This window comes from Zavarzinia marina, assembly GCF_021568905.1.
GTDB lineage: Bacteria > Pseudomonadota > Alphaproteobacteria > Zavarziniales > Zavarziniaceae > Zavarzinia > Zavarzinia marina.
The window spans coordinates 566,642-623,078 of record NZ_JAKGSB010000002.1; the positions used below are offsets into that span (position 1 = coordinate 566,642).

Here is a 56,437-nt window from a genome sequence, read left to right on the forward strand (position 1 = left end):
GCCGACGCACAGCACCTTGACGGTCTTGCCCTGGGCGATCAGCGACTGGATGCGCTGACGCGCCAGACGCACGATCGACGAGTTGAAACCGCCGCAAAGGCCGCGTTCCGCCGTGGCGACGACGAGGAGATGCACATCGTCCTTGCCGGTGCCGGTCAGGAGCTTCGGCATGTCCTCGGTCATGACCACGCCGGCCGCCAGCGAGGCCAGCACCTGCTCCATGCGCGCGGCATAGGGGCGGGCGGCTTCGGCGGCTTCCTGGGCGCGGCGCAGTTTCGACGCCGCGACCATCTTCATGGCCTTCGTGATCTTCTGGGTCGACTTGACGCTGTTGATGCGCAGCTTCAAGTCCTTCAGGCTCGCCATGGCGGCTGTCCCTTACGCTGCTCGAACTCAGACGAAGCGCTTGCTGGTCTCGTCGCAGACCGCCGCCAGCTTCTTGTCGGTCTCGTCGCTCAGGGCCTTTTCGGTCCGGATCGCGGCGAGGATGTCCGAATATTTCGTGCGCAGCTCGTCGAGGAGCGCCTTCTCGAAGTCGACGATCTTGCCGACCGGCATCTTGTCGAGATAGCCCTTCACGCCGGCGTAGATCGAGCAGACCTGCTCCTCGACCGCCAGCGGCGAGAACTGGCCCTGCTTCAAAAGCTCGGTCAGGCGCGCGCCGCGGTTCAGCAGGCGCTGGGTCGAGGCGTCGAGGTCCGAGCCGAACTGGGCGAAGGCCGCCATTTCGCGATACTGCGCCAGTTCCAGCTTGATCGAGCCCGCGACCTTCTTCATCGCCTTGATCTGCGCCGCCGAACCGACGCGCGAGACCGAGAGGCCGACGTTGATGGCGGGACGAATGCCCTGATAGAACAGGTTCGTCTCGAGGAAGATCTGGCCGTCGGTGATCGAGATCACGTTGGTCGGGATATAGGCCGAGACGTCGCCCGCCTGGGTCTCGATGATCGGCAGCGCGGTCAGCGAGCCGGCGCCCTTGGCGTCCGACATCTTGGCGGCGCGCTCGAGCAGGCGGCTGTGCAGGTAGAAGACGTCGCCCGGATAGGCTTCGCGGCCCGGCGGACGGCGCAGCAGCAGCGACATCTGGCGATAGGCGACGGCCTGCTTCGAGAGATCGTCATAGACGATCAGGGCGTGCATGCCGTTGTCGCGGAAGAATTCGCCCATGGTGCAGCCGGTATAGGGCGCCAGGAACTGCAGCGGCGCCGGCTCCGACGCCGTGGCGGCCACGACGATCGAATATTCCATCGCGCCGTTGTCTTCCAGCATCTTCACGATCTGGGCGACGGTCGAACGCTTCTGGCCGACGGCGACATAGACGCAGTAGAGCTTCTTCGACTCGTCGTCGCCCGCGTTGATCGCCTTCTGGTTGATGAAGGCGTCGATGGCGACGGCGGTCTTGCCGGTCTGGCGGTCACCGATGATCAGCTCGCGCTGGCCGCGGCCGACGGGCACCAGGGCGTCGATCGCCTTCAGGCCGGTCTGCATCGGCTCGTGCACCGACTGGCGCGGAATGATGCCGGGGGCCTTCACCTCGACGCGGGAGCGGGTGACGTCCACCAGCGGGCCCTTGCCGTCGATCGGATTGCCGAGACCGTCGACCACGCGACCCAGCAGGCCCTTGCCCACCGGCACGTCCACGATGGTGCCGGTCCGCTTGACCGTGTCGCCTTCCTTGATGGCGCGGTCGGAGCCGAAGATCACGATACCGACGTTGTCCACTTCGAGGTTCAGGGCCATGCCCTTCACCCCGCCGGGGAATTCCACCATCTCGCCGGCCTGGACGCCGTCCAGGCCGTAGACGCGGGCGACACCGTCGCCGACGGAAAGGACCTGACCGACCTCGGTGGATTCGGCCTCAGCGCCGAAATTGGCGATCTGGTCCTTGAGGACTGCGGAAATCTCAGCGGCCCGGAGGTCCATTATGCATTCCCCTTCATGGCGACCGCCAGGCGGTCGAGCTTGGTCTTGAGGCTGCCGTCGATCTGGCGCGAACCCACGCGCACGATCAGGCCGCCGAGGAGGCTTTGATCGACCTTGGCGTCGATCGTGACCGTCTTGCCGACGAGGCGAGACAATTCGGATTTGAGCTGTTCGCTCTGCTCGAAGCTGAGTGGTTCGGCCGAGACGGCCTTGGCCGTCACTTCGCCGCGCGACTTGGCCAGCAGGTCCTTGAACGCCGACAGCGCCGCCGGAAGGGCAAACAGGCGGCCGTTCCTGGCCAGGAGCTGGACGAAATTGGTGGCGAAGGGACCGACGCCGGCCCGGAACATCAGCGCCTGCATGGCACGGCCCTGTTCGTCGCGCTTGTGTAGCGGGCTCTTCAGGAAGGCGGCCAGATCGGCGGATTCGGCGATCAGCGCCGCGATCGTATCGAGATCGGCGGCGACCGCGTCGACCACGCCACGTTCCATGCAGAGGTCGAACAGGGCGCCGGCATAGCGGGCACCGATATGAGCGACGAATGACGATGAGGTTGCCAAGACCCTTGCCCCCGGCAGCCGCCCCGCAGGGGCTACCTCTAAGCCGTTGAAATCTCAGGGCGAAGAAGGGCGCGAATGACGCGCACACGAACCCCGCCCGCTGAAGCAGGCGTCTCGTACCACAGGCCTTGATGCGCCGCAACCGTAAGCGCCGCGTCAAAATGGTCTAAGGTGCGATTTGCCGGCCAAAACAACCGGCGCCTTCGACCATGGTCTGAACGAGACCATCTTCCACGCGGCGCGCGAACCCAGAACCCCGAGCCGAAAACGCCCAACGCATTCCAAGGGAGGATGCGACGGATTTCAAGAAGGAAGCGGTGCAGCAAAACGCTTTCTTCACCGATTCCCGCGCGGTCAAACATCGAGACGGTAGCGGACATAGCCGTCGGCCGGCCGGAAGCGGTCGTAGAGGCGCCGCGCGCGGGCATTGTCGCCTTCCGTATGCCAATAGAGCTGGCAGGCGCCGAGGCGCCGCGCCTCCCGCTTCAGATCCTCGACCAGGGCGAAGCCGACCCCGCCGCCGCGCACCCCGGGATCGACGAAGAGATCTTCCAGATAGACGATCGGTTCGATCGACCAGGTCCGCGCGTGGACGATGCAGACGGCGAAGCCGACGATGCGCCCCTCCGCCTCGGCCAGCCGGGCGAAGACCGGCGTCAGCGGATCGAGGATGCGGGCCCAGGTGGTCGCGGTCACCGCCTCCGGCACGGCCGCCTGATAGAAGCCGGTATAGCCGGCCCAGAGTTCGCGCCAGCGCGCCTCGTCGCCCGGTCGGACCTCCCTGATCGCCAAGGCGCCGAATCGCCCTTCCGTGGCCTTCGATGTCGTCATCCCATGCCCTCTCGTCGTTCCGCCAGACTGTGCCGCTTCGATATCGGGCATCAGAGCGGATCGCGCCGCCGGCACCAGTGCCGGAAACGCAGATCTCCTAGCCGCGCTGACGCGGGCGCTGGTGCCGACCGTCGAGCAACTGGCGCAGATGCCGGACTTCGCGGCGCAGCGCCTCGTTCTCGTCGCGAACCTGCCGGAGGCGGGAATCGGCGGCCGCGACGTAATCCGTGAAGGGATCGGCCCAGCGCTGTCCGACATCCTTCCGCGGCGCGTCGCGCAGGCCTTGCGGCAACAGCAATTCGGACCAGGTGAGGCCGGCGCCCGTCACCAGGCGATGAGCCGCCAGAGCCGCCGCTGACCGTTCGCCGTCATGAGCCGAACCCAGCATGCCGAGCACGCGAACCAGGCGCAGCCTGTCCCCCTGTCTCATTGGATCCCCTCCGATGTCAGGGGCGGACTGTCCCGCCCATCGCGCCGACTGACCAGTGCCGAGAAGGCGGGGCAGGGGGCGTGCCGGGCTGCCTTGTCCCGCCTGCCGGGCAACACCATATCCATGAGGTCTCACATGAAATGATAGGGGTCGACGTCGACCTGGAGCCGGACACGGCCCGGGATCGCCTGGGCGTCGAGCCAGGGCCGCAGCACGGCCTGGACGTTCAGGCGGCGCGGCGCCCGGACCAGCAGGCGCACGCGCCAGCGCCCGCGCAGCAGGGCCATGGGCGCCGGCGCCGGGCCGAGGACGTCGAAGCCGTCGATGTCGCGGGGCGCGGTGCGGGCCAGGGCACGGCCGACGGTCATCACTTCCGCCTGATCGGGGCCCGAGAGGATCAGCGCCACCAGCCGGCCGTAGGGCGGCAGGCCGTGGCGCTTGCGCGCCGCCTGTTCGGCGGCGACGAAACCGTCCCGGTCATGGGCGGCGATGGCGCGAATGACGCCCGCCTCGGGATCGAAGGTCTGCAACAGGGCATGGCCCGGGCGCTCGCCCCGGCCGGCGCGGCCGACCACCTGGGTGGTCAGTTGAAAGATCCGCTCGCCCGCCCGCAGGTCGCCGCCGTCGAGGCCGAGATCGGCATCGACCACGCCGACCAGCGTGAGCCAGGGAAAATGATGGCCCTTGGCGACGATCTGGGTGCCGATCACCACGTCGACCTCCCGCGCCGCAATGGCATCGAAGGCGGCCTGAAGGGCCAAGGGCCCGCCCAATGTGTCCGATGCCAGCACCAGGCGCCGGGCCTGGGGCAGGACGTTCGCCACCTCTTCCTCGATCCGTTCGACGCCGGGACCGCAGGGTACAAGGCTGTCCTCCTCGCCGCATTCGGGGCAGGCGTGGGGGATCGGCATGACATGGCCGCAATGATGGCAGGCGAGCTGGCGCCGGTTGCGATGTTCCACCAGCCAGGCGGTACAGTTCGGGCATTCGATGCGGTGGCCGCAATGGCGGCACAGGGTGAGCGGGGCATAGCCGCGCCGGTTGAGGAACAGGAGGCTCTGTTCGCCGCGCGCCATGGTCTCCGCCATCGCCCGCGTCAGCACGGGGGAAAGGAAATTGCCCCGCTCCGGCGGGTTTTGCCGCATGTCGATGACGCGGATCTCGGGCAGCACGGCACCGCCGTGGCGTTCCGGCAGGACGAGGCGGCGATAGCGCCCGGCCTCGACGTTCGCCAGGGTCTCCAGGCTCGGCGTCGCGCTGGCGAGCACGATGGGGCATTTTTCGATCGTCGCCCGCACCACCGCCATGTCGCGACCGTGATAGGCGACGCCGTCGTCCTGCTTGAAGCCCTGATCGTGCTCCTCGTCGACGACGATCAGGCCGAGACTGCGATAGGGCAGGAACAGGGCCGAGCGGGCCCCGACGACGAGGGGCACGGAGCCGTCGGCCACGCCCCGCCAGACCCGTTTCCGGGCGCGCGGCGTCAGATCCGAATGCCAGACCGCCGGTGCCGCGCCGAAGCGCCCTGCGAAACGCTCGGTCACGGCGGCGGTCAGCGCGATTTCGGGCAGCAGCACCACGACCTGGCGGCCGAGGCGCAGCGCCGCCGCGATCGCCTCCATATAGGTTTCGGTCTTGCCGGAACCGGTGACGCCGTCGAGCAGGAAGGCGTGATAGGCGCCGTCGCCGACCGCCGCCGCCAGATCGTCCGCCGCCGCCCGCTGATCGGCGGAAAGCGCCGGCAGGGCGAAATCCGGATCGGGCCGGCGCCCGGCCGCCGCCGCCGCCATGATCTCCACCGGCTCGACCGCGCCGGCCTCGGCCAGGCCGCGCAGCACGCCGGCCGAGACCCCGGTCGCGGCCAGGATCGCGGGCGCGGTGCCCGGGCCTTCCGCCGCCAGATGGTCCAGCACCTTCCGCCTTGCCGGCGTCATGCGCTCGGGATCGCGGCCGGTGGCGCGATAGCCGGTCGTCGGCGCCGGCGCGTCGTTGTTGGCGGCATTGACGAAATGGCGCAGCACCATGCCCGGCGCATTCATCGTGTAGCTCGCCATCCAGTCGAGGAAGCGGCGCGCGCGCGCCGTCATCGCCGGCCAGTCGTGGACGGCCGCGACCGGCCGCAGCTTCGCCGCCGGCACCACGCCCTCCCCCGCGCCGTCCCAGACGACGCCGGTCACCCGTCGCGGGCCCAGCGGCACCTCGACGAAGGTGCCGGGAGCGGGTGGCGGCCCCGGCGGCGGCGCATAGTCGAGCGGGCCCGGAAACGGCAGGGAGACGAGAACGGGAATGCGGGAGGGAGCGGTCATGAGCTATATTGGCGGCCACGTGCCGGGGGCGGGGCGGATCGCCGATTCGCGAAGCCCGTGGCCATGACTCCCGTTTCAGGGGCCTCGATGGCGGGCCCGAAGTTTCCAGCGGATACCGATTCCATGAAGTTCTTCATCGACACCGCCGACGTCGCCGAGATCAAGGACCTTGCCGCGACCGGCATGGTCGACGGCGTCACCACCAATCCGAGCCTGGTCGCCAAGACCGGCCGCAATTTCCTCGAGGCGATCGCCGAGATCTGCGACCTGGTGGAGGGGCCGGTGTCGGCGGAGGTGACCGCCACCGATTTCGACACCATGCTGACCGAAGGGCGCAAGCTTGCCAAGATCGCGACCAACATCGCGGTCAAGGTGCCCCTGACCTGGGACGGGTTGAAGACCTGCAAGGCGCTGTCGGACGACGGCATCATGGTCAATGTGACGCTTTGCTTCTCGCCGTCGCAGGCGCTGCTGGCGGCCAAGGCCGGCGCCACCTTCATCTCGCCCTTCGTCGGCCGCCTGGACGATATCGCGACCGAGGGCATGGATCTGATCGCCGAGATCCGCCAGATCTACGACAATTACGAGGCGCTCTCGACCGAGATCCTGGTCGCCTCCGTCCGCCACCCGCGCCATGTCGTCGAATCGGCCAAGATGGGGGCGGATGTCGCCACCCTGCCGCCGAACGTGCTGCGCGCGCTGGCCAATCATCCGCTGACCGACAAGGGCCTGGACGCCTTCCTCAAGGATTGGGCGAAGACCGGCCAGTCGATCCTCTGATCGCCACATCCGACAGGCAGGCAGACGTGACGACGACAACAGAGAAACCCGACAGCCAGAAACCCGAGGGTGCGAAGCCCGCCGCCGGCGAAAAGCCGGCCGCGGCGAGGAAACGCCTGACCTCGGCCGAGGTGCGGGATTATCTGATGACGCATCCCGGATTTCTGGCGCGCAACCCGGACGTCCTGGAACACCAGAGCCTGCCGCCGCGCAGCGACGCCGACGGCGAGAAGGTGGTGGATTTCCAGCGCGCCCTGGTGGATCGCCTGCGCCGCGACAACGACCGCCTGCGCGTCTTCCAGTCGGAAGTGATCACGGCGGCGCGGGCCAATGTCTCGGCCCAGGCCCTCGTGCATGAAGCCGTGCTCATGCTGATGGAAGCGACCAGCTTCGAGCAGCTGATCCACACCATCACCCAGGATCTGGCGCCCGCCATCGGTATCGACGTGGTCACCCTCTGCGTCGAATCGGAAGAGCCGTGGTCGGATACGCCGGCGGTGCGCAACCTGCACCTGCTGCCGCCCGGCGCCATCGACATGGTGATGGGCGAGGGTGTCGGCGCCCGCCTCGTCGCCGGCGAGATCGACGACGGCGCCATCTTCGGCCCGGCCGCGACCCTGGTGCGGAGCCAGGCCCTCGCCCGCCTCGACCTCGGGGAGGACGGGCCGGTCGGCCTTCTGGCGCTCGGCAGCCGCGACGCCGAGAAATACGAGGAAGGCCAGGGTGGCGAATTGCTCGGCTTCCTGGCGCTCGCGGTCGAGCGGATGATCCAGCTTTGGCTGCGCCAGAGCCACTGACCCCGCCGTCCTCGGACGCATTCGCCGCCGTGCTGCCGGCGGCCCCCGATCTCGCCGCAACCGTCGGCCTCTGGCTCCGCCATCTGAAGGCCGAGAAGCGCGCTTCCGATCATACGATCGACGGTTACGGCCGCGACCTGCGCCTGTTCCTCGGCTTTCTCGCCGAGCATCTGGGCGCCCTGCCCGATCTCGCCGCGCTTTCGGCGCTAGGCCCGCGCGACTTCCGCGCCTTTCAGGCAAGGCGACGGGCGGCCGGAATCGGGGCGGCGTCGGCCGCGCGGGGACTGTCCAGCCTGCGTTCGTTCTTTCGCTTTCTCGACCGGCGCGGGCTCTGCCACAACGCCGCAGCACTCGCCGCCAAGGCGCCGAAACTGCCCCACGCGGTGCCCCGCCCCCTGCCCCAGGCCGCCGCCGTCACCCTGGTGGAGGAAGGCGGCTGCCTGACGGAGGAACCCTGGGTCGCGGCCCGGGACGAAGCGGTCCTCGCCCTGCTCTACGGCTGCGGGTTGCGCATCTCCGAGGCCCTGGGCCTGAGGCGGCGCGACGCCCCCCTGCGGGAGACGCTGCGCATCCTCGGCAAGGGCGGCAAGGAACGGCTGGTGCCCGTGCTGCCGGCGGTCGCCGACTCGGTGGAACGCTATCTGCGCCTCTGCCCCTTCGCGCTCGCCAAGGACGGCCCCCTCTTCGTCGGGGTGAAGGGCGGGCCGCTGTCGCCCCGCATCGTCCAGCGCGGCATGGAAGCCTTGCGCGGTGCCCTCGGCCTCGGCGCGGACGCGACACCCCACGCCCTTCGCCATTCCTTCGCCACCCATCTGCTGGGTGCCGGCGGCGACCTGCGCACGATCCAGGAATTGCTCGGCCACGCCAGCCTGTCGACCACCCAGCGCTACACCGACGTCGACACCGCCCGCCTCCTCGCCGCCTATGCCGACGCCCACCCCCGGGCGCGGGGCGGGGATTGAGGACAAAAGAAAACCCCCCGGCCCGGAACGCGATGGCTCGGGGCGCGGGGGGTCTCTGTCGGCGAAACGCCGGGACGCTTACTTCGGGGCGATGACCATGGTCATCTGACGCCCTTCCATCTTGGGCATCTGCTCCACCTTGGCGATTTCCTCGGTGTCGTCGCGCACGCGCATCAGTACCTTCATGCCCAGATCCTGGTGCGCCAGCTCGCGGCCGCGGAAGCGCAGGGTGACCTTCACCTTGTCGCCTTCCTCGAAGAACTTGCGGATCGAGCGCATCTTGACGTCGTAGTCGTGCTGATCGATGCCGGGGCGCATCTTGATCTCCTTGATCTCGATGACCTTCTGGTTCTTGCGCGCCTCGGCGGCCTTCTTCTGGGCTTCGTATTTGTACTTGCCGTAGTCGAGGAGCTTGCAGACCGGCGGATCGGCGTGGGGCGAAACCTCGACGAGGTCGACACCGGCGACATCGGCCAGCTGGAGCGCTTCGGCGAAGGTGACGACGCCGCGGTTCTCGCCGGTCTCGTCGATCAGGCGGACGCGCGGAACGGTGATCTGGTCATTGATACGCGGACCACCCTTCTCGGGAAGGGACTGGGGAAAGGGAGGGCGGGCTATGTAGAGTCTCCGTCTGACACTGCGGGGACTTCACATGCCATTCGGGTCCGAGCGACCCTGCACCTCAGTCCTTCCGCGCTAGGTTGATGAGGATCCCGCCGCCATGGCGGGAGCTGAGGACATAATTGTCCTCAAATCCCCGATTTTCAAGTCGCGAGTAGCACATGCCGCCCCCCCGACGGGCAGGGGGGCGGCGCGGCATCAGTTGCGGGCCTTGTCGACCAGCTTGTTCTTGGCGATCCACGGCATCATGCCGCGCAGCTTCTCGCCGACTTCCTCGATCGGATGCTCGGCCTGAAGAGCGCGCGTCGCCTTGAAGGACGGGGTGCCGGCCTGATTCTCCAGCATCCAGTCGCGGGTGAAGCGGCCCGACTGGATGTCGTCGAGGACGCGCTTCATTTCCTTCTTGGTCTCGTCGGTCACGATGCGCGGGCCGGTGACATAGTCGCCGTATTCCGCCGTGTTCGAGATCGAGTAGCGCATGTTGGCGATGCCGCCCTCGTAGATCAGGTCGACGATCAGCTTCACTTCGTGCAGGCACTCGAAATAGGCCATCTCGGGGGCATAGCCCGCCTCGACCAGGGTCTCGAAGCCGGCCTTGATCAGGGCGGTCAGGCCGCCGCAGAGCACCGCCTGCTCGCCGAACAGATCGGTCTCGCACTCTTCCTTGAAGGAGGTCTCGATGATGCCCGAACGGCCGCCGCCGACCGCCGAGGCATAGGACAGCGCGATGTCGAGGGCATTGCCCGAGGCGTTCTGGTGAACCGCGACGAGGCAGGGCACGCCGCCGCCCTTCTGATATTCGGAACGCACGGTATGGCCGGGGCCCTTCGGCGCGATCATGAAGACGTCGAGGTCGGGACGGGCCTCGATCAGCTTGAAGTGGATGTTCAGACCGTGGGCGAAGACGAGCGCCGCACCCTGCTTCAGGTTCGCTTCCAGCTCGTCCTTGTAGATCTTGGCCTGGAGTTCGTCCGGGGTCAGGATCATGACGACATCGGCCCAGGCCGCGGCTTCGGCCGGGGTCATGACCTTCAGGCCCTCGCCCTCGGCCTTCCTGGCGGTGGCGGAGCCGGCACGCAGCGCGACGACGACATCCTTCACGCCCGAGTCGCGCAGGTTCAGGGCATGGGCATGGCCCTGGCTGCCGTAGCCGACGATGGCGACCTTCTTCGCCTTGATCAGGTTCACGTCGGCGTCGCGATCGTAATAGACGCGCATGGTCTTGGTCCTTTGGGTGGTCGTTCGTAACGGATGAGGATCAGAGGGAGCCGGCGCCACGCTGGATCGCGACGACGCCGGTGCGGGACAGTTCGGCCAGGCCGAGCCCGCGCATGAGGTCGATGAAGGCGTCGATCTTGGAGGTCGCGCCGGTCAGTTCGAAGACGAAGGACTGCGCCGTGCTGTCCAGCACGCGGGCCCGGAAGGCATCGGCGAGGCGCAGCGCCTCGACCCGCTTCTCGCCGGTCGAGACCACCTTGACCAGGGCCAGTTCGCGTTCCAGCGACGGACCGTCGATGGTCAGGTCCTGCACCTTGTGCACGGGCACCAGGCGGTCGAGTTGAGCCTTGATCTGCTCGATCACCATTTCGGTGCCCGAGGTCACGACGGTGATGCGCGAGAGATTGCGCGAATCCTCGACCTTGGCGACGGTCAGGCTGTCGATATTGTAGCCGCGGCCCGAGAAGAGCCCGATGACCCGGGCGAGAACGCCCGCTTCGTTGTCGACCAGAACGGCAATGGTATGGCTGCGGATCGGTTCCACTTCGCCCTCTTTTCCCCGGTTGGCGGGGCTTATATCTCGAAAAACGTCGGTTGGGAAATTTTTGGGCAGGCTTCCCTTTCCCCGGCGCGTCGTCCCGGCGAAGGCCGGGACCTCATGACCAGTTCGCGTGTAACCGGCCGAAGATCCCGGCCTTCGCCGGGATGACGCACGTTGGAATGCCTTATACCAGCGCCATGCCCTCGGCCGAGATGTCGCGGTGCGCCTCGTCCTCGGGGCCGAGGATCATCTCGTTGTGGGCGGCGCCCGACGGCACCATGGGGAAGCAGTTCTCCTTCTGGTCGACCATGCAGTCGACCAGGACCGGGCGCTTGATCGAGACCATCTCGTTGATGGTGTCGTCCAGGGCGTCCGGCTTGTCGCAGCGCAGGCCCACGGCGCCGAAGGCTTCCGCCAGCTTCACGAAGTCCGGCAGCGCATGCATGTAGGACTCGGAATAGCGGTTGCCGTGCAGCAGTTCCTGCCACTGGCGCACCATGCCCATGTACTGGTTGTTCAGGATGAAGATCTTCACCGGCAGCCGGTACTGGATGGCGGTCGCCAGTTCCTGGATGTTCATCATGATCGAGGCTTCGCCCGCGACGTCGACGACCAGGGCGTCCGGATGGGCCATCTGCACGCCGATCGCCGCCGGCAGGCCATAGCCCATGGTGCCGAGACCGCCGGACGTCATCCAGCGGTTCGGTTCCTCGAAGCCGATGAACTGGGCCGCCCACATCTGGTGCTGGCCGACTTCGGTCGTGATGTAGGTGTTCGGCCCCTTGGTCAGGGCGTGCAGGCGCTGGATCGCGTATTGCGGCTTGATGATCTCGTTCGACGGGCGATAGCGCAGGCAGTCGCGCGCGCGCCATTCGTCGATCTGCTGCCACCAGGCCTCCAGCGCCGCGCGGTCGGGGCGGAGCTGCTTCGACTTCCAGACCTTGATCATGTCCTCGAGGACATGGCCGCAGTCGCCGATGATCGGCAGGTCGACCCGGACGTTCTTGTTGATCGACGAGGGATCGATGTCGATGTGGATCTTCTTCGAATTCGGCGAGAAGGCGTTGACCCGGCCGGTGATGCGGTCGTCGAAGCGCGCGCCGACGCAGACCATCAGGTCGCAATCGTGCATGGCGTGGTTCGCCTCGAAGGTGCCGTGCATGCCCAGCATGCCCAGCCACTGCTTGTCCGAGGCCGGATAGGCGCCCAGACCCATCAGGGTCGAGGTGATGGGATAGCCGGTCATGCGCACCAGCTCGCGCAGGAGCTGCGATGCCTGGGGCCCCGAATTGACGACGCCGCCGCCGGTATAGAAGATCGGCTTCTTCGCCGCCGCGATCATGTCGACGGCCTGGCGGATCTTGTTCAGGTCGCCCTTCACCTGCGGGCGATAGGACTTGTGCTGGACATTGGCCGGCGGGGTGTAGACGCCGGTGGTCAGCTGGATGTCCTTCGGCAGGTCGACGACGACCGGGCCCGGCCGGCCGCTGCGCGCGACATAGAAGGCCTCGTGCAGGATGCGCGGCAGGTCCTTGATGTCCTTCACCAGCCAATTGTGCTTGGTGCAGGGCCTTGTGATGCCGACCGTATCCGCCTCCTGGAAGGCGTCGTTGCCGATCAGATGGGTCGGGACCTGGCCGGTCAGGCAGACCAGCGGGATCGAATCCATCAGCGCGTCGGTCAGGCCGGTGACGGCATTGGTGGCGCCGGGGCCGGAGGTGACCAGCAGCACGCCGACCTTGCCGGTCGAGCGGGCGTAGCCCTCGGCCGCATGGGCGGCGCCGCCTTCCTGGCGGACCAGGACGTGCTTGATGTCTTCCTGCTGATAGAGCGCGTCGTAGATCGGCAGCACCGCACCGCCCGGATAGCCGAAGACCGTGTCTACGCCCTGATCGACCAGGGCCTTGAGAACCATCTCCGCGCCGGTCATCACATTCTGCGACATGACACTGTTACCTTCTTCAATTCCGGGCCGGCCGCCCTTCGGCCGCGCCACAAACGGCAAAACCGCGCCAGACGGCGCGGAGCCGGCAAGCTAGTCGCTCAAGATTGCGCCGTCAACCCCTGTGTGCGCATTTTCTGTTCGATATCAGCGATAATTCTTTTCGTTTCTTGCGCACCGTCCAGCCACGCCCAGGCTCCCATGCGGCCCCGGGCCCAGGTCATCTGCCGCTTGGCATATTGCCGGGTCTCGATCTCCGCCCTGTCGATCGCGGTTTCGAGGTCGATCTGCCCCAGGGCATGGGCGGCGAAGGGCCGCAGCCCGATCGCCTTGGCCGCCGGCAGCGCCGGATCGAGGCCGAGAGCCGAGACATCCCGCGCCTCTTCGACGGCGCCTTCGCCGGCCATGGCTTCCAGCCGGCCCCGGATCCGCGCCAGCAGGGCGGCGCGGGGCGGCGCCACCACGAGACGCGCGATGACGCCGATTTCCGGCGGGGCGGGCGGCGGCTCGGCCTGGAAGGCGGAGAGCGGACGCCCGGTGCCCTCGGCGACTTCGAGCCCCCGCAGAATGCGTTGGCTGTCGCCCGGCTTCAACCGCGCCGCCAGCGCGGGATCGAGGGTTGCAAGCCGCGCATGGAGCCGGGGCGCCCCCAGACGCGCCAGATCGCCCATCAGCCGGGTGCGGACCGCGGGATCGATCGCCGGCAGATCCGCCAGGCCTTCGGTCAGGGCATGGAAATAGAGCCCGGTGCCGCCCACCACGACGGCGAGGTGCCCGGCCTCATGCGCCGCCGCGATCTCGGCCCGGGCCATGTCGGCCCAGCGCGCCGCCGAACAGCTTTCGGTCGGGTCCATGACGCCATAGAGCCGGTGGGGCGCGCGCGCTTCGTCGGTGGCGCCCGGCCGCGCCGTCAGGATGCGCAGGCGACCGTAGACCTGCATCGAATCCGCATTGATCACGACGCCGCCGAGGGATTGCGCCAGCGCGAGCGCCAGCCCCGACTTGCCGCTTGCGGTCGGCCCGGCGATCAGTACGGTGGCGCCCACGCGATCCTCACCCGAGTTAGATTCAAGACAGATCCTGCGATGAACCACGTCCTGACCGTGATCGGCAACCCCTCGCGGGCGCCGCTGTCCCCCGCCCTTGCCGCCGACATCGCCTTCGCCCTGGAAAAGGCCGGCGCCACGGTGGGCGAGCCCGCCTGGCTGGCGCCGGACGAGGCGTTGGACCTGCCCTTCGACGGCCTGGCGGCGGAAACGGCGGAAGCGGTGGCCGACATCGCCCTGGCCGGCCTGCCGGCCGACCGCCTGGCCCAACCCGTCGCGGCCCGGCGCAAGCGGCTGCTGATCGCCGACATGGATTCGACCATGATCACCGTCGAATGCATCGACGAACTGGCGGATTTCGCCGGCCTGAAGGCCGAGATCGCGGCGGTGACCGAAGCCGCCATGCGCGGCGAGCTGGATTTCGAGCAAGCCTTGCGCGCCCGCGTCGCCCGCCTGAAGGGCCTGCCCGAGACGGTGCTGCAGACCTGTTTCGACGAGCGCGTGGGCTTCACCCCGGGCGGTCGCCAACTGGTGCGGACGATGGCGGCGAACGGCGCCCATTGCGCCCTCGTCTCCGGCGGCTTCACCTTCTTCACCCACCGCGTCGCAGCCCATCTCGGCTTTCACGAGAACCGCGCCAATGTGCTGGGCATCGCGGCGGGCGCCCTGGACGGCACGGTGGCGGAACCGATCGTCGGCGCCTCGGCCAAGCTCTCGTCCCTGCGCGGCCTGACCGACCGCCTCGGCCTGTCCCAGGACGAGACCCTCGCCGTCGGCGACGGCGCCAACGACCTGCCGATGATCGAGGCGGCGGGCCTCGGCGTCGCCTATCACGCGAAACCCAAGGTCGCCGCCGCCGCCCGCGCCCGGGTCGACCACGGCGATCTCTCGACCCTGCTCTATTTCCAGGGCTATCCGAAAAGCGAATTCGCGGGCTGAAGCCCCCCTCACCCCAACCCTCTCCCCGCAAGCGGGGCGAGGGAGTCCGGCCAGGGCACGGCAGAGGCCCTCGCCCCTCTGGGGAGAGGGGTGGGTGAGGGGCGAAACACCGCCCTTGAAAACACCTCGTCCCGAGTAACCTACTTCAGCAATTCGCCCGCGATGATCATCTTGCGGATCTCGCTGGTGCCCGCGCCGATTTCCAGCAGTTTGGAGGCGCGGTAGAGTCGGTTGACCTCCGCCTCGCGCATATAGCCGACGCCGCCGTGGATCTGCACCGCATCCGAGATCACCCGGGTGCAGCCCTCCGCCGCATAGAGGATGCAGGCCGCCGTCAGCTTGTGGATGTCGCCCCGGCCGCCGGCGCCTTCGCCAAGGTCGTTCGCCTCGGCGAGGGTCCTATAGCAGAAGGTCTTCATGGTCTCGATCGTGGTCCACATTTCGGCCAGCTTGGCCTGGATCATCTGGAACGAGGCGATGGGCTTGCCGAACTGTTCGCGCGTCTTGGCATAGTCGAGGGCCAGATCGAAGGCGCGTTCCGCCATGCCGACATTGATCATGGCGACGATGGCGCGCTCGAGGTCGAGGCCCGACATGACCACCGCCACGCCCTTGTTCTCGGCGCCCACCAGATTCTCGGCCGGCACGCGGCAATCGTCGAACAGGAGTTCCGCCGTGGTCGAACCCCGGAAGCCCATCTTGTCCAGCTTCTGGGCGACCTTGAAGCCGGGGAAATCCTTCTCGATGACGAAGGCGGAGATGCCCTTGGCGCCGGCCGCCTTGTCGGTCTTGGCATAGACCAGCAGATAGTCGGCCACGGGGCCGTTGGTGATATAGAGCTTGCGGCCGTTGAGGACGTAGTGATCGCCGTCGCGCCGCGCCGTCGTGGTCATGGAACCCAGCGCATCGGAACCCGCGCCCGGTTCGGTCAGGCCCAGCGCCCCGATCTTGCTGCCGTCGATCAGCCCGGGCAGATAGCGCTGGCGGATATAGTCGCTGCCGTTCCGCGCGATGTTGTTCAGGCACAGATTCTCATGCGCGACATAGGACAGCGCGACGGCGTGGTTCCAGCGCGCGATGCCCTGGGCGATCAGGCCCGAAGTGAAGAAATCGGCACCCGCGCCGCCCAGTTCCGGTTCCACCGTGACGCCCAGGAAACCCATGCCGGCCAGGGCCGGCATCGCCTGGGGCGGCCACCATTCCTCGTCGTCCATACGGGGCGCGAGGTCGTAGAGCTCGCCCCGGCCGAACTTGTCCGCCTGATCGAGGATTTCCTGCTGCTCCGGCGTCAGGCGGAAGCCGTTCAGGGCCGTGGAATTCAATCCGAAATCGGCCGTGGCCGCGTTCGCGCTCATCCGTCTCTCTCCTCCCCGGCTCGGGCCGGGCATTCTTGGGGCCTGGGCTTTATTGGGGGGCGTTTTCCGCATGTCCCCGGTTGACACGATTAAAATGAAGCATATTCATTATAGCGCCGGAGGCAAGGGGAGAGATGTGAATGCCCGTCATCAGCGCGGAGAGAATGCAGGGCCGGATCGACGCCATCGTCGAGGCGGCGAGCGCCGTCTTCGCCGCCAAGGGCTATGAAGCCGCCTCCATCGCCGAGATCGCGCGGCGGGCCGAAGTGTCGGACGGGCTGATCTACCGCTATTTTTCCAATAAGCGCGACCTCCTCTACCGCGTGCTCGAAGCCTTCTACGAACGCGTGGTCGCCGCCCTCGAGAAGGAAGTGGCGAAGGATGCCGGCTTCGAGGAACGGCTCCACGCCCTGGTGCGCCGCCACCTCGGCAATTTCGTCGCCGACCGCGAATTGTGCCGCCTGTTCCTGTCCGAGGTCCGGGTCGCCAGCGATTACAAGGGCTCCACGATCCAGACCCTGAACCGGCGCTATGCCTCGGTGCTGACCGGCCTGATCGAGGCCGGCATCGCCGCCGGCGAAGTGAAGACCGATGCCTCCGCCCGGCTGATCCGCGACGTCATCTTCGGCGCGATCGAGCACATCGCCTGGCCCTATGTGAACGGCGACGGAAAGCTGGACGTCGAGGCGACGGCGCAATCCGTCACCGCCCTCATCTGCGGCGGCATCTGCCTGCCCCAACAGAAGAATCCCGAGGAAGCCCCGAGGACATGACCCGACATCTTCCCTTCGATACCGTCCTCGTCGCCAATCGGGGCGAGATCGCGCTGCGCATCCTGCGCACGGTGAAACGGCTCGGCCTTCGGGGCGCCATCGTCTTCCATGCCGCCGACAAGGGCGCGCCGGCCATCAAGGCGGCCGATATCGCCATCGAGATCAAGGGCCCGACACCGGTCGCCGCCTTTCTCGACGGTGCGCAGATCATCGAGGCGGCGAAGACGGCCGGCGCCGGCGCCATCCACCCCGGCTATGGCTTCCTGTCGGAAAACGCCGGCTTCGCCCGCGCCGTGGCGGCCGCCGGCATCGCCTTCGTCGGGCCCCTGCCGGACGCCATCGAACTGATGGGCGACAAGGTGCGGGCGCGGAAATTCGTCGCCGACCGCGGCTTTCCCGTCGCGCCCTCGGCGATCGAGGACGATGACCCCGCAACCTTCGTCGAGCGGGCGCGGGCCGTCGGCGCGCCGCTGCTGATCAAGCCCTCGGCCGGCGGCGGCGGCAAGGGCATGCGCATCGTCCGCGACCTGGCGGAATTGGACGAGGAGATCGTCCGCGCGCGTTCCGAAGGTCAGCGCTATTTCGGCGACGGCCGGCTCTATGTCGAGCGCTTCGTCGAGAACCCGCGCCATATCGAGGTGCAGGTGATGGGCGACGGCCATGGCAATGTCGTCCATCTGTTCGAGCGCGAATGTTCGGTCCAGCGCCGCTTCCAGAAGATCGTGGAGGAAACCCCCTCGCCCGCGCTGACGCCGGAACAGCGCCGCGACATCTGCGAGACGGCGGCCGGCATCGCGCGGGCCGCCGACTACCGGAATGCCGGCACGGTCGAATTCATCTATGGCAACGGCGAATTCTTCTTCCTGGAGATGAACACGCGGCTTCAGGTGGAACACCCCGTGACCGAAGAGATTACGGGCCTGGATCTCGTCGAGATCCAGCTTCTGGTCGCGGCCGGCGAAATGCTGCCGGTAACGCAAGAGACGATTACCGCGACCGGCCATGCCATCGAATTGCGCATCTATGCCGAAAGCCCGGCGCGCGGTTTCGTGCCGACCACCGGCAAGCTGCTGGCCGTCCAATGGCCGGAAGGCCCGGGCATCCGCATGGACAGCGGCATCGCCAGGGGCCAGGCCGTCACCACCGCCTTCGATCCCATGCTGGCCAAGCTGATCGTCCATGGCACCGACCGCTCCGACGCCATCGCCAAGGCGCGCGAAGCCTTGGCGGATACGATCCTGCTGGGCTGCGAGACCAATGTCGCCTTTCTGGACCGCCTGCTGGCGGACGAGGTCTTCGTGAAGGGCGAGGTTCACACCGGCACCCTGGACGCCCGGCCCGACATCGCCGAGGAGCCGCCCCTGACGGCCGAGGAAACGCGCCGCGTGCTGGCCGCCGCCATGCTCAGCCTGCGCCCCACGCGTGACGCCGCCGACCGCATCCCCGCCATCCATGCCGCCATCGGCGCCTGGCGCAACTGAACACTCCCCCTCCGCCGGGAAGACAGAAAACAGGAAACGCCATGCGCCACCTGCTGATCATCGACGAGACCGAGGCCGAAGCGGGCCTGACGCCCGCCGGCGACGATCTCTATATCCTGCATGACGCCGAAGGCAGCCACGAGGTCTCGTTCCACGGCTATGCCGTCCGCGTGGACGACGTCATGGACCGGGTCGCCGTCGCGGTCGACGGCAATGTGGCCTACGTCCATCTGAACGGCCGCGCCCACCGCGTCGAATTCCGCGAGCCGGTCGATCGCTTCGCCAGGGGCGGCGCCGGCGGCGGGGCCGATGCCATCGCGGCGCCCATGCCCGGCTCCGTCGTCGCCGTCAACGTCGAGGCGGGACAGAGCGTCGCTGCCGGCCAGGTGATGATGGTGATCGAGAGCATGAAACTGGAAACCGCGATCAAGGCGCCGCGCGATGCCGTGATCGAGACGGTTCACGTCTCTGCCGGCAAGACCTTCAACAAGGGCGCACCGCTCATCGCCCTCGTCCCCCTGGAAGAGGAGTGAGCCGATGCGCCTCATCGAAACCCAGATCGACATTTCGTCGCCCGAATTCCAGGCGAACGCCATCCACAACCGTAACCTCGCCGGTCAATTGGCCGAGAAGCACCGGAAGGCCCGCTTCGAGCGTCCGCAGCGCGATCTCGACCGCCTGGCGCGCCAGAAGAAGATGAGCGTGCGGGAGCGGATCGAGGCCCTGCTGGACCCCGGCACGCCCTTCTTCGAACTCTCGACGCTGGCGGCCAATCAGGCCTACGGCGGCGATGTGCCGGGGGCGGCCATCGTCACCGGCATCGGCGTGATCGCCGGCCAGGAAGTGGTCATCCACGCAGACGATCCGGCGGTGAAGGGCGGTGCCTGGTATCCGCTTTCGGTGAAGAAGATCGTCCGCGCCCTCGACATCGCGATCGAGAACCGGCTGCCCGTCGTCCATCTGTGCGATTCGGCCGGCGGCTTCCTGCCCCTGCAGGCCGATCTCTTCGCCGACAAATATCTGGCCGGCCGCATCTTCCGCAATCAGGCGACGCTGTCGAAACTGGGCGTGCCCCAGGTCGCCATCGTGCTCGGCCATTGCACGGCGGGCGGCGCCTATATTCCGGCACTGTCGGAATATAACGTCATCGTGCGCGGCACCGGCGCCATCTTCCTGGGCGGCCCGCCACTGGTGAAGGCGGCGACCGGCGAAGTCGTTACCGTCGATGAGTTGGGCGGCTGCGACACCCATACCCAGATTTCCGGCACCGCCGACTATCCGGCCGACAGCGAGATGCATGCGCTGGCCATCGCCCGCGACATCGTCGGCACCTGGAAACGCGCCGAGAAACTGAAGATCGAGCGGATCGCGCCGGAAGCCCCCCATTACGACCCGGCGGAGCTTTACGGCATCATCCCGCGCGACATCAAGGTGCAGTTCGACATGCGCGAGGTGATCGCCCGCATCGTCGACGGCAGCCGCTTCCACGAATATCAGCCGGCCTATGGCACCACCCTGATCTGCGGTTTCGCCCATATCTATGGCATGCGCGTCGGCATCATCGGCAACAACGGCGTGCTCTTCAACGACAGCTCGCTGAAGGGCGCGCACTTCATGCAATTGTGCGATCAGAACCGCACGCCGATCCTGTTCCTGCAAAACATAACGGGTTACATGGTCGGGCGCGAATACGAGCATCGCGGCATCACCAAGGACGGCGCCAAGATGATCATGGCGGTCTCCGGCCTCGAAGTGCCGAAGATCACGGTGATCGTGAACGGCTCCTTCGGCGCCGGCAATTACGGCATGTCGGGCCGCGCCTTCGATCCGCGATTCCTGTTCATGTGGCCGCAGAGCCAGATTTCCGTGATGGGCGCCGATCAGGCCGCCAACGTCCTGACCGACCTGAAGGTACGCCAGGCGACGCGCGGTGGCGAGACCCTGTCGGCCGAAGCCGTCGCCGCCATCAAGGAGCCGATCCTGGAGGATTACCGCCGCCTGTCGAGCGCCTATTACTCGACGTCCGAGATGTGGGACGACGGCATTCTCGATCCCGTCGACACGCGAAACGCCCTGGCGATCACCCTGTCGGCCAGCCTGAACAGGCCGATCGACCGGCCGCATTTCGGCGTCTTCCGGATGTAATCAGAAACCTCTCGTCGTCGAGGCAGAAGGCCGTGATGACGGGCTTCTTGCAAGCATCGGTGTTTCGCCCCTCACCCAACCTTCTCCCCAAAGGGGCGAGGGCTTTAATTCGGTGCTCGTTCTGTCCCCTGGCCCCCTTGGGGGAGAGGGATAGGGTGAGGGGGTGGTATCGGGATCAGACGCGGCGGTGCGGTGCCGTTTCGTCGTCCTCGAAGAGGATGCGGGCGGCGTCGCCGTCCAGGTCTTCGAACTGGCCGCTGCGCATCGCCCAGAAGAAGGCGGCGAGGCCGCCGAGGCCGAGCAGCAGGGCGATCGGCATCAGATAGATCAGCACGTTCATTGGGCGGCGACCTTTCCGGCGCGCCCGAGGCGGAGCGCATTGAGAATGACGGTGAGCGACGAGGCCGACATGGCGACCGCCGCCAGCAGCGGCGTGACCAGCCCCAGAATCGCCAATGGCACCAGGGTGACGTTGTAGACCAGCGACAGGCCGAGGTTCTGGCGCACCAGCACCTGAGAGCGGCGCGCCACCGCGAGCGTCGCGGTCACGGCGTCGAGGCCGGCGCCCTGGAACAGCACGTCGGCGGTGGTGCGGGAGATGTCGGCGGCGGCGCTGGGCGCCATGGAGGCATCGGCGGCGGCCAGCGACGGCGCGTCGTTGATGCCGTCGCCGACCATCAGCACCTTGGCGCCCGACGCCTTCAGGTCCTCGATCGCGGCGACCTTTTCGGCCGGGCGGCAGGCGGCGCGCCATTCCGTGATGCCCAGGGCCTCGGCCAGCGCGGCGACGGCCGGCGCCCGGTCGCCCGAGAGCAGGATGACCCGGTGATGGCGGCGCAGATCCGCCACGACCGCCGCCGCATCACCACGCGGGCGGTCGCGGAAGGCGAAGCGCAGCGGCGCGATATCGTCCCCGCCCAGCCACATTTCGGCACAGCCGTCGTCCACCTCCGCCACGCCGGGGGCGGCGAAATCGCGCCGGCCGAGGCGGAAGGTCCGGCCCTCGATCACGGCTTCCAGGCCGTCGCCCGGTTTCTCGGTGACATCGGTGATGGCCCCCGCCTGGGGCCGGGCCCGGCGCAGCGCCTCGGCGAGCGGATGGCGGGAGGCGGCGGCGATGCCGGCGGCGAGATCGGCAAGGCCGGCCGGGAAGGTGCCGTCGACCAGTTCGGGACGGCCTTCGGTCAGGGTGCCGGTCTTGTCGAAGACGACGGTGTCGATGGTCGCGAGCCGTTCCAGGGCGGTCGCGCTCTTCATCAGGATGCCGCGCTTGAACAGCCGGCCGGAGGCGGCGACCTGTACCGCCGGCACGGCGATCGCCAGCGCGCAGGGACAGGTGATGATGAGAACGGCGACGGCATTCAGCAGCGCCACGGTCCAGGGCGCGCCCACCGGCCAGAGCCACCAGCCGAGGAAGGTGAGCGCGGCCAGCGAATGCACCACGGGGGCATAGAGCCGGGCGAGGTGATCCGCCAGCACGACATAGCGGGCACGCCCCTGTTCGGCCGCCTCCATGCAGCGCACGACCTCGGCCAGGACGGTATCGGGACCGATCGCCGTCGCCTCCACGGTCAGGGCGGCGCCGAGGTTCATGGTGCCGGCGAAGACGCGGTCGCCGATGCCGACGTCGGCCGGCACGCTTTCCCCGGTCAGGGACGAAGTGTCGAGGGCGGAGCGTCCGGCGAAGACCATGCCGTCGACCGGCACCCGGCTGCCGGCGGCGACGATGATCTGATCGCCCGGCGCCACCTGTTCCAAGGCCACCTGTTCGATGCGGCCGCCGTCGGCGATGCGGGTGACATGGGTGACCGCCAGGGACAGCAGATGGGCGGCGGCGGCGCGTGCCCTGCCCCTTGCACGGTGATCGAGATAGCGCCCGACCAACAGCAGGAAGACGAGGGAGATGGCGGCATCGAAATAGACTTCCGGCGCGCCGACCACGGTCTGCACCAGGCTCATGCCGGCGGCCAGGATGACACCGATGGAGATCGGCACATCCATGTTCACATGACCGCCCCGGACAGCAGCCCAGGCCGAAGCGAAGAAGGTCATGCCGGAATAGGCGATGGCGGGCAGCGCGATCAGCGCCTGCGTCCAGTTGAGGAGGCTGCGCGTCGCCGGGCCCATGTCCTCGAATACGCCGGCCCAGACCGCGATCGCCAGCCACATGACGTTGCCGGCGGCAAAGCCGGCGATACCCATGGCGCGCAGCAGATGGCGGTCGCGTGCGGCATCGGCCGTCGAAAGCGCGCCGGCATCGAAGGGCCGGGCGGTAAAGCCCATGTCCGACAGGCGCTCGATGAAATCGGCAGCGCGGCCGGGCGCGCCCTTCCATGTGAGCGCGAGGCGCCGCGTGGTGAAATTGACCCTTGCCGCGACCACATCCGGTTCCGCGTTCAGGGCGCGTTCGATACGCTGGACGCAGGCCGAGCAGGAGATGCCGTCGATCGCCAGCATGATCCGGTTCGCGCCGTCCACGGTCTCCACCGGGAGGGCGCGGGCCGTCTCGAGGCGTCCATGATCGGCGGCGAGGGTCATTCGATCACCAATGTCTTCAGGCTGTCGAAGCGATCGTCGCCCCGGCGGATGGTGACGGCGAGCTGCCAGAGGCCGGGCGTAACCGCGCCGATTTCAGCACGAAACCGGCCGGCTTCTATGGCTTCCGGAACGAGCACACGGTCCTGGTTCGCGTCGCTGGGGCGCAGCAGGCGAAGTTCGACGCGATCCGCCGCAACGCCCGCGCCCGCCGAATCGACGATCGAAAGCATGACCGCGCCGCCCGTCCGCTCGACCGCGACCCGCCAGCCGAGCGCGTCCTGGCGCGCCTTGGCGGCCAGAACCTCGTTATGGGCGAGGCCCTTCTCATAGGCATGGTCGGTGACGAGGCCGGGCTGGCTGTCCAGGGCCGAGGTGATCATGATCACGTCGACGGCCGTGATGGTCATGAAGAATGCGACCAGGATCGCCGCCACCTTGCGACCGGTCAGGCCACCCCGGCGGGGCGCGTTTTCCATGGTGATGCTCATCGCGCGGGCCCCTCGAAACGGGTCGGCACGGCGACGGTCAGGCCGCGGGCCGTATCATGGATGGTGAAGTCGAAGTCCCGCGGCGTGCCGGTCCAGTCGTTGGCCGGCAGGCGGACGAAGACGCGGATGGCGGCGACCGCGTCGGGCGCCAGTTCGATCGTCGGCTGGACCTCTTCCTCGTGGCCGAGCACGATCACCTCGCCGCCGGCGAGATCGGCCGTCACCTGCACGTGCTGCGGCTGGGTGCTCTTGTTCAGGAGCTTCAATGTATAGCCATTGCGCAGGTCGCCGTTCGACAGGCGGACGAAGATCGGGTTGCGGTCGGCCAGCACCGAGGCATCGAGCGGCTGGCGCGCGACCAGGGCATAGAGCACGCCGAGCATCGCCAGCCCGAAGACGAGGCCATAGCCGAGGGTGCGCAGGCGCAGGAAGTTCCAGCGCGGCTTTTCGCCCGCCGCCTTCAGTTCGATGTTGCGTTCGGTGTCATAGGCGATCAGGCCGTGGGGCAGGCCGACGCGATCCATGATCGAATTGCAGGCATCGACGCAGAGACCGCAGGAGATGCAGCTCATCTGCAGGCCTTCGCGGATGTCGATGCCGGTGGGGCACACTTCGACGCATTGCCGGCAGTCGATGCAGTGACCGCGGCCATCCCAGCTTTCGCCGGCCTTGTGCTTGCCGCGCTTCTCGCCCCGGGCCGGATGATAGGTGACCACCATCGTGTCCTTGTCGAACATGGCCGACTGGAAGCGGGCATAGGGACACATGAAGGTGCAGACGTTCTCGCGCGCCACGCCCGCCATCAGATAGGTGGTGAAGGTCAGGAAGGCGACGGTGGCATAGACCGCCGTGCCCGCATCGCCGGTGAAGAGGTCCGGCACCACGGTCGGCGCGTCGTTGAAATAGAGGATCCAGGCGCCGCCGGTCATCATGCCGATGAAGACCCAGGAGGCGTGCTTGGCGGCGCGCTTGCCCAGCTTCCTCACCGAGAAGGGCTGGCGGTCCAGCTTCATGCGCTGCGCCCTGTCGCCCTCGATCCAGCGCTCGACCATCATGAAGAGGTCGGTCCAGACCGTCTGCGGACAGGCGTAACCGCACCAGACACGGCCCAGCATGGCGGTGATGAAGAACAGGCCGATGGCCGCCGCGATCAGGAGGCCGGTGACGATATAGACTTCCTGGGGCCAGATCTCGAACCACAGGAAATAGGCCTTGCGCCCGGGCAGGTCGATCAGGATCGCCTGGTCGGGGGCGAAGGGGCCGCGGTCGAAACGGAACCACGGCACCCCCCAATAGATGGCCAGGAGCACGGCCATGACCAGCCACTTGAGGTTCCGGATCGGGCCCTTCACCTTCTTGGGATAAACCTTCGGCCGGTGCGACCAGACGGGGATGTCCGCCTCGTCGATCGTCGTCTGGGTACGTTGGGTCATGGTCATGCTCATGGTCGGTCCTCCGCGGTTACTCGCCGCCGCCGAGGCTGTGGACGTAGAAGACGAGCTTCTTGATCGCGAGCGGATCGAGACGTCCCGCCCAGTCCGGCATCACGCCGTGACGCGGGTTCCAGATCTGGTTCGAAATCGATTTGGCATCGCCGTTGTAGAGCCAGATCGCATCGTCGAGGCGCGGCCCGCCCATTTCCCGGAGGCCCGCGCCGGCATCGCCGTGGCAGGCGGCGCAATTGTCGGCGAAGACCTGGGCGCCGCGCTCAGCCGCCGCCGGATCAGCCGGGACCGTGCCGGAAAGCGACAGGACATAGGCGACCGTGTCGTCGACCTGCTCGCGGGTCAGGATGCCGTCCTTGCCGAAGGCGGGCATCATGGCCTGACGGGTTTCCTCGTCGTTGGTCGAACGGACACCGTGCTCGATCGTCGTCTGCAGGGTCTCGTAGTCGCCGCCCCACAGCCAGTCGTCGTCGAGCAGGTTGGGATAGCCAACGTTACCATTGGCACCCGAGCCGTGGCACTGCGCGCAGTTCTCGCCGAACAGGGCCTTGCCGCCCGCCATGGCGAAGGTCGACAGTTCCGGATCGGCCGCGATCTCGGCATAGGAAAGCGCCGCCAGCTTATTGTTGTAGGGGGCCTGCGCGGCCTTGGCGGCCGCCAGTTCCTCCGCCACTTCGGCGCGGGTCGAATAGCCGAGAAGCCCCGTGGTATAGCCCGAGATATAGGGCCAGGCCGGGAAGGCGATCCACCAGCCGACGGCGAAGAGGAAGCAGACCGCATAGGTCAGCACCCACCAGCGCGGCGGCGGCGTTTCGAGTTCGCCGATACCGTCCCAGGTATAGGGGTGGATGGCGCTGCCCGTCACCGGGTCGACTTCGTATTTGCGTTTTTCGCTCATGTCAGTTCTCCGCGCCGGCATGCTTCGACTCGTCCCGGAACGGCACCTGGGCGGCATCGTCGTAATAGCGACGACCGCCCGGCCGGTAGGACCAGAAGACGAAGACGGCAAAGAGGCCGAAGAAGATCGCGAGGCCGAGGATCCGGCTCCAGACCAGCGTGTCGTAGAAATCCATCTCGAATCTCCCGTCTCAGCGGTTGAAGTCGGCGTCAGGCACGATCTTCGGGAAATCGACGAGGGTGCCGAGCATCTGGAGATAGGCCACCAGGGCATCCATCTCGGTCAGTTTCTCGGGATTGCCGTCGAAGTCGCGCGAAGCGGCCTTGGGCCAGCGGGCATCGAAATCCGCGTCCGCCCCTTCGGCCGACCCTTGCGCCGAGAAATCAGCCGCCGCATGGGCGATCTGATCGTCGGTATAGGGCACGCCGGTGACGCGGAGCGCGCGCAGGTGATCCGCGATCTCGGACCCGTCGATGGGCGTCGCCGCCAGGAAGGCGTAGGACGGCATCACGGATTCGGGCACCACGTCCTGCGGGTGGATCAGATGGCGGACCTGCCATTCGTCGGAATATTTTCCGCCGACGCGGGCAAGATCCGGCCCCGTGCGCTTGGAGCCCCACTGGAACGGATGGTCGTACATCGACTCGGCCGCCAGGCTGTAGGGCCCGTAGCGTTCCACCTCGTCACGGAAGGGGCGGACCTGCTGGCTGTGGCAGAGGTAGCAGCCCTCGCGGATGTAGATGTTGCGACCGGCGAGTTCCAGCGGGGTGTAGGGGCGCATGCCCTCCACCTTCTCGATGGTGTTCTCGATCATGAACAGCGGCGCGATCTCGACCAGGCCGCCGACGGAGACGGCCGCCAGAATGCCGACCATCAGCTTGATGGAATGCTTCTGGAGGACGTCGTGGACGGAATAGACGTTTGCCATTGTATGTCCTCCCTCACTCGGCCGGTTGCAGGGCGGGGGCGGGCGGCGCCTCGGTCTCGGCGGGTTCGCCGGCCTTGACGGTCATCCACAGGTTCCACGCCATGACCAGCACGCCCGACAGGAAGCACAGGCCGCCCAGGGTCCGGATCGCGTAATAGGGATGCATGGCGGCGACGGTCTCGACGAAGCTGTACTGCAGGAAGCCGAGGCTGTCGTAGGCCCGCCACATCAGGCCCTGCATGATGCCGGAGGCCCACATGGAGGTGATGTAGAGGACGATGCCGATGGTCCCGAGCCAGAAGTGCAAGCGGACCAGGTTCTCGGAAAACACCGCCCTGCGGCCCCAGAGACGCGGCACCAGATAGTAGAGCGCGCCGAAGGAGATGAAGGCGTTCCAGCCGAGCGCACCGGAATGCACGTGGCCGACGGTCCAGTCGGTGTAATGCGACAGGCCGTTCACCGCGCGGATCGACATCAGCGGGCCTTCGAAGGTCGACATGCCGTAGAAGGCGACGGCGACGATCATGAAGCGCAGGATCGGATCGGTGCGCAGGCGGTCCCAGCGGCCCGAGACGGTCATGATGCCGTTCACCATGGAAGCCCAGGACGGCATCCACAGGATGATCGAGAAGGTCATGCCCAGCATCTGCACCCAGTCGGGCAGCGCCGTGTAATGCAGGTGGTGCGGACCGGCCCAGATGTAGACGAAGATCAGCGACCAGAAGGACACGATCGACAGGCGATAGGACCAGACCGGGCGTTCGACCTGCTTCGGGATGAAGTAATACATCATGCCCAGGAAGCCGGCGGTCAGGAAGAAGCCCACCGCGTTATGGCCGTACCACCATTGCGTCATGGCATCCTGCACGCCAGAGAACAGCGAATAGCTCTTCGAGCCGAGGAAGGACACCGGCACTGCCAGGTTGTTCACGATGTGCAGGATCGCGATCGTGACGATGAAGGCGAGGAAGTACCAGAGCGACACATAGATGTGCGGCTCCTTGCGCTTGATGATCGTGCCGAGGAAGACCACCAGATAGGTCACCCAGACGACGGCCAGCCAGATGTCCAGATACCATTCCGGCTCGGCGTATTCCTTGGACTGGGACCCCCCCAGGACGTAGGACAGCGCCGCCATCACGATGAAGAACTGGTAGCCCCAGAACACGAATTCCGAGGCGAAGCCGCCGAACAGGCGGGCCCGGCAGGTGCGCTGGACGATGTGGAACGACGTGCCGATCAGCATCGAGCCGCCGAAGGCGAAGATCACGCCCGAGGTGTGGACCGGCCGCAGGCGGCCGAAGGTGGTCCACGGCAGGCCGAGATTCAGCGCCGGAAAGGTGAGCTGGGCCGCGATCACCACGCCGACCAGCATGCCGACGATGGCCCAGAATATTGCCGCGATCATGAACCAACGCACCACGTCGTCCTTGTAGACGACGGGTGCATCGATGACCCGGCCCGGGGATGCCCCCCCGGCAGTCATGGATGCTACAGTCATGGTCTTGCCCCTCTATGGCGACCGTGCGAACAAGACGGGAATGTGGGCGCCCGAGTGATCAGCCGCCTTGATCCAGATCACGAGAGGCCGGGCCGCCTTTGCGACAAATCGACCTCGCGGGCGCGTCCGGCCCCTTCTTTGGTCGAATCTTGATCCAGATCACGGCGGCGCCCCCGCCCGTGGCTAGGCTTTGCCGATCGAGCCACGGAGTTGAGACCATGAGCCTTGCCGAAAACCTCGCCCCAGAGGCCCATTCCAAACAGGCGCATCAGACCGCCGACGCGCATGCCGTCTCGGCCCTCGCTCTCGTTCCCGAGGTCGAGGCGGACGACCAGGGCGGCGTCATCGCCCCCGTCCTGATGGGTCTGTCGTTCCTGCTGATCGCCCTGTTCGGCGTGTTCCTGGCCGCGCGGGCACCGGATCAATACGGCTATGTCGCCGGCTTCGGCTTCATGGCCTTCGCCTTCGTGATGAGCATGCATTACTTCGCGCGCCGGATCTGACCGGCGCCGAAGGGATCCCTGCCCAGGTCACTCCACGCGGGCCGCCCCGATGATCGCGCCGTCCCCCGCCTGCAGGAGGACAGCGAAACGTTCGCCCGCGCCGGCGCGGGCTTGAAGCATTACGGCCTCGCCGCGCCATTCGCCCGCGACGTCGAGGCTGCGCACGATATTGGCTTCCAGCAGGGTCCGCCCGCCATTCTCGCCCCGGCCGACCGCCGTTCGATGCGACGGGTCATAGCCGACCAGCAGCACCAGCGCCCGCCCCGTGCCCTCCCCTGTTCCCGTGCCGTCGACGGCGATGCCGATCTCGTCGCCGATTCGCCGCGCCGTCACCGTCACGCCGCCCTCCTGTTCTGCGGCCGCGCGGATCAGGGCCGTCACCGCCGCCCGGTCCGAACCGACGGCCTGACGACGGCCGTCGATCACCATCTGCGGCGTATAGACCTGGCGCTGGCCGAGCAGCGCCGCATAGAGACGCTGACGATCGGTGCCCGCCTCCAGCGAAAAGGGATCGTGCCAGCCGAGACGGTTCCAATAGGTCACATGAAAGGCGAGCGGCAGCACGTCGTCGCGGGTGGCGAGGTCGCGCAGGAAGGCGTCGGCCGGCGGGCATGACGAACAGCCCTGTGAGGTGAAGAGTTCGACCACCACGGGCCGATCGGAAGCCGCCGCCGCCCGAAGGCCCAGGACGGCGAGCACGGCGAGAACCGCGATGACGAAGGCGATGCGCATGGTCTGTCCTTCCCGTCTGGCCCCGCACCCGCCTGAAGGTTCGACCGAAGGCGATGCGAAGTTACGGAAAGGGCCTCAGTCCCGGCCCAGCAGCTTCCAGCCGACGATCCAGCCGGCGCCCACCAGCAGGATCGCCAGATAGGGGCTGAGCCCGCCGGCGAGACCGAGGCCGGCGATCAGGCTGGGCACCAGGATGAGGGCGAGCGCGCCCCGGTCGGCCGGGCGTTCGTGGCCGGTGCGGCCGTTCCGGACCGAGGACAGGATGACGAGGGCCAGCCCGTCGGGATCGGGGCACGGCTCGCCGTCGAGCCGGGTGCGGCGCAGCAGGTTGGCGAGTTCGGCGGGACCGCCGTCGGTGCGCAGGATGCGCCGGGCGATGACCGCCGGATCGTCGCCGGCGCGGACGATCAGATCGCCGACGGCCACCGCCTCGCCGCCGTCGGTCCCCAGCGGCCAGCCCAGCAGGCGACCGATCCGCGCCTCGAGGTTGCGGTCGCGCGGGTCGGGCTGGACGATCGGTTCCACCATGGCGAAATCCCGGCTGTCGTTCCCACCATCACAAGCCAGCGACGCGGTCTTGTCGAGCCTTCATTGCCGGCACGGCCGGGAATTCCCGAGCCCTGATCTGAGCGAAGGCGGCATTGCCGGCTTCGCGCTTGCCTATCGCCCGCAAGTGTTGCATTCCGGGCCCCAGAGAAAAAATTGGGGATCGTCATGCCCGCCTACCGCTCCCAGACTTCGACCCATGGCCGCAACATGGCCGGTGCCCGCGCCCTGTGGCGCGCGACCGGCGTGAAGGAAGGCGATTTCGGCAAGCCGATCATCGCCATCGCCAATTCCTTCACCCAGTTCGTGCCGGGCCATGTGCACCTCAAGGACCTCGGCCAGCTCGTCGCGCGCGAGGTCGAGAAGGCGGGCGGCATCGCCAAGGAATTCAACACCATCGCCGTCGACGACGGTATCGCCATGGGCCATGACGGCATGCTCTACAGCCTGCCGTCGCGCGACATCATCGCGGATTCGGTCGAATACATGGTGAATGCCCATTGCGCCGACGCGCTGGTCTGCATCTCCAATTGCGACAAGATCACGCCGGGCATGCTGATGGCGGCGCTGCGCCTGAACATCCCGACGATCTTCGTCTCCGGCGGGCCGATGGAGGCCGGCAAGGTGAAGTGGAAGGGCAAGGAACTGGCGGTCGATCTGATCGACGCCATGATCGCCGGTGCCGATCCCAACGTCTCGGACGCGGAAAGCCTCGAGATGGAACGCTCCGCCTGCCCGACCTGCGGTTCGTGCTCCGGCATGTTCACGGCGAATTCGATGAATTGCCTGACCGAGGCCCTGGGCCTGTCGCTGCCGGGCAATGGCACCATCGTCGCCACCCATGCCGACCGCCGCGAACTCTTCCTCTGGGCCGGGCGGCTGATCGTCGATCTGGCGCGCTCCTATTACGAGGGCGAGGACGAGCGCGTGCTGCCGCGTTCGATCGCCAGCTTCAAGGCGTTCGAGAACGCCATGACCCTCGACATCGCCATGGGCGGCTCCACCAATACGGTGCTGCACCTGCTGGCCGCCGCCTTCGAGGGCGGCGTCGACTTCTCCATGGCCGACATCGACCGCCTGTCGCGCCGCGTGCCCAATATCTGCAAGGTGGCGCCCGCCAAGCAGGACGTCCACATCGAGGACGTGCACCGCGCCGGCGGCATCCTGGGCATCCTGGCGGAACTGGACCGGGGCGGGTTGATCCATCGCGACGTCGGCACCGTCCATGCCTCCAGCCTCGGCAAGGCGCTGGACAAATGGGACGTCAAGGGCAAGCCCTCGGACGAGGTGCTGCATCTGTTCAGCGCGGCGCCGGGCGGCGTGCCGACCCAGGTCGCCTTCAGCCAGGACCGCCGTTTCCCCGATCTCGACCTCGACCGTTCGGCGGGCGTGATCCGCGACGTCGAACACGCCTTCTCGAAGGACGGCGGCCTGGCCGTGCTCTACGGCAACATCGCCCTCGACGGCTGCATCGTGAAGACGGCGGGGGTCGATGCCTCGAACCTGTCCTTCACCGGCCCCGCCCGCATCTTCGAGAGCCAGGACGCGGCGGTCGAAGGCATCCTGGGCGACAAGGTGAAGGCGGGCGACGTCGTCATCATCCGCTATGAGGGCCCGCGCGGCGGCCCCGGCATGCAGGAAATGCTCTATCCGACCAGCTTCCTGAAGTCGAAGGGCCTGGGCAAGGCCTGCGCCCTCTTGACCGACGGGCGCTTCTCGGGCGGCACCTCGGGGCTTTCCATCGGCCATGCCAGCCCGGAAGCGGCCGAAGGCGGCGCCATCGGCCTGATCGAGGAAGACGACACCATCGTCATCGACATCCCGAACCGGATCATCCGGGTCGACGTGTCGGACGAGGTGCTGGCCGCGCGCCGCGCCGCCATGGAGGCCAAGGGCAAGGACGCCTGGAAGCCGGCGGCGCCCCGCGCCCGCCGCGTCTCCGCCGCGCTGAAGGCCTATGCCGCCATGGTGACCAGCGCCGCCAAGGGCGCCGTGCGCGACGTTTCCCACCTCTGACCCGCAAGCGCGGATCGCCCCGGGGTTGCGGCGACGCCGGCCCTGGGGGAAGATTCCGGCGGGGATCGTCGAAGGGGGAAACCGGCATGGACCGCATCGCCGCCGCCACGGCCTGCATGGCGCTGAGCGCCCTGCTCGGGCTCGGCGCCTGCGCCGGCAAGGCGCCGCCGCCGGCGCCGACCCCGGCCGCCGTGCCGATGGTCGACGTCGCGCCCCTGCCCATCGCCGTGCCGCCGCCCGGCCGCACCGTCGCCCCGGCGGACCGCGACTGCCTGATCGCCAACATCTATTACGAAGCCGGCGGCGAAGGGCCGGACGGCATGGCGGCGGTCGCCCATGTGGTGCTGAACCGGCTGGACGTGCGCCCGGCGGGCACGACCATCTGCGACGTCACCTATGAACCGCATCAGTTCGGCTGGACCCGCAAGGTCCCGCGCGGCGCGGTATCCGCCGCGATCGGCAGCAGCCAGCGCTGGCAGACCGCCGCCATCATGGCCGAGGCGGTGCTGAGCGAACGGGTGGCGGACCCGACCGGCGGCGCCCACTACTTCTATTCGACCATCCTGAACCGCAAGCCGCCGCGCTGGACCCGCAGACTGCAGCCCATCGCCCAGATCGGCAACCACATGTTCCTGCGCTGAGTTGGGCAATCGGCACACGCCGTCCCGGCCCGCGCCGGGGCGACGCAAGTCTCAGACCCCCGCCAGCCAGAGGCCCGCGGCCATCAGGATGTTGACGACGGCGAGGCGGCCCTCGCCTATCGCGGCGCGGACCGTGTCGCGGTCGAGGGTCAGGACTTCCGCTTCCTCGAGGTCGCCTGAATCGGCGGCGGCGACCGGCACCGCGCTCCTGGCGTGGAACAGATGGCCGGTGCAGCCGTGCATATTGGCCATGGAGACGAAGGACTGGACGTGACGCCAGTCCGGCGCCGCATAGCCCGTCTCTTCCAGAAGCTCGCGCCGGGCCGCCTGTTCCGGCGTCTCGCCCGGGTCGATCATGCCCCCCGGCAGGGACAGGCAGGCACCGCCCACGCCCTGGCGATACTGATGCATCATGACGAGATCGCCCGCCGGCGTTTCCGCCAGGATCAGGACATAGGGGGCGAGTTCGAGGGTGTGGAATTCCTCCACCACCTTGCCGTCGGGCAGTTCGAGTGTGTCGACATGGACCGTCAGCCACGGCCGGCTTTCATAGACCGTGCGCCGGGCGAGGCGTTTCCAGGGTTTCATTCGCCGCCCTCATAGGCTACGCGCCAGATCGTGCCGCCGACATCGTCGGCGACCAGCAGGGCGCCGTCGGGCGCCACCGCGACGGCGGCGGGCCGGCCCCAGACTTCCGCCCGACCGTCGCTGCCCGGGGCATCGAGGCGGAAACCGTCGAGGAAGATTTCATAGCGATTGGCGACCGGCCGCCCTTCCTCGAAATCGACGCGCGCGACCTGATAGCCGCGCGGCGTGCCGGCGTTCCAGCTTCCGTGCAAGGCGACGAAGGCGTCGCCACGATAGTCGGGGGGAAATGCCGCACCCGTGTAGAAGGCGAGGCCGAGGGGGGCGGAATGGCTGCGGAACAGGACCTCCGGCATGCGCGTGGCGGCGACCAGATCGGGGCTGCGGTCGCCGAAGCGCGGGTCCGGCACACCCATGTAGGCATAGGGCCAGCCGTAGAAGCCCCCCTGCACCACTTCCGCCAGATAATCGGGCACGAGATCGTCGCCGAGGCCGTCGCGCTCGTTCACCACGGTCCAGAGATGGCCGGTCCCCGGCTCGACCGCGAGACCGACCGGATTGCGCAGCCCCGCGGCGAAGGTCTCGCCCGTGCCGCCGGCGGCGGGATAGCGCCGGATGGTGGCGCGGGGCGCCGGCTCCTCCGCCAGATTGCCCTCGCTGCCGATGGCGACGAAAAAGGCGGAACCATCCGCCGAAAAGGCGAGATTGCGGGTCCAATGGCCGCCCGGCTCGCCGAAATCGTCCTCGGCCGTGATCCGCTCGGGCGTGGCCGCCGCCCGCTCGGCGCCGTCGTAGGGCAGGCGCCAGACGCCATGGGCATCGGCGACGAAGAGCGTCTCGCCCTGGAAGGCGAGGCCATAGGGCAGTTCGAGACCGTCGAGATAGGCGCTGCGGCTCTCCGCCACGCCGTCGCCGTCGCCGTCGACCAGGCGCGTGACCACGCCGGCCCGCGACTGCGCCAGCAGGATCGCGCCATCGGGAGCCACGGCGAAGGCGCGGGGATGGGCCAGCCCGTCGACGAACAGATTGACCGCGAAGCCGGGCGGCGCCACGGGCGCCACGCCATCCGGCCGCGCCACTTTGCGCGGACCGTTGTAGGCGCTGCCCGTGGCATGGGGCGGCGGCAGGTCGGCCGGATCGACCGAGATCGACATGCCCGGCTCCGAGCCGTGTGCCGGCGATGCGAGGGCGAGCGTCAGCAGGGTGAAGGAAGCTGTTAACCCGCGTCTGGCAGGATGCCGGCCATGCCCGATGCCGCCAAACCCTTCCCGATGAACCGCCGTCATTTCCTGACCCTCGCGCTTGGCGCGGGGCTTGCCGGCGCCGGCGCCCGTGGCGCCCGCGCGGAAGCCTCCCGCGATGGTATCGACATCGTCGGCACCATCGTCATCCTGGCGCCATTCAACATCAGCGTCGTGCGCCGGGGCAAGGTCCGGGCGATCATGACCCTGGTCACCAATCTGGATATCGGGGATGCGATGCTGCGCGATCGCATCTCGCACGAACTGCCGGTGCTGCGCGACGCCTATCTGCGCTGCCTGGACCCCTATGTCGACCGCCTGGACCTGCGCCAGACGCCGGACGTGGTGCGCCTGACACAGGTGCTGCAGCGGATGACCGACGGTCTCTACGGCAAGGGCGAGACGCGGGTGCTGGTCACCCACGCCACCCTGCGGCGGCTGGCCTGACGGCGCGGCCCGCGCGCCGTTCGATCGGGCGAAACCCGCCGCGCGGGCCGCGCCCTCTCGGATTCAGTTGGTGAGGGCGCCGGCGAAGCCGGTTTCACCGAACAGCAGGATCTTGCCGTCCTTGGTTTCATAGGCGGTGGCGAGCGCGTTGCGATCCTCGCGGGCGATACGCTCGAAGTTCTTGCCGCCGTCCTTGGAGATCAGCACCGTTCCCTCGAGCCCGACCAGCAGGATACGGCCGTCCTTCAGGACGCGGCCGAACTGGATCGAGGAGATCGTCCCGGTCTCGGACTGCGACCAGCTTTCGCCCTGATCCGTGGTACGCCAGACATTACCACGCAGGCCCATCAGCAGCACCGAGCCGTCGTCCAGCGCGAGCACGTTCCAGAACGAGCCGCTGTAGGGCGTCTCGATGACCTTCAGCTCGGACAACTGGGGATCGGTCACGAACACGTGACCGGCCTCGCCCGCGATCCAGATCTTGCCGTCCTTCGCCTGGGTGAGCGCGTTCATGTGATAGTCGAGGTCGCCCATGGTCTTGGTGGACCAGGACTTGCCGCCGTCCTCCGTGACCACCACCAGGCTGTAGGCGCCGATGGCGAAGCCCGACTTGTCGTCGTTCATGAAGACGTCGAACAGGGGCGTCTCGAGTTCCGGGTCGTATTCGACCAGGGCCCAGGTGTCGCCGCCGTCCTCGGTGCGCAGGATGACCGCGTCATGACCGGTGATGAAGCCGAGCTTGTCGTCGACGAAACGGACCGCCGTGAAGGTCACGTTGACCGGCGACTGAATCTGACGCCAGGTCTGGCCCTCGTCGCTCGAAATCAGGATGTGGCCCCAGCTGCCCACGGCCACCAGGTGATCGCCGACCTTGGTGACGGCATTGATCAGCACCTTGTCGGCATAGGGCAGGTTCATCGAGGGGAAGGGTTCGAAATTGTCCTGGCCGAGCTGGGCCTCGGCATGCGCCGGCCGCGCGATCGCGGCGGCGCCCGCCGCGAGACCGAACGCGAGCAGCGCGGCGACGGCGCTGCGGCCGAAAGGAACGACACGGTCGGACATAAAGCTCTCCCCCAGGCGTTTTCTGTTCTTTGACATGGTTCTGCCGCTTGTAGCCCGAGTCCCGCCGGTTTTCAACGCAAGCCGCATCAGAATATGTACGAGACGCTGAGGCCCACGAAGTCGCGGTCGATATAGGGATTGCGCGCCCCGCCCGTGCCGCCGCCGCCGCCCCAGCTCTTGAAATAGTTGAGGTTGAGGGTCCAGGCGTTCAGATAGTCGAACTTCAGGCCGAAGTTCATCGAGGTGACGCTCTTGGTGAAGCCCGGATTGGGTGCCGGCGTGATGCCGAAGATGCCGTGGGAGAAACCGACCGACGGGGTCATGGTGACGCCGCTCATGATGTTCGGGTAGTCCCAGAACAGCAGGCCCTGCACGCCGCCGGACCAGCGGGTCGGCTGCTTGCCGGTCGGCGGGAACATGGGGCCGAGACTGGTCGCCTCGATCGACTCGATGATCGGAATGCCGCCGATGGTCAGCGGCCGCGTGCGGAAGCCCGAGAAGCCGTTCTGACCATAGGAGGCATATTGCGTCTCCTTGTTCAGATCGATGTAGAGGGCGCCGAATTCGACCAGGGCGAAGAGCTGGTTGGCGCCGAGAACGCGGGTGACGAAATCGCTGCCGCCGCGGATCTGGGTGAAGCGCAGCGCCGCCTGCCAGACGTCGTGGCGCTCGTCCAGGGTCTGGCTGCGGCCCGGCGTGAACTGATTGTCGAATTCCTGGAAATCCGTGTCGAGCAACGGGGCGATACCCGGGTTGCGGACGCCGAGGGGGGTCGGCGCCTTGGTCGCCTGGTCGATCGGCACGCCGCCGCCGCCATCGTAGACGGCCGCCAGGAACGCCGGTTCGGAGAACCACACCGGGGCATCGTGCTTGTAGCTGATCTCGGCATTGATGGCGACGCCGAGGGGGTCGTAGGTGGTGTTGAAGGCAAAGCCGATCATATCGATGCCTTCGGGGTAATACATGTAGAGATGGCCGTTCTCGAGGTTCTCGAGGACCGTCGAACGGGGAGCGGTGCCAAAGGGCGGATCGACCAGTTGCGACGTGATCGGTCCGGTCAGGGCGCCGACGAGATCGGACACCGGGCCCGTGCCGAGCAGCGCGCCGACCGCCGACGACAGGGCGTCGAGATTGCCCTGGGCGACGGTGTCGAGCACGTCGTCGACCAGGGGCGCGGGCAGCGCGGCAAGGTTCAGTTCGCCCGTGCCGTCGGCATATTGCGACGGCGCCACCGCCTTCAGCGACGGCAGGCGCGAGGTGTAGTTGATGTAGTAGAGCTGGAACTCGGTATTGTTGAGTTCCGGCACGAAGTAACGCAGCGCGACGCCCCAGTCGTTGACGTCCGGATCGTCCATCTGTTCGATCGGGCCGTTCACCGCGATCATTTCGGCGTTCGGATCGTCGTAATCCGACGGGTTCATGCCCGTGCCCGTGGTGTAGGAGCGGGTATCCATCGGATCGGTGAAGCTGGAGGCGAATTTCACCCCGTCGCAGAAATTGTCGGTGAAGGAGAAGAAGCTGCCGCAGGGATCGAGCTTGTAGGGCTCGAAATCGAGTTGGTAGAAGGCTTCCAGCGACATGCCCTCGATCACGTCGATGCCGGCCGAGATCATGGGCACCGGAATCAGCGCGTCCTTCAGTTCGGCGCCCGGGGTGCGGATCTTGGCGACGTCGATCGGGTTGATCACCGAGATGCCGTTGATGGTGAACAGCGCCTCGCCCCAGTTCAGGATCTGGCTGCCGACCTTCACCGTCAGGAAGCGGTCGAAGACGTCGAAATTGCCGCCGATGTAGTAGTCGAGAACCTTGGCGTCCCAATCCGCCTTGTGTTCCGCGCCGGCCGGGTAACGCCCGCTGGTATAGGGCCGCGTCTCCGGCATGAAATCGGCAAGGTCGTTGTTGGCCGCGATCGAATCGTAGAAGGCGACGCCGCGCGTGAAGAGGAAGAAGTCGCGCCAGCTCAGGCTCAGTTCGGCGCTCGCCGTGGTGATCTGGCTGATGACGTCGTATTTCTCGAAGTTCAGGTTGCCGTCGTCGTTGCCGGACGAGATCAGGCCGCCGCCGTAGTAATAGCCGTAGTTGCGCGGATCGCGGTCCGCCATGCGGAACTGGGCGCCGGTCGAGAGCGAGACGATGAGCGAGCCGCTGACCTCGTCGGTCAGATCGAAATCGAAGGCGAAGGCCGAGGTTCCGATCGCGCCCGAGCCGAGAGCGACCGCCAGGGCGACCGTCGCCGCGGTGCCGCGAAGGCGGCCCGTCTTCGTTCCGTCATATGCGAAAGCAGGCGCGGCCCGGCCGGCCTTTGCGCGATTCTGCGCAAGTCTCATGAGTTCCCCCCTTGGCGCCCGTGCCCGGTTTCCGGATCACGTGCCGGCGCTTCCTTCCCGTCCAGCCGGTGCCCGCCACTCTGTCGGTGGCCTTCTCGGCTTTTTGCTTTTCAAGCGGAATTCAACAGTCAGCGGTATGTCGGGGGAAGTCGGTTTTGTCCCAAATCGACGGGAACACGAAAAAAGGCGCGGCAGAATGCCGCGCCTTTCGTTCGATCGGTGCCGTCCGGATCAGCGGGTGCCGAGGCGGCGCACCGCGTCCGGCGTGAACTGGCTCGGGTCGACGTCGGTCGCATTCAGGTTGAACTGCTTTTCCTCGTTCTTCAGGGCGAAGACGATGTAGCGGCCCGACTGCAGGTCATAGGTCACTTCCAGCGCCGACGAGCACAGCGGCAGTTCGTAGGCGTTGGAGATCGGGCCTTCCTGCACGCGGAACAGCTCGCCGCGCTTGTCGTAGATGTCGACGGCGGCGATGTTCCAGCTGTCCTCGTCGAGATAGAAGACCCGGCGGCCGAAGATGTGCTGCGAACCTTCCTTCAGCTTCGAATCGACGACCCACACGCGGTGCAGCTCGTAGCGGCCGTAGGCCGGGTTCAGGGTGTTCGGCGTCAACAGCTCGTCGTACTTCACGTTGACCGAGTAGTTGTTGTAACCGATTTAGACTTCCTTCTTGCCCTTCAGGTCGAAGTTGTAGCGATCGGTCGCGCCGTTATACATGTCGAACTGGTCGGTCGTGGCCAGGCCGTCGGTGTTGTACAGCGGGTTGTCGTAGGCCAGTTCCGGCGCACGCAGGATGCGGCGGGTGCCGGGGTTGTAGATCCAGGCCTGACGCGGCATGTCCTTGGCGTTGATGGTGTCGTGCACCAGCACCACCTGACCGGCCAGACGCGCCGGCGACGTGGTGATGTTGATGTAGGAAATGCCGATGTTGTTGAGCTGCTTGATGTCGGTGACGTCGCCGACTTCCTTCAGACCCGGCCCGTTGTAGTGGAAGATGCCGAAATCTTCGTTCTTGAACAGCGTGTAGGAACCATCGCGGTTCACCGCGGCGGACGCGAAGTAGCGGCGGAACTTGAAGCCGCGATAGCGCAGGCGGTGGTTCCAGATCGCCTCGACGCCGCTCTGCGGGATCGGGAACGGATTGCCGAGAAGGGCGTCGTTCAGGCCGTTCTTGTCCTCCGTCATGGTGGCGGTCAGGGCGTTCTTCTTGTTCGCCTCATAGACGCGCTCGGGCAGGGCGCAGGTGCGGCGGGTTTCGAACACGCGCAGATAGGAGGCCGGATAGAGCTTCGTCATGGCGACGGCGCCGGGCGAGAGCTTGTCCGCGTATTGGTCGACGTTGGTGGCGTCGATCTTGAACTTCATCTGGTCGTTGGGGAACGGATCGACGTATTTGCCGCCGGGGACATAGCCCGCGGGCGGCGTGGTCAGGCCGCCGGTCCATTCCGGGATGGTGCCGTCGGCGTTGCCGGCCTTGACGGCGCCCATCGGGGTCAGATCCTTGCCGAGACGCTCGGCCTCGGCCTGAGGCACCTTGGCGAAAGACGGCGAGCCGGCGATGCCCGCCAGCATGACGCCGGCGAGAACGGCCTTTGCGATCTTCATTTTGTCTCCTCCTGAAGCTCTCTCTGGGCGCTTGATCAGAATTGGTAGTTAAGCGTTACGCCGACGAAGTCACGATCGATGTAGGGGTTCCGCGCACCGGCCGCCCCGCCGCCGCCGCCCCAACTCTTGTAGTAGTTCACGATGACCGACGTGTTGTTCAGATAGTCGGCCTTGAGCTGGAAGTTCACGGAATGAACGCTCTTGGTGAAGCCGGGATGTGGAGAGGGCGTCGTTCCGAACAGCCCCGACGAAAAGCCGACGGCCGGCGTAAGCGTGACGCCACTCAAGATGTTCGGGTAGTCCCAGAAGATCAACCCTTGAACACCGCCGGACCAGCGCGTCGGCGCCTTGCCCGTTTCAGGGAAATAGAATCCGTCCGGCCCATAGGCCGGCAGATCCGTCGCCATGATCGGCGGCACGACCGTCAGGCCGTTGGCCAGGCTCAACGGCGACGTGCCGAAGCCGGAATAGCCGAACTGGCCGTAGGACGCATATTCCTGGTCCTTGTTCAGGTCGAAGTAGAGAGCGCCGAATTCGACCAGGGCCGTGACCCCCGACGCCCCCAGGATCTCCGTGATCAGGTCGGTCGCCGCGAACAGTTTGGTGAAGCGCAGCGACGCCACCCACATGTCGTGCTTCTCGTCGAGATAGACGGTGTTCGGACCCGCGCTCGAGAAATCGGGCGATGCGGTGCCCGGCACGTTGACGATCGGCGCGATGCCCGGGTTCTCACCCGGCGCGCCCAGGGCGGTGATCGGGGCATCGGTGACCGGATCGACCGGCACGCCGCCCGCATTGTTGTAGGTCGTGACCACGAAGTCGGTCTCGGCCTTGAAGACCGGCACGTTGTGTTTCCACGACACTTCGAAGTTGATGGCCACGCCCGACCATTCCTCGAGCGTATTGAAGGCGAAACCGACCATGTCGATGCCGCTCGGGTAATATTTGTGCAGCACCGTGTTCTCGAGGTTCTCGAGCACGGCCGAGCGCGGATAGGTCCCGTAGGCCCCACCGGACCCGTCGGTCAGCAGGGCATCGACCAGGGGCTGCGCCAGCGGATCCGCGAGTGCGGCCACGATATCGGTCACCGACGAGGCGACCGGCGTGTTCAGGAGCCCGGTGAGGGACGAGGCGAGGTCGCCCAGCGCCGGCACGCCGAGGCCGGAGACGACACCGCCGAGCAGATCCGGCACCGCCGTGACCAGCCCGGTGCCGCTCAGCTTGCCGGTTCCGTCCGCATCGTGCGGAACCACCGCCTTGATCGACGGCAGGCGGCTCGTATAGCGCATGTAGTAGAACTGGAATTCCGTGTTGTTCAGTTCCGGCACCAGGGCACGCAGGGCGACGCCCCAATCGTTGACCGAATCCGGCTTGTCGTCCTGGAGCTTCATGTTGACCGAGACGAGGCGCGGCCCGCCCAGGTCCCACGCCTGATCGTAGTCGCCCGGATTCTGCCCGGTGCCGGCGTTGTACGCGCGGGAATCGCCGTAGTCGCTGAGCACGGAAATGCCCATGGCGCCGTCGCACAGTGCATCGGTGAACGAGAAATAGCTGCCGCAGGCCTCGAGCTTGAAGGGCTCGAAACCCCATTGGTAGAAGGCTTCGAGCGAGATGCCGCTGAACAGATCGATCGAATTGGAGATCATCGGCACCGGGATCAGCGCGTCGCGCAGTTCGGCGCCGGGCACGCGGATCTTGGCGACGTCGATCGGGTTGATGACCGAGATGCCGCCGATGGTGAACAGCCCCTCGCCCCAGTTCAGGACCTGATTGCCGATCTTCAGCGTGCCGTAGCGATCGCCGAGCTGATAATTGTAGCCGATCAGATAGTCCAGCATCTGCGCGCCGTAACGCGCGTTTTCCTGGGCCTTCGGATTGTATTCGCCCCGATAGGGCCGTTCGGCCGGGCCGTTGTCCGACAGATTGTTGGCATCCGCGATCGAATCGTAGAATGCCGTGCCGCGAGCATAGAGATAGAAGTCCCGCCACTTCAGGCTCAGTTCCGACGTCACCGTCGAGATCTGCGAGAAGACGTCGTACTTGTCGAAATTCAGGTTGCCGTCGTCGGTGCTGGCGGAATGGGACGCGCCACCATTGTAGATGCCGACGTTGCGCGGATCGCGATCCGCCAGGCGCATCTGGAAACCGGTCGAGAGCGAGGTGATGATCGAGCCGCTGACCTCGTCGCTCAGATCGAAGTCGACCGCGAGCGCGGGAACGGCGACGCCGAGGGCGACGGCGGCCGTCAGCATGGCGCGGACCACGCGCGGCCGGAAACGGCTGCGTGCCGGCTCGGCTTCGGCGGCGATCATCGACGGAATGGCGAATGGTGTCATTTTTTTCGGTGCGGATTCCGCCCCCCGTTGCCGGGCGGAAGCACCACGATACGCGGCACCCATCCTGTAAACTCCCCTCCACGCGTTCAGTCCCGGGTCTTTCGGCGGCGTGTCTGCGTGCACACCTGCCGGACAATTGCCTTACACCGACCCAAGGTATCGCCGTTTAAGGCATAGCCCGGGTCTGGTTGTCGCGACAAAAATGCTCCGGTCCCTCAGTAATACGCCCAAACCGGTTTGACCATCGCCAAAACCAGAATCGGCGTCATTTTTTGGGGCGATCGCCTGCGCGGCCTCAGAAGACGTAGGATGCGGTGAAACCGATGAAATCGCGGTCGATATAGGGATTGCGGGAACCGCCGCCCCCGCCCCCGCCGCCCCAGCTTTTGAAATAGGTCACCTGGAAGCCGTATTTGCTGAGGTAGTCCGCCTTGAAGCCGACGTAGAGGGAGTTGACGCTCTTGGTGAAGCCCGGGTTGGGGGCCGGCGTGGTACCGAACAGGCCGGTGGAAACCGCCAGGAAGGGAGTCAGGTTGATGCCCATGTCGAAGGCGTTCGGATAGTCCGCGAAGGCGAGGCCGGTGACGCCGCCGGACCATTGGGTGGGCGGCTTCCAGGTTGCCGGCACCCGAGGGTCGCCCTGGTCTGGCAGGTACAGGGCGGGCACGACCTCCACTCCCGGCACGACCTCGAGGGGGCGGGTCGAGAAGCCGCTGAAGCCGTTCTGACCATAGGACGCATAATCATAGGGCCCGTCCGGATCGATGTCGAAATAGAGGGCGGCGGCTTCCGCCAGCACGGTCATCGCGTTCGCCCCGATGGCCGAGACCAGCCAATGGGTCGTGGGCAGGATCTTGGTCACCCTGATGTTGGCGTTCCACATGTCGTGCGGCTCGTCGAGCCGCAGATCGACCGGACCGTCCGCCAGTTCCTCGTAGGGGTAGCCGGTTTCGACATAGGGCGCGAAGCCGAAGGCCTCGCCCGCCAGCAGCGGGTTGCCGCCCGCGTAATTATAGACCGTGAAGGTCAGCGTCGGCTCGGAGATCCAGACCGGCACGTTCCACTTGTAGGAAATCTCGCCGTTGACGGCGATGCCGAGGGCGTCGACCGTCGTGTTGAAGCTGAGCCCCAGCATCTCGACGTCGTCCGGGTAATAGATCGTGAGCTGGCCGTGATCGAGATTGTCGAGCACGGTGGAACGCGGCCGCGTGCCGAAGGCCCGGGACGGATAGGGCAGGCCGTTGATGGTGCCGGTGTTCGGGTTCAGATAGTCGGAATTGGCGCGGATCGACGGCAGGCGGCTCTGATAGTGGACATAGTAGAGACCGAATTCGGTGTTGTTCAGTTCGGGCGAGAAATAGCGGAGCGCCACGCCCCAGTCGGTGCCGCTGGCATCGTCGTCCACCCGCGCGTCGGCGGTGATGCCGTCGTAGGTGGCGAAATCGTCGTTGGGATCGTTGCGGCCCTTGTAGTAGGAGCGCGTGTCGGCGAAATCGGTGCCGACGCCCACCCCCCTGGTGCCGGTGCAGAACGTATCGGTCGATGAAAAGAAGCTGCCGCAGGCCTCGAGCTTGTAGGGCTCGAAGTCGAAGGCGACGAAGGCCTCCATCGAAAGTCCGTCGAAGAGCTGATAGGACGCCGACAGCATGGGGATCGGGATCAGGGCATCGCGCAGTTCGGCGCCGGGCGTGCGGATCTTGGCGACGTCGATCGGGTTGATCACCGAAATGGCGTTGATGGTGAACAGCGCCTCGCCCCAGTTCAGGACCTGATTGCCGAGCCGGATGGAGAGCGCGCGGTCGAGGACGTCGAAGTCGCCCGCGACATAGGCATCCATCAGGTCGACGTCGTAGCGGGCGTATTTGTGGCCGTGGCCGGTATAGGCGCCGCGCACGCCCCTCTCCTCGGGGCCGTTCACCGCGAGATCGTTGTTGTCGGCGATATAGTCGTAGAAGGCGGTGCCGCGCACATAGGCGCGGTAGTTCTTCCAGCGCAGGCTGAGCTCGCTCGACACCGTGCCGACCAGGGTGATGAGATCGCCCCGGTCGAAGTTGAGATTGCCGTCGTCGTTGCCGGCGGTCGGCATGGCCCCGCCGTTGCTGAAGCCGACGTTGCGCGGGTCGCGGTCCGCCATGCGGACCTGGGTTCCCACCGACAGCGACGTGATGATGCTTCCGGTTACATCACCCCAATCCAGCTCGACGGCGGCCGCGCCGCCGACCCAGGCCGCCGAGACGGCGATGGCGACGATCGAGGCACCCGCCGCGATCGCGCCGCCACGGCCCCCGGCGCAAGAACCGCGCGAAAGCGCATCTTTTCCCATGCCGCCCCTCCCTGCGGCGGGCCGGGAACCTTGTCACGCGGTTGCCCTCTCTGCCCGCCCGATCGCGAGTTTTCTCGCTTTCACTGCAAAGAGTTTTACAGGCCGGTTCAAATTTGTCGCCGCCTATTGCCTTCAGTTCTCCGGTAATCAGGACCATTACGGTCGTAACGGCGGACGGCGCGCGCGAAACGAAACGGGCGGCCCGAGGGCCGCCCGTTCATGATTGCGGAGGAGGTCGCTCAGCGCGTGCCGAGGCGGCGCAGCGCATCCGGATTGTAGCGCTCGGGCTGCAGTTCCGTCGCGTTGAAGTCGATCGGCGTCTCTTCCATGTTCATGGTCTGCGCCAGATAGCGGCCCGACTGCAGATCGTAGTCGACCTCGAAGATCTGGTTGCAGGACTTGGCGTCGTAATAATTGATGATCGGGCCGTCCTGCACCCGCCACAATTCGCCGCGCGAGTCGTAGAGCGAGATGTTGGTGAAGGTCCAGCTGTCCGCATCCTGGAAGATCACGCGCTTCGAATACTGGTGGCGCGAACCTTCACGGACGCTCGCCTCGATCACGTTCACGCGCTGCAGTTCGTAACGCATGACGTCCTGATTGGGATGATTGGCGGTCAGGAATTCCTTGTAGGTCGTGTTGTTCGCACGATAGGCGTTGTAGCCGATATAGGCTTCCTGCTTGCCGACCAGTTTCCAGGAATAGCGTTCGGGCGAACCGTTCATCATGTCGAACTGGTCGATGGTGGTCAGACCGTCGGCATTGGTGCCCGGATTGTCGAAGGCGAGATCCGGCGCGCGGACGACGCGGCGGGTGCCCGGATTGTACTGCCAAGCCTGGCGCGGGCCGACCTCGTCGCTGATGTTGTCGCGCACCAGGATGATCGAACCGGCGATGCGCGCCGGCGACGTGGTCATGGACAGATAGGTGATCCAGACATTGTCGAGCTGCGAGAGACTGGTGACGTCACCCGGTTCGCGCAGGCCCGGCCCCATGTAGTGCAGAATGCCTTCGTCCTGGCTCTTCACCAGATTGTAGTCGCCGCCGCGTGTGACCGCGGCAAGGGCGAAGGCGCGCTTGAACTTGAAGCCGAGACGCGGCCGGAAGCGGTGGTTCCAGAAGAATTCCACGCCTTCGGTCGCCAGCGGGAAGGGCACGCCGACGAGGCCTTCGACGAGGCCGTTGCCGTCCGCCGTCAGCTTGGCGACTTCCGCGTTCTTGCGGTTGGCGTCATAGACCTTCTGGGTGTAGGAGCACGAGCGCCGGCTCTGATAGACGTTCATCTTGTAGGTCGGATAGAGCTTCAGCAGGGCCATCTGCCCCGGCGAGAGCTTTTCCGCATATTGGTCGGCGTTCTGTCCGGTGATGGTGAACAGCACCGGATCGGACGCGAAGGGATCGACCAGGCGCTGTCCCGGCACGAAGCCCGGCGGCGGCGACTGGATGCCGCCGTCCCAGGCCGGGATGGTACCTTCGGCGTTGCCCGCCTTGATCGAACCCATGGGTGTCAGATCGGCGCCGAGGCGCGCGATCTGATCCGGCCCGCCCTTTGCCATGGCGGCACCGCTGCCGGCGAGGGCCACCAATCCGATGGCGAGCCCAAGATACGCAAAACGTTTCATGCGATGTCTCCCGCTTGGGTCGCGGTGATCCCGCGACCCGATTTTCTTTTCTTGTCCCCGGCCGATGGCCACCCCGTCCTTCGGTCAGAAGGAATAGGAAACGGTCATCTGGAAGAAGTCGCGATCGTTCAGCAGGTTCTGCCGCCCGCCGCCGAAATAGTTCGTGTAACCGAGCGAGGCCTTCCAGGCGAGGAGATACTCCGCGTCGACCTGGAAGGTCAACGCGCTGGCATGCTCGACATAACCGCCGGTCAGCGGCGTATTGCCGAACAGGCCCGTCTGGAAACGGACGCTGGGCGTCAGATTGGCGCCGAACAGGGCGTCGGGATAGGAGGCCGAGAGGACGGCGGTAACGCCGCCCGACCAGTCCGATGCCGGCTCGTACTTGCTGGCGTTGGGATCGGTCGGATCGACGGCGGCGCCGGCGCCCGGCAGGCCATTGCCCGGCGCCTCCATGGCAAGCACGTTCTGATCCGGCAGGTTGGAATAGACCGCGCCGAATTCCGCCAGGAAGTTGACCGAATTCGATTGCAGGACCCGTGCCGGCAGGTCGGATGCGCCGAACGACTTGATGCCGCGCAGCACGAAGGTCTGCACGTCCTTGATCAGATAGCCGTCGACCCGGCCGCCTTCGCGCTCGGTCGCCCAGTTCATGAAGGTGCTGAGCTGGTTGCCGCGCCCGACGAGATTGCAGGGCAGACCGCCGGCGGGCACGATGCCGCAAACGAAGGCGGTGGCATAGGTCTCGCCGTCGATCAGCACCGGCAGGTCGTGCATATAGGCGGTCTCGCCCGCGACAGAGATGCCGAGCCAGTCGATCGTCGTGTTGAAGCTGAACCCGAACATCTGCGTGTCGCCCGGGTTGGTCAGTATGATCTGGCTGTTCTTGGCGTTGTCAGCCGCCGCCAGGCTTACGAGGCTGTTCGGCGTCGACGCCGCTGCCTGCACCGCCGCGATCTGGGCCGGCGTCGCCCCCGGATTGGCGGCGACGAAATTCTGCACCGCACCCGTCACGAGCCGCGCCTGGATGGCGGGGTTGGTAAAGAGTTCCGCCTGGGTGATGTAATTGTCGCCGCTACCCGTGATGAAGCTCGGCACCGGGCTGCGCGGCGTGATGTTGGCGAAATAGAAGCCGAATTCGGTGTTGTTCAATTCCGGCGCGAAGTATCGCATGGCGATACCGAAATTGTCGCCGTTGCTATTGTTTTCGAACTTCGGGCCGAGGGGCACGGAAATGCCACCGCCGTCCGGCAGGATCTGGTCGTAATCCTGGCTGCCGCCGAAGCCCGCCCCGCCCTTGCCGCCAACATCGGTGGTCGAGAAGAAGCTGCCGGCGGGGTCGGTCACACTGCTGCGGAAGTCGAACTGATAGAAGGCCTCGAAGGTGAGGCCGCCGCCGATGTCATAGGTGAGCACGGCCGCCGGCATGGAACGGACCGCGTCGCGGATTTCGGCGCCGGGAACGCGCAGCTTCGACTGGTCGAAGGAATTCACCTGGGCGAGGCTGAGCGGGGTGACCAGGGCTTCGCCCCAGGAGATCGTCTGCAGGCCGAGCTTGGCGGTCAGTTCGGTCGAGCCGATCGGGAAGCGCCCGCGCACCCAGAGGTCCATCAGCTCGTAATCATGCGAGGAGACGTGGCGGGCGGCCGCGGTCTGCCGGCCCGAGAGATCGCGATAGCCGGTGACGCCGGGCGAGGCGGCGAGATCGCCATTGTCGTAGACACCGTCGTAGAACGCCTGACCGCGGCCATAGACGGTGAAATTCTCCCAATTCAGGGTGACTTCGCCCTGGGCGCGCACCGTCGCGAAGACGGGATCGTTGACGTCGAAGTTCAGGTTGCCGTCGTCGCCGTTACAGGTGGTCGCGGTACCGCCGGCGATATTCTGCGGACAGATCAGGCGCGGGTCGCGGTCCTGCGTGCGGATGCCGAAACCGGCCGAGATGGTCACCTGGGTGACCACGTCGACCTCGCCGATCTGGAACTCGCTGGCCGATGCATTGGCGGCGATGCCGAAGACGGCAATCGCCAGCGTGGTGGCGCCGACACCGAACGCCGCGGCGCGCGTCGAACGCGACCGATAGATACCCTTGTGCTTCAACTTGGCCTCCCACCCCTGATGTCCCGGTGCCGTCCGGCCCGGGGCTTGTCGTTCTCGGCGGTCTTCGCCCGGGCCGCGTTCGCAGCCGGGCGAATGGCGGTCGCCGCTCTTCCCTGCGGGGCTAGGCGTGTCTCATCGGACCGCCAGACCCCGTCTTATTGCATTGCAGCAACGCCAAAACCGCATGACTGCCTTAACCCACACCGTTCCCAAAACGGTGTCAAGTCTTTGCACGCGACGCGGGATTCTGGTGCAGTGCAAACCGTTGCGATTATGCCACATCGCGAAAAACGCCATATGGCGCAATCGCTTAGACTGACGGATTGTCAGCCGGATCGGCTCCTGCGGCAAATGCGCACATATGCCCATTTTGAGCATGTTTCGCCCATTATGGCAGCAAAACCGATTCCCTGCGATACCCCGTCACCCGCCGTGAAGCCGGAGCCCCCGGCGCGGCCAGTCGACCGCGACCAGACGGCCCGTGCCCGACAGCGTGATGTAGGCGGTGCGCAGATCCGGCCCGCCGAAGCAGATGTTGGTGGTCAGGGGATCGGGCAACGGCATGTGCGCCACCTCCGCGCCGTCGGGCGACACGCTGGTGATGCCGCCATTCACCAGTGTCGCGACGCAGACATGGCCTTCGCCGTCGACCCCGAGGCTGTCGAACAGGTTGAGCCCGCCCGGCGCCAGCAGCAGACGCCCCTGATGGCCGAGCAGATTGGGCGCGCCGCCGATCCGTCCCGGCCCCGTCACGTCGAAGGCCCAGACCCTGCCGGTGAAGGTCTCCGCGACATAGAGCGTATTCCCGTCGGGCGAGAGTCCGATGCCGTTCGGCGCCATCAGGGGGAAGATCACTTCCTCGATCCGGTTGCCGTCGGGCGTGGCGTAGAAGACCCCCGTGGTATCGCGCTCGCGGTCCCGCGACTTGCCGTGGTCGGTGAACCAGAAGCCGCCGTGGGCGTCGAAGACGATGTCGTTCGGCCCCTTCAGGGCGATGTCCCCGGCATGGGTGTAGAGGGTTTCCGCCCTGCCGGTCGAAAGATCGACGCGCTGGATGCTGCCGCCACCATAATCGTGGGCCTGGTGCCCGGGCACCATCAGACCGTCGACATCGGCGAATTCGAAACCGCCGTTGTTGCAGACGTAGACGGCGCCGTCCGGCCCGAGGGCCGCGCCGTTGGGGCCGCCCCCCAGGTTCGCCGCAACGGTCGAGGTGCCGTCGGGCCTTACCCGGGTCAGGGTGCCGCGCTCGATCTCGACCACCAGAATGTCGCCGTCCGGCAGCACGACCGGCCCCTCGGGGAACCGAAGCCCCCCGGCGATCTCACGAAATCCGTTCAATTTGCCCTCCCTTTGCCGCCAACCGCGGTCATTTTTATCTTTCCCCGCGCGCCCCGAACGGTAACGTTGCCGAAACGCCCGCGGCAAGCCGGGCGATTCACAATTCTCGTATCCCGTCGCCGCAACGCCCGCGGCGTCCCGGCCTGGGTGATGGTTCTACCGATGACGCGAGTGCGCCTTTTCAACGCCGCCGGTTTCAGGGCTGCCGGTCCGGCGCTCGCCTCCGCCGCCCTGGCGGCCGTCCTCGCCGTCGCCGTACCCGCGCCCGCCGTGCAGTTCGAGGCCGGCGCCGGCATCAGCCTGGAACTCTCGCCCTTCGCGGGCTATTGCGCCCTGGACGAGACGCGCACGACCGAGGCCAATCTGATCCGCAGCTTTCGCGAGCGTGTCAGCGAATCGATGCGCCTCGTCCTCGCCTTCGGCGACTGCGAGGAATTGGTCGAGTTTCGTGACGGCACGCGCCCGTTCCTGAACCGCTTCGGGCAGATCCTGCTGGTCGCCCAATCGGGCGAGGTCCAGCCCGTATCGGAAACCCGGGGCGAATATCTGGCCAATGTCGCCCGCTCCTTCCCGACCGCGACCTTCGAGGAGGTCGCGGCCAACGGCGAGGCGCAATTCGACGCCGCCCGCCCGGCCGATGCGCCGCGACCGTTGTTCGCCGTGGTCGGACGCGACGAGCTGGCGCTCTATATCGCGACCGCCAGCCTTCAGGGACAGGACGACAACCGCATCAAGGTCGCCGGCGTCGCGGGTGTCACCGTGGTGCGTCAATTGCCCCTGACCGTGAATCTGTTCTCGGCCTACGCGGGCGATGCCGCCACCGGGACCGCGACCCTCGAGGATCTCCACCTCCAGATGGCCGCGGGCATCGCCGACCTGCAGTTCGTCAACGAGGATGTGGAAAAGCAGGCGGCCCTGCCGCCGCCCAGCCGGGGCGAATGGCGGGCCATGGGCTCGACCGCCCTGGTCGGCGCCCTGGTCGGCGGCCTGATCGGCGGCATCGGCGCCATGGTCATCATCCTGTTGCGGCGCCGGCGCCGGCCGGCGGCCCCGGACGAGACGGAGCCCGAAGTGGAGACCGAGCCCGAGGCGGGCGTGGCGGCCGAGCCCGGGACGGCGGATGCGTCCCCCGATGGCGACGGCAGAAAACCCGAACCCCGGACCGAAGGCGGCGCTTGATCTTGATCGCCAAGCGGGCGAGGCTTGATTCCTCCGCAATTTCTGGGGGATGAGCCCATGTTGTTTGGCATTCGACCGACTTTTGCCCTGCGCCTCGTCGCGGCGGCCGCGACTTTCGCCGTGGCCGTCGGCCTCGGCGCCGCGCCCGCCTCCGCCGACGAGAAAGTGGTCCGCATCGGCACCGAAGGCGCCTACCCGCCGTTCAACGAAGTCGATGCCGACGGCAACCTGAAGGGCTTCGACATCGATATCGCCAAGGCCCTGTGCGAGAAGATGGAAGTGAAGTGCGAATTCGTCGCCCAGGATTGGGACGGCATCATCCCCGCGCTGCAGGCCAAGAAGTACGACGCCATCGTCGCCTCCATGTCGATCACGGAGGAACGCAAGAAGCAGGTCGACTTCACCGACAAGTATTACAACACCCCGACCCAGTTCATCGCCGCCAAGGGCATGGACGTGGGCGAGGCGACGGCGGCCGACCTCGCGGGCAAGACGCTCGGCGCCCAGAGCTCGACCATCCAGGCCGACATGCTGGAAAAGGTCTATACGGACTCGACCGTCAAGCTCTACGGCACCGTCGACGAACTCTATGCCGATCTGTCGTCCGGCCGTGTCGATGCCGCGCTGGTCGACAAGCTGGTCAGCGACGAATGGCTGAAGACGGAGGCCGGCGCCGGCTATGAATTCGTCGGCCCGCCGATGTTCGAGCCGAAGGAAATCCTGGGCGAAGGCGTCGGCATCGCCGTCCGCAAGGGCGACGACGAGCTGCGTCTCGCCTTCAATGCGGCGATCAAGGCGATCCTCGAGGACGGCACCTACGAGAAGATCAACGCCGAATATTTCCCCTTCTCGATCTACTGATCGATCCCGCGGAAAAGGAATGGCCCCGGCAGTGCCGGGGCCATTCTTTATCTGCCTTCTCGTCGTCCCGGCCTTATGCCGGAACGGCGCGTTTTCCCTCAGGCCGGGTCGGGCGACAGGGTCAGGCGGTTGGCGCGGGCGGCGCCGCGCATCGCCTTCTGCAGCTTCTCGAAGGCGCGAACCTCGATCTGGCGCACGCGCTCGCGGCTGATGCCGTATTCCTGGCTCAAATCCTCCAGCGTCACCGGGTCCTCGACCAGCCTGCGGCGGCTGAGGATGTCGCGCTCGCGGTCTGTCAGGTCGCCCATGGCGTCGTTCAGCAGGCCGCGGCGGATCGACAGTTCCTCGCTCTCGGCGAGGCGGCTTTCCTGGTCGGGGGTGTCGTCCACCAGCCAATCCTGCCATTCGCCTTCGCCGTCGACCTTCAGGGGCGCGTTCAGGCTGTGGTCCGGGGCCGAGAGGCGGCGGTTCATCGAGACCACGTCCGCTTCCGGCACCGCCAGCTTGTGGGCGATCTGGCTGACGTGTTCGGGGCGCAGGTCGCCTTCCTCGAAGGCGGCGAGCTTGCCCTTCATGCGCCGCAGGTTGAAGAACAGCTTCTTCTGGGCGGCGGTGGTGCCGATCTTCACGAGGCTCCACGAGCGCAGGATATATTCCTGGATCGCGGCGCGGATCCACCACATGGCATAGGTGGCGAGACGGAAGCCCTTGTCCGGATCGAAGCGCTTCACCGCCTGCATCATGCCGACGTTGCCTTCGGAAATCAGTTCGGACACGGGCAGGCCATAGCCGCGATAGCCCATGGCGATCTTGGCGACGAGACGCAGGTGGCTGGTCACCAGCCGATGCGCCGATTCCGCGTCGCCATGCTCGCGCCAGGCCTTGGCCAGCATGAATTCCTCTTCCGGCTCCAGCATGGGGAATTTGCGGATCTCGGAGAGATAGCGCCCCAGGCTGCCCTCGTCGGGCAGGGCGGGCATTTTCGAGGTCGAGGAAACGCTCATGAGGGTACCTCCAGGCTTCGGCCGGGAATGATGTTCGCTACACTCGGGCCTTGGGCGGCGATACGCAATACCCGACGTTGGGGATCGGATATGCGTCCACCTTATAGCTCTTCAAGACTTTCGATGAGATCATTGATATCATTTGGCAATTCACTCTCGAAACTCAAGTCTTCCCCGCTGATCGGATGGCGGAATCCGAGCAGCCAGGCGTGCAGGGCCTGGCGCGGGAAGGCCAGCGCCGCCTTCGGCGCGCCCTTCTGGGGCCGGCCGTAGAGCGGATCGCCCACCAGACCATGGCCCAGCGCTGCCAGATGGACGCGGATCTGATGGGTGCGCCCGGTCTCCAGCCGGCAGTCCAGCAGGGCGGCGACGGGCGGGCGGCCGAACCTCGCATCGACCTGCCAATGGGTGATCGCCTCCTTGCCGCCCTCGACCACCGCCATCTTCTTGCGGTCGTAGCGCGAGCGGGCGATGGGCCGATCCACCGTGCCGGCATTGGAGGCGGGATTGCCGTAGACCACGGCCTTGTAGCCGCGATCGAGATCGTGGCGGGCGAAGAGCGCGGCAAGGCCGTGATGCGCCGCCTCGGTCTTCGCCACGACCAGAAGGCCCGAGGTCTCCTTGTCGATGCGATGGACGATGCCCGGCCGTTCCACCCCGCCGATGCCCGACAACTGGCCCTTGCAATGATCCAGGAGCGCATTGACGAGCGTACCGTCCGGATTGCCCGGCGCCGGATGGACCACCAGGCCGGCAGGCTTGTCGACCACGATCAGATGCTCGTCCTCGTAGGGAATGGTGAGGTCGATCGCCTGGGCCTTGGGCGTCGCCGGGGCCGGCGGCGGCACGTCGAGAACCAGCGCCTGCCCCGGTTTGACCCTGGCCGAGGCGTCCTCTATGGTCGCGCCGTCGATCGACACCCGGCCGGCCTCGATCAGGTCCTTCAGCCGCGTGCGCGAAAGGCCGGACGCCCGGGCCAGGATCTTGTCCAGGCGCTCGCCGCCGTCTTCCTCCGCCACCGTCAGCCGGTGCAGGGTCGAGAGTTCATCCGTCATGGCCGAAGAGCTGCCTCCCAACCCCCGTGGCCTCAAGGCCGTCGTCATCATCCTCGGCGTCATCCTCGTCGCCATGCTGGCGCTGTTCATATACGGCCTTGCCACCAAAGTCGGCGGCAAAAAGGGCGGGATCGCGGCGGAATTGCGAATTCCGGCCGGCGAGACCCTGGTGGAGATGACCGGGGCCGGCGATTTCCTGGTACTGCGCCTGCGCGACGGCACGGGGGCCGAGCGCCTGCTCTACGTCGATCCGGCGACCGGCAAGTCGCCCGGCTTCACCACGCTGTCGCCCGAGACGCCGTGACCGGCCGCCCCGCGATCCGCCTTTACCCGGACGCGGTCGCCGCCCTCCGCGCCCATGCGGCGCGCGAATTGCCGCGCGAATGCTGCGGCCTGCTGACCGGCCCCCTCGTCCCAGTGGATGGGCCGGCGGATGGGCCGGTGACCATCGATGCCGCCGTCGCCTCCGCCAATCTGGCGCCGCCGGGGGTGGCCGACGCCTTCGAGCTCGACGCCGCCCTGCATCTCGACGTCCAGCGCCGCGAACGGGCGGCCGGGCGCGCCGTGCTCGGCCTCTATCATTCCCACCCCAAGGGGGCCGCGATCCCCTCGCCCCGCGACCGCGCGGGCGCCTATGATCACGGCCTGGTCTGGCTCATCATCGGGCCGGACGGGGCGATCCGGGCCTGGTGGCCGGGGCCCGAAGGATTCGTCGAAGCCTGTATCGAGGTAGCGTCATGAATTTCTCGTCCGACAATGTGACCGGCGCCCATCCGGCGATCGCCGAAGCCCTGGCCCGGGCCGCCGCCGCCGGCCCCATGGCCCCCTATGGCGCCGATCCCCTGACCGAGGGCGTGGCTGCGCGCCTGGCCGAGATTTTCGAGCATGAGGTCGCGGTCTTTCCCGTCATTTCGGGCACGGCCGCCAATGCGCTCGCCCTTTCGGCCCTGGTGCCGCCCTGGGGCGGCGTGCTGGCCAGCACCGAAGCCCATGTCGAGGTCGACGAATGCGGCGCGGTCGAGGCGCTTTCGGGCGCCCGCATCCTGGCCGTGCCGACCCCCGACGCCAAGCTGACGCCCGAGACGCTGGCGGCCCGCATCGCCCCCATCCGTCTCGGCGACCAGCACCACGTCCAGCCCGCCGCCATCAGTCTGACCCAGGCGACGGAAGCCGGCACCGTCTATACCCCGGGCGAGCTCGCCGCCATCGGCGCCTTCGCCCGCGAACGCGGGCTTCGGGTCCATATGGACGGGGCGCGCTTCGCCAATGCGGTCGCCGGCCTCGAATGCGCCCCGGCGGAGATCACCTGGAAGGCGGGCGTCGACGTGCTCTCCTTCGGCGCCACCAAGAACGGCGCCATGGCGGCCGAGGCGGTCGTGTTCTTCGACACCGGGCTGGCCGAGAATTTCCTCTTCAGGCGGAAGCGCGCGGGCCATCTGGTCTCGAAGATGCGCTTCATCTCGGCCCAGTTCGACGCCTATCTGAGCGACGGTCTCTGGCTCGCCAATGCCGCCCACGCCAATGAGGCGGCCAATCGCCTGGCACTCGGCCTCATCGATCTGCCGGGGGTGGAACTGGACCATCCGGTCGAAGCCAACGAGATCTTCGTCCGCCTGCCGCCCGCGATCGCCCGCGCGCTCCAGGCCGGCGGCTTCCATTTCTACGACTGGGGCGCGCCCCCGGCCGATCCCGCGACCGAGGCCGCGCTCTATCGCCTGGTCACCGCCTTCGACACCCGGAACGAGGACGTCGACGCCTTCATCGCCTGCGCCGTCGCGGCGGCCGACGCCGAAACCGACACCGCAGAATCCGCTTGATCACCCGGCCGGAAGAGGTTATCAACGCGCCTCTCCGGCCCCTGCGTCCCCATCGTCTAGAGGCCTAGGACACCGCCCTCTCACGGCGGCAACAGGGGTTCGAATCCCCTTGGGGATGCCATCGGCGCCTTTCGGCGCCCCGGCCTTTCTTCTGATTTTCCTGGATACAGCCGCCTGTCGGCCTCGTCGTTTCTGCGCAGATCGCGACGCGGGATGACCGGCAGAAGCTTATGCCATCGGGAAATTTCGAATGATTCGGATATTGCGTTTATTTCGAATATTCGGCAGAGTCAAGGAAAAGGGGTAGCCAGATGACCACGCCAGCATTCGCGGAAGGGCTGGGCGGCCGCCTTCCGTCCGACCTCGAAAAGGCATCCGCCAACCAGTTGCGCACCATCCTGGCGGCACATGCCGCAGGCGATGCGAGATTGCGCGTCCTCGACAAGGCGACGGGCAGCCCATCCGAGATTACATTGACGCCGGCCCTCACCGACTTGCTCATGGAACTCCTGAGGCATGTCGGCCGAGGCGACGCCGTCACCCTCGTGCCGGTCAGCAAGATGCTGACCACGCAGCAGGCCGCCGACATCCTCAATGTTTCACGGCCGTTCCTCATTCGGTTGCTGGATCGGGGCGACATCGTCCA

Annotated in this window: 51 protein-coding genes, 1 tRNA gene and 1 pseudogene (2 of these 53 cut by a window edge); 19 read left to right on the forward strand and 34 right to left on the reverse strand. The window is 66.9% G+C overall.

Annotated features, from left to right (window positions below; translation table 11 throughout):
- From L2U69_RS08425 to L2U69_RS08450, 6 genes are all read right to left on the reverse strand, one after another.
- Nucleotides 1–366, reverse strand: the beginning of a protein-coding gene (locus L2U69_RS08425; protein WP_236106341.1) for a F0F1 ATP synthase subunit gamma. The gene continues 522 nt to the left of window position 1, outside the view; the window shows 366 of its 888 coding nt (coding positions 1–366); the start codon lies at nt 364–366; its stop codon lies off the left edge, out of view.
- Nucleotides 367–393: 27 nt separating this feature from the next.
- On the reverse strand, nt 394–1,923 hold the full coding sequence (gene atpA, locus L2U69_RS08430) for a F0F1 ATP synthase subunit alpha (RefSeq protein ID WP_236106342.1): 1,530 nt from the start codon (nt 1,921–1,923) through the stop codon (nt 394–396).
- Entirely contained in the window at nt 1,923–2,483 is a 561-nt protein-coding gene (locus L2U69_RS08435; RefSeq protein WP_236106343.1) for a F0F1 ATP synthase subunit delta, read from the reverse strand. The genes atpA and L2U69_RS08435 overlap by 1 nt, the downstream gene beginning before the upstream one ends.
- A gap of 354 nt (nt 2,484–2,837) precedes the next feature.
- A complete protein-coding gene (locus L2U69_RS08440) occupies nt 2,838–3,314 on the reverse strand; it encodes a GNAT family N-acetyltransferase (RefSeq protein WP_236106344.1) in 477 nt (158 codons plus the stop codon).
- A gap of 97 nt (nt 3,315–3,411) precedes the next feature.
- Nucleotides 3,412–3,744, reverse strand: a complete 333-nt coding sequence (locus tag L2U69_RS08445) for a hypothetical protein (protein WP_236106345.1) — start codon at nt 3,742–3,744, stop codon at nt 3,412–3,414.
- A gap of 131 nt (nt 3,745–3,875) precedes the next feature.
- The gene (locus L2U69_RS08450) at nt 3,876–6,050 is read right to left on the reverse strand and encodes a primosomal protein N' (RefSeq protein WP_236106346.1); all 2,175 of its coding nucleotides are present in this window, start codon (nt 6,048–6,050) and stop codon (nt 3,876–3,878) included.
- 123 nt (nt 6,051–6,173) lie between these two features.
- Here L2U69_RS08450 and fsa point away from each other — a divergent pair, with 123 nt between their 5' ends.
- The 3 genes from fsa to L2U69_RS08465 are packed head-to-tail and all read left to right on the forward strand — an operon-like array spanning nt 6,174 to nt 8,589.
- Nucleotides 6,174–6,830: a fructose-6-phosphate aldolase gene (gene fsa / locus L2U69_RS08455; protein ID WP_236106347.1), complete on the forward strand. Its 657-nt coding sequence runs from the start codon at nt 6,174–6,176 to the stop codon at nt 6,828–6,830.
- Nucleotides 6,831–6,856: 26 nt separating this feature from the next.
- Nucleotides 6,857–7,627 carry a DUF484 family protein gene (locus L2U69_RS08460; protein WP_236106348.1) on the forward strand — a complete coding sequence of 257 codons (771 nt, stop codon included), beginning with the start codon at nt 6,857–6,859 and terminating at the stop codon, nt 7,625–7,627.
- Nucleotides 7,606–8,589, forward strand: a complete 984-nt coding sequence (locus tag L2U69_RS08465) for a tyrosine recombinase XerC (protein ID WP_236106349.1) — start codon at nt 7,606–7,608, stop codon at nt 8,587–8,589. The genes L2U69_RS08460 and L2U69_RS08465 overlap by 22 nt, the downstream gene beginning before the upstream one ends.
- A gap of 78 nt (nt 8,590–8,667) precedes the next feature.
- On the opposite strand, the gene infC is transcribed toward L2U69_RS08465, so the two are convergent.
- The 5 genes from infC to miaA form a co-directional block, all read right to left on the reverse strand.
- Nucleotides 8,668–9,207, reverse strand: coding sequence for a translation initiation factor IF-3 (gene infC, locus L2U69_RS08470; protein WP_236106450.1), 540 nt, complete (start codon nt 9,205–9,207; stop codon nt 8,668–8,670).
- A 201-nt stretch (nt 9,208–9,408) separates the two neighbouring features.
- Entirely contained in the window at nt 9,409–10,428 is a 1,020-nt protein-coding gene (gene ilvC, locus L2U69_RS08475; protein ID WP_236106350.1) for a ketol-acid reductoisomerase, read from the reverse strand.
- A gap of 40 nt (nt 10,429–10,468) precedes the next feature.
- Nucleotides 10,469–10,972, reverse strand: coding sequence for an acetolactate synthase small subunit (gene ilvN, locus L2U69_RS08480; RefSeq protein ID WP_236106351.1), 504 nt, complete (start codon nt 10,970–10,972; stop codon nt 10,469–10,471).
- 181 nt (nt 10,973–11,153) lie between these two features.
- Entirely contained in the window at nt 11,154–12,914 is a 1,761-nt protein-coding gene (locus L2U69_RS08485) for an acetolactate synthase 3 large subunit (protein WP_236106352.1), read from the reverse strand.
- A gap of 98 nt (nt 12,915–13,012) precedes the next feature.
- Nucleotides 13,013–13,957: a tRNA (adenosine(37)-N6)-dimethylallyltransferase MiaA gene (miaA, locus tag L2U69_RS08490; RefSeq protein ID WP_236106353.1), complete on the reverse strand. Its 945-nt coding sequence runs from the start codon at nt 13,955–13,957 to the stop codon at nt 13,013–13,015.
- Nucleotides 13,958–13,996: 39 nt separating this feature from the next.
- On the opposite strand from miaA, the gene serB reads away from it, so the two are divergent.
- Nucleotides 13,997–14,896, forward strand: a complete 900-nt coding sequence (serB, locus tag L2U69_RS08495) for a phosphoserine phosphatase SerB (protein WP_236106354.1) — start codon at nt 13,997–13,999, stop codon at nt 14,894–14,896.
- A gap of 140 nt (nt 14,897–15,036) precedes the next feature.
- On the opposite strand, the gene L2U69_RS08500 is transcribed toward serB, so the two are convergent.
- Complete coding sequence (locus tag L2U69_RS08500) at nt 15,037–16,251, reverse strand: acyl-CoA dehydrogenase family protein (protein ID WP_236106355.1); 1,215 nt, start codon at nt 16,249–16,251, stop codon at nt 15,037–15,039.
- Nucleotides 16,252–16,391: 140 nt separating this feature from the next.
- Between L2U69_RS08500 and L2U69_RS08505 the strand changes: the two genes are divergently transcribed.
- Genes L2U69_RS08505 through L2U69_RS08520 form a run of 4 tightly spaced genes read left to right on the forward strand, consistent with a single transcriptional unit; the run spans nt 16,392 to nt 20,650 of the window.
- Nucleotides 16,392–17,024 (forward strand): TetR/AcrR family transcriptional regulator, encoded by a 633-nt coding sequence (locus L2U69_RS08505; RefSeq protein ID WP_236106356.1) that lies wholly within the window; start codon nt 16,392–16,394, stop codon nt 17,022–17,024.
- Complete coding sequence (locus tag L2U69_RS08510; RefSeq protein WP_236106357.1) at nt 17,021–18,505, forward strand: acetyl-CoA carboxylase biotin carboxylase subunit; 1,485 nt, start codon at nt 17,021–17,023, stop codon at nt 18,503–18,505. The genes L2U69_RS08505 and L2U69_RS08510 overlap by 4 nt, the downstream gene beginning before the upstream one ends.
- Nucleotides 18,506–18,546: 41 nt before the next feature.
- Nucleotides 18,547–19,038 carry an acetyl-CoA carboxylase biotin carboxyl carrier protein subunit gene (locus L2U69_RS08515; RefSeq protein WP_236106358.1) on the forward strand — a complete coding sequence of 164 codons (492 nt, stop codon included), beginning with the start codon at nt 18,547–18,549 and terminating at the stop codon, nt 19,036–19,038.
- Between the two features lie 4 nt (nt 19,039–19,042).
- The gene (locus L2U69_RS08520) at nt 19,043–20,650 is read left to right on the forward strand and encodes an acyl-CoA carboxylase subunit beta (RefSeq protein WP_236106359.1); all 1,608 of its coding nucleotides are present in this window, start codon (nt 19,043–19,045) and stop codon (nt 20,648–20,650) included.
- Nucleotides 20,651–20,825: 175 nt separating this feature from the next.
- Here the strand turns inward: L2U69_RS08520 and ccoS are convergent, their stop codons facing one another.
- Genes ccoS through ccoN form a run of 8 tightly spaced genes read right to left on the reverse strand, consistent with a single transcriptional unit; the run spans nt 20,826 to nt 28,448 of the window.
- Nucleotides 20,826–20,990, reverse strand: a complete 165-nt coding sequence (gene ccoS, locus L2U69_RS08525) for a cbb3-type cytochrome oxidase assembly protein CcoS (RefSeq protein ID WP_236106360.1) — start codon at nt 20,988–20,990, stop codon at nt 20,826–20,828.
- Entirely contained in the window at nt 20,987–23,188 is a 2,202-nt protein-coding gene (locus L2U69_RS08530) for a heavy metal translocating P-type ATPase (protein ID WP_236106361.1), read from the reverse strand. Before L2U69_RS08530 ends, ccoS begins: the two co-directional genes overlap by 4 nt.
- Nucleotides 23,185–23,676: a FixH family protein gene (locus tag L2U69_RS08535; RefSeq protein WP_236106362.1), complete on the reverse strand. Its 492-nt coding sequence runs from the start codon at nt 23,674–23,676 to the stop codon at nt 23,185–23,187. The genes L2U69_RS08530 and L2U69_RS08535 overlap by 4 nt, the downstream gene beginning before the upstream one ends.
- The gene (gene ccoG, locus L2U69_RS08540) at nt 23,673–25,121 is read right to left on the reverse strand and encodes a cytochrome c oxidase accessory protein CcoG (RefSeq protein ID WP_236106363.1); all 1,449 of its coding nucleotides are present in this window, start codon (nt 25,119–25,121) and stop codon (nt 23,673–23,675) included. Before ccoG ends, L2U69_RS08535 begins: the two co-directional genes overlap by 4 nt.
- 16 nt (nt 25,122–25,137) lie before the next feature.
- Nucleotides 25,138–26,019, reverse strand: coding sequence for a cytochrome-c oxidase, cbb3-type subunit III (gene ccoP, locus L2U69_RS08545; RefSeq protein ID WP_236106364.1), 882 nt, complete (start codon nt 26,017–26,019; stop codon nt 25,138–25,140).
- Between the two features lies 1 nt (nt 26,020).
- Nucleotides 26,021–26,194, reverse strand: coding sequence for a cbb3-type cytochrome oxidase subunit 3 (locus L2U69_RS08550; protein WP_236106365.1), 174 nt, complete (start codon nt 26,192–26,194; stop codon nt 26,021–26,023).
- 15 nt (nt 26,195–26,209) lie between these two features.
- On the reverse strand, nt 26,210–26,947 hold the full coding sequence (gene ccoO / locus L2U69_RS08555) for a cytochrome-c oxidase, cbb3-type subunit II (RefSeq protein WP_236106366.1): 738 nt from the start codon (nt 26,945–26,947) through the stop codon (nt 26,210–26,212).
- 13 nt (nt 26,948–26,960) lie between these two features.
- Nucleotides 26,961–28,448 carry a cytochrome-c oxidase, cbb3-type subunit I gene (ccoN, locus tag L2U69_RS08560; protein ID WP_236106367.1) on the reverse strand — a complete coding sequence of 496 codons (1,488 nt, stop codon included), beginning with the start codon at nt 28,446–28,448 and terminating at the stop codon, nt 26,961–26,963.
- Between the two features lie 218 nt (nt 28,449–28,666).
- Here ccoN and L2U69_RS08565 point away from each other — a divergent pair, with 218 nt between their 5' ends.
- Nucleotides 28,667–28,951, forward strand: coding sequence for a hypothetical protein (locus tag L2U69_RS08565; protein ID WP_236106368.1), 285 nt, complete (start codon nt 28,667–28,669; stop codon nt 28,949–28,951).
- A gap of 27 nt (nt 28,952–28,978) precedes the next feature.
- Here the strand turns inward: L2U69_RS08565 and L2U69_RS08570 are convergent, their stop codons facing one another.
- The gene (locus L2U69_RS08570; protein WP_236106369.1) at nt 28,979–29,683 is read right to left on the reverse strand and encodes a DUF1223 domain-containing protein; all 705 of its coding nucleotides are present in this window, start codon (nt 29,681–29,683) and stop codon (nt 28,979–28,981) included.
- Nucleotides 29,684–29,758: 75 nt separating this feature from the next.
- Nucleotides 29,759–30,211 (reverse strand): hypothetical protein, encoded by a 453-nt coding sequence (locus L2U69_RS08575; protein ID WP_236106370.1) that lies wholly within the window; start codon nt 30,209–30,211, stop codon nt 29,759–29,761.
- Nucleotides 30,212–30,397: 186 nt separating this feature from the next.
- On the opposite strand from L2U69_RS08575, the gene ilvD reads away from it, so the two are divergent.
- Nucleotides 30,398–32,245: a dihydroxy-acid dehydratase gene (gene ilvD / locus L2U69_RS08580; protein WP_236106371.1), complete on the forward strand. Its 1,848-nt coding sequence runs from the start codon at nt 30,398–30,400 to the stop codon at nt 32,243–32,245.
- Between the two features lie 86 nt (nt 32,246–32,331).
- Nucleotides 32,332–32,886, forward strand: a complete 555-nt coding sequence (locus tag L2U69_RS08585) for a cell wall hydrolase (protein WP_236106372.1) — start codon at nt 32,332–32,334, stop codon at nt 32,884–32,886.
- Nucleotides 32,887–32,937: 51 nt separating this feature from the next.
- Here the strand turns inward: L2U69_RS08585 and L2U69_RS08590 are convergent, their stop codons facing one another.
- Both L2U69_RS08590 and L2U69_RS08595 read right to left on the reverse strand, forming a co-directional pair.
- The gene (locus tag L2U69_RS08590; protein ID WP_268967297.1) at nt 32,938–33,474 is read right to left on the reverse strand and encodes an NUDIX hydrolase; all 537 of its coding nucleotides are present in this window, start codon (nt 33,472–33,474) and stop codon (nt 32,938–32,940) included.
- Nucleotides 33,471–34,625, reverse strand: a complete 1,155-nt coding sequence (locus L2U69_RS08595; protein WP_236106373.1) for a PQQ-dependent sugar dehydrogenase — start codon at nt 34,623–34,625, stop codon at nt 33,471–33,473. Before L2U69_RS08595 ends, L2U69_RS08590 begins: the two co-directional genes overlap by 4 nt.
- 90 nt (nt 34,626–34,715) lie before the next feature.
- On the opposite strand from L2U69_RS08595, the gene L2U69_RS08600 reads away from it, so the two are divergent.
- The gene (locus L2U69_RS08600) at nt 34,716–35,159 is read left to right on the forward strand and encodes a hypothetical protein (RefSeq protein WP_236106374.1); all 444 of its coding nucleotides are present in this window, start codon (nt 34,716–34,718) and stop codon (nt 35,157–35,159) included.
- Between the two features lie 63 nt (nt 35,160–35,222).
- Here L2U69_RS08600 and L2U69_RS08605 read toward each other — a convergent pair whose 3' ends face one another.
- From L2U69_RS08605 to L2U69_RS08640, 8 genes and pseudogenes are all read right to left on the reverse strand, one after another.
- Nucleotides 35,223–36,221: a WD40/YVTN/BNR-like repeat-containing protein gene (locus L2U69_RS08605; protein WP_236106375.1), complete on the reverse strand. Its 999-nt coding sequence runs from the start codon at nt 36,219–36,221 to the stop codon at nt 35,223–35,225.
- A gap of 86 nt (nt 36,222–36,307) precedes the next feature.
- On the reverse strand, nt 36,308–38,548 hold the full coding sequence (locus L2U69_RS08610; protein ID WP_236106376.1) for a DUF1302 domain-containing protein: 2,241 nt from the start codon (nt 38,546–38,548) through the stop codon (nt 36,308–36,310).
- 231 nt (nt 38,549–38,779) lie between these two features.
- Nucleotides 38,780–40,153, reverse strand: a pseudogene (locus tag L2U69_RS08615) (DUF1329 domain-containing protein).
- 35 nt (nt 40,154–40,188) lie between these two features.
- Nucleotides 40,189–42,489 (reverse strand): DUF1302 domain-containing protein, encoded by a 2,301-nt coding sequence (locus L2U69_RS08620; RefSeq protein WP_236106377.1) that lies wholly within the window; start codon nt 42,487–42,489, stop codon nt 40,189–40,191.
- A 295-nt stretch (nt 42,490–42,784) separates the two neighbouring features.
- Nucleotides 42,785–44,812, reverse strand: a complete 2,028-nt coding sequence (locus tag L2U69_RS08625) for a DUF1302 domain-containing protein (protein WP_236106378.1) — start codon at nt 44,810–44,812, stop codon at nt 42,785–42,787.
- A gap of 239 nt (nt 44,813–45,051) precedes the next feature.
- On the reverse strand, nt 45,052–46,434 hold the full coding sequence (locus L2U69_RS08630; protein WP_236106379.1) for a DUF1329 domain-containing protein: 1,383 nt from the start codon (nt 46,432–46,434) through the stop codon (nt 45,052–45,054).
- Between the two features lie 84 nt (nt 46,435–46,518).
- Complete coding sequence (locus L2U69_RS08635) at nt 46,519–48,534, reverse strand: DUF1302 domain-containing protein (RefSeq protein ID WP_236106380.1); 2,016 nt, start codon at nt 48,532–48,534, stop codon at nt 46,519–46,521.
- Between the two features lie 423 nt (nt 48,535–48,957).
- A complete protein-coding gene (locus L2U69_RS08640) occupies nt 48,958–49,875 on the reverse strand; it encodes an SMP-30/gluconolactonase/LRE family protein (protein ID WP_236106381.1) in 918 nt (305 codons plus the stop codon).
- Between the two features lie 171 nt (nt 49,876–50,046).
- Here L2U69_RS08640 and L2U69_RS08645 point away from each other — a divergent pair, with 171 nt between their 5' ends.
- Both L2U69_RS08645 and L2U69_RS08650 read left to right on the forward strand, forming a co-directional pair.
- Entirely contained in the window at nt 50,047–51,054 is a 1,008-nt protein-coding gene (locus tag L2U69_RS08645; RefSeq protein ID WP_236106382.1) for a hypothetical protein, read from the forward strand.
- A 57-nt stretch (nt 51,055–51,111) separates the two neighbouring features.
- Nucleotides 51,112–51,915 carry an ABC transporter substrate-binding protein gene (locus L2U69_RS08650; protein WP_236106383.1) on the forward strand — a complete coding sequence of 268 codons (804 nt, stop codon included), beginning with the start codon at nt 51,112–51,114 and terminating at the stop codon, nt 51,913–51,915.
- 98 nt (nt 51,916–52,013) lie between these two features.
- On the opposite strand, the gene rpoH is transcribed toward L2U69_RS08650, so the two are convergent.
- Nucleotides 52,014–52,919, reverse strand: coding sequence for an RNA polymerase sigma factor RpoH (rpoH, locus tag L2U69_RS08655; protein ID WP_236106384.1), 906 nt, complete (start codon nt 52,917–52,919; stop codon nt 52,014–52,016).
- Between the two features lie 101 nt (nt 52,920–53,020).
- Nucleotides 53,021–53,974 carry an RluA family pseudouridine synthase gene (locus tag L2U69_RS08660; RefSeq protein WP_236106385.1) on the reverse strand — a complete coding sequence of 318 codons (954 nt, stop codon included), beginning with the start codon at nt 53,972–53,974 and terminating at the stop codon, nt 53,021–53,023.
- Here L2U69_RS08660 and L2U69_RS08665 point away from each other — a divergent pair.
- The 5 genes from L2U69_RS08665 to L2U69_RS08685 all read left to right on the forward strand — a co-directional run.
- Nucleotides 53,973–54,278: a hypothetical protein gene (locus L2U69_RS08665; protein WP_236106386.1), complete on the forward strand. Its 306-nt coding sequence runs from the start codon at nt 53,973–53,975 to the stop codon at nt 54,276–54,278. The genes L2U69_RS08660 and L2U69_RS08665 overlap by 2 nt on opposite strands.
- Nucleotides 54,275–54,715 carry a M67 family metallopeptidase gene (locus L2U69_RS08670; protein ID WP_236106387.1) on the forward strand — a complete coding sequence of 147 codons (441 nt, stop codon included), beginning with the start codon at nt 54,275–54,277 and terminating at the stop codon, nt 54,713–54,715. The genes L2U69_RS08665 and L2U69_RS08670 overlap by 4 nt, the downstream gene beginning before the upstream one ends.
- Complete coding sequence (locus L2U69_RS08675) at nt 54,712–55,791, forward strand: threonine aldolase family protein (RefSeq protein WP_236106388.1); 1,080 nt, start codon at nt 54,712–54,714, stop codon at nt 55,789–55,791. The genes L2U69_RS08670 and L2U69_RS08675 overlap by 4 nt, the downstream gene beginning before the upstream one ends.
- Before the next feature lie 45 nt (nt 55,792–55,836).
- Nucleotides 55,837–55,912 (forward strand) — tRNA-Glu (locus tag L2U69_RS08680).
- 190 nt (nt 55,913–56,102) lie between these two features.
- A protein-coding gene (locus L2U69_RS08685) for a helix-turn-helix domain-containing protein (protein ID WP_236106389.1) crosses the window boundary here: on the forward strand, nt 56,103–56,437 show its 5' portion. Its footprint extends 124 nt past the window's final position; the window shows 335 of its 459 coding nt (coding positions 1–335); the start codon lies at nt 56,103–56,105; its stop codon lies off the right edge, out of view.

Coding starts and splice junctions, on each gene's coding strand:
- atpA (WP_236106342.1), bottom strand. CDS start 1,923: ATGGACCTCCGGGCCGCTGAGATTTCCGCAGTCCTCAAGGACCAGATC.
- L2U69_RS08440 (WP_236106344.1), bottom strand. CDS start 3,314: ATGACGACATCGAAGGCCACGGAAGGGCGATTCGGCGCCTTGGCGATC.
- L2U69_RS08445 (WP_236106345.1), bottom strand. CDS start 3,744: ATGAGACAGGGGGACAGGCTGCGCCTGGTTCGCGTGCTCGGCATGCTG.
- L2U69_RS08450 (WP_236106346.1), bottom strand. CDS start 6,050: ATGACCGCTCCCTCCCGCATTCCCGTTCTCGTCTCCCTGCCGTTTCCG.
- fsa (WP_236106347.1), top strand. CDS start 6,174: ATGAAGTTCTTCATCGACACCGCCGACGTCGCCGAGATCAAGGACCTT.
- ilvC (WP_236106350.1), bottom strand. CDS start 10,428: ATGCGCGTCTATTACGATCGCGACGCCGACGTGAACCTGATCAAGGCG.
- L2U69_RS08485 (WP_236106352.1), bottom strand. CDS start 12,914: ATGTCGCAGAATGTGATGACCGGCGCGGAGATGGTTCTCAAGGCCCTG.
- serB (WP_236106354.1), top strand. CDS start 13,997: ATGAACCACGTCCTGACCGTGATCGGCAACCCCTCGCGGGCGCCGCTG.
- L2U69_RS08500 (WP_236106355.1), bottom strand. CDS start 16,251: ATGAGCGCGAACGCGGCCACGGCCGATTTCGGATTGAATTCCACGGCC.
- L2U69_RS08505 (WP_236106356.1), top strand. CDS start 16,392: ATGCCCGTCATCAGCGCGGAGAGAATGCAGGGCCGGATCGACGCCATC.
- L2U69_RS08510 (WP_236106357.1), top strand. CDS start 17,021: ATGACCCGACATCTTCCCTTCGATACCGTCCTCGTCGCCAATCGGGGC.
- L2U69_RS08515 (WP_236106358.1), top strand. CDS start 18,547: ATGCGCCACCTGCTGATCATCGACGAGACCGAGGCCGAAGCGGGCCTG.
- L2U69_RS08520 (WP_236106359.1), top strand. CDS start 19,043: ATGCGCCTCATCGAAACCCAGATCGACATTTCGTCGCCCGAATTCCAG.
- ccoS (WP_236106360.1), bottom strand. CDS start 20,990: ATGAACGTGCTGATCTATCTGATGCCGATCGCCCTGCTGCTCGGCCTC.
- L2U69_RS08530 (WP_236106361.1), bottom strand. CDS start 23,188: ATGACCCTCGCCGCCGATCATGGACGCCTCGAGACGGCCCGCGCCCTC.
- L2U69_RS08535 (WP_236106362.1), bottom strand. CDS start 23,676: ATGAGCATCACCATGGAAAACGCGCCCCGCCGGGGTGGCCTGACCGGT.
- ccoG (WP_236106363.1), bottom strand. CDS start 25,121: ATGAGCATGACCATGACCCAACGTACCCAGACGACGATCGACGAGGCG.
- ccoP (WP_236106364.1), bottom strand. CDS start 26,019: ATGAGCGAAAAACGCAAATACGAAGTCGACCCGGTGACGGGCAGCGCC.
- L2U69_RS08550 (WP_236106365.1), bottom strand. CDS start 26,194: ATGGATTTCTACGACACGCTGGTCTGGAGCCGGATCCTCGGCCTCGCG.
- ccoO (WP_236106366.1), bottom strand. CDS start 26,947: ATGGCAAACGTCTATTCCGTCCACGACGTCCTCCAGAAGCATTCCATC.
- ccoN (WP_236106367.1), bottom strand. CDS start 28,448: ATGACTGTAGCATCCATGACTGCCGGGGGGGCATCCCCGGGCCGGGTC.
- L2U69_RS08565 (WP_236106368.1), top strand. CDS start 28,667: ATGAGCCTTGCCGAAAACCTCGCCCCAGAGGCCCATTCCAAACAGGCG.
- L2U69_RS08570 (WP_236106369.1), bottom strand. CDS start 29,683: ATGCGCATCGCCTTCGTCATCGCGGTTCTCGCCGTGCTCGCCGTCCTG.
- L2U69_RS08575 (WP_236106370.1), bottom strand. CDS start 30,211: ATGGTGGAACCGATCGTCCAGCCCGACCCGCGCGACCGCAACCTCGAG.
- ilvD (WP_236106371.1), top strand. CDS start 30,398: ATGCCCGCCTACCGCTCCCAGACTTCGACCCATGGCCGCAACATGGCC.
- L2U69_RS08585 (WP_236106372.1), top strand. CDS start 32,332: ATGGACCGCATCGCCGCCGCCACGGCCTGCATGGCGCTGAGCGCCCTG.
- L2U69_RS08590 (WP_268967297.1), bottom strand. CDS start 33,474: ATGAAACCCTGGAAACGCCTCGCCCGGCGCACGGTCTATGAAAGCCGG.
- L2U69_RS08595 (WP_236106373.1), bottom strand. CDS start 34,625: ATGTCGATCTCGGTCGATCCGGCCGACCTGCCGCCGCCCCATGCCACG.
- L2U69_RS08600 (WP_236106374.1), top strand. CDS start 34,716: ATGCCCGATGCCGCCAAACCCTTCCCGATGAACCGCCGTCATTTCCTG.
- L2U69_RS08605 (WP_236106375.1), bottom strand. CDS start 36,221: ATGTCCGACCGTGTCGTTCCTTTCGGCCGCAGCGCCGTCGCCGCGCTG.
- L2U69_RS08610 (WP_236106376.1), bottom strand. CDS start 38,548: ATGAGACTTGCGCAGAATCGCGCAAAGGCCGGCCGGGCCGCGCCTGCT.
- L2U69_RS08620 (WP_236106377.1), bottom strand. CDS start 42,489: ATGACACCATTCGCCATTCCGTCGATGATCGCCGCCGAAGCCGAGCCG.
- L2U69_RS08625 (WP_236106378.1), bottom strand. CDS start 44,812: ATGGGAAAAGATGCGCTTTCGCGCGGTTCTTGCGCCGGGGGCCGTGGC.
- L2U69_RS08630 (WP_236106379.1), bottom strand. CDS start 46,434: ATGAAACGTTTTGCGTATCTTGGGCTCGCCATCGGATTGGTGGCCCTC.
- L2U69_RS08650 (WP_236106383.1), top strand. CDS start 51,112: ATGTTGTTTGGCATTCGACCGACTTTTGCCCTGCGCCTCGTCGCGGCG.
- rpoH (WP_236106384.1), bottom strand. CDS start 52,919: ATGAGCGTTTCCTCGACCTCGAAAATGCCCGCCCTGCCCGACGAGGGC.
- L2U69_RS08665 (WP_236106386.1), top strand. CDS start 53,973: ATGGCCGAAGAGCTGCCTCCCAACCCCCGTGGCCTCAAGGCCGTCGTC.
- L2U69_RS08660 (WP_236106385.1), bottom strand. CDS start 53,974: ATGACGGATGAACTCTCGACCCTGCACCGGCTGACGGTGGCGGAGGAA.
- L2U69_RS08675 (WP_236106388.1), top strand. CDS start 54,712: ATGAATTTCTCGTCCGACAATGTGACCGGCGCCCATCCGGCGATCGCC.